55 protein-coding genes and 4 pseudogenes (2 of these 59 running past the window's edge) are annotated in these 55,973 nt (G+C 65.9%); 28 read left to right on the forward strand and 31 right to left on the reverse strand.

The features are described from left to right. Positions 1 to 39, reverse strand: partial view of an amidohydrolase family protein gene (locus GFS60_RS29455; RefSeq protein ID WP_159926608.1) — the beginning only. The gene continues 1,176 nt to the left of window position 1, outside the view; the window shows 39 of its 1,215 coding nt (coding positions 1-39); its start codon is at positions 37 to 39; its stop codon lies beyond the left edge, outside the window. A 242-nt stretch (positions 40 to 281) separates the two neighbouring features. On the opposite strand from GFS60_RS29455, the pseudogene GFS60_RS39330 reads away from it, so the two are divergent. Continuing rightward, positions 282 to 895 (forward strand): annotated as a pseudogene (locus tag GFS60_RS39330) (TIGR03364 family FAD-dependent oxidoreductase); the annotation flags it as partial. A 32-nt stretch (positions 896 to 927) separates the two neighbouring features. Here the strand turns inward: GFS60_RS39330 and GFS60_RS29465 are convergent. From GFS60_RS29465 to GFS60_RS29475, 3 genes are all read right to left on the reverse strand, one after another. Next, positions 928 to 1,131 (reverse strand): zinc-ribbon domain-containing protein, encoded by a 204-nt coding sequence (locus tag GFS60_RS29465; RefSeq protein WP_159926624.1) that lies wholly within the window; start codon positions 1,129 to 1,131, stop codon positions 928 to 930. 93 nt (positions 1,132 to 1,224) lie between these two features. Beyond that, on the reverse strand, positions 1,225 to 1,644 hold the full coding sequence (locus tag GFS60_RS29470; protein ID WP_159926626.1) for a type II toxin-antitoxin system VapC family toxin: 420 nt from the start codon (positions 1,642 to 1,644) through the stop codon (positions 1,225 to 1,227). After that, entirely contained in the window at positions 1,641 to 1,868 is a 228-nt protein-coding gene (locus tag GFS60_RS29475) for a FitA-like ribbon-helix-helix domain-containing protein (protein WP_159926628.1), read from the reverse strand. The genes GFS60_RS29470 and GFS60_RS29475 overlap by 4 nt, the downstream gene beginning before the upstream one ends. Positions 1,869 to 2,002: 134 nt before the next feature. On the opposite strand from GFS60_RS29475, the gene GFS60_RS29480 reads away from it, so the two are divergent. Then, entirely contained in the window at positions 2,003 to 2,539 is a 537-nt protein-coding gene (locus GFS60_RS29480; RefSeq protein WP_159926630.1) for a DUF488 domain-containing protein, read from the forward strand. A gap of 39 nt (positions 2,540 to 2,578) precedes the next feature. Here GFS60_RS29480 and GFS60_RS29485 read toward each other — a convergent pair whose 3' ends face one another. The 3 genes and pseudogenes from GFS60_RS29485 to GFS60_RS39335 all read right to left on the reverse strand — a co-directional run. Beyond that, positions 2,579 to 4,087 (reverse strand): protein adenylyltransferase SelO, encoded by a 1,509-nt coding sequence (locus GFS60_RS29485; RefSeq protein WP_159927662.1) that lies wholly within the window; start codon positions 4,085 to 4,087, stop codon positions 2,579 to 2,581. A gap of 83 nt (positions 4,088 to 4,170) precedes the next feature. After that, positions 4,171 to 4,449 carry a hypothetical protein gene (locus GFS60_RS29490; protein WP_159926632.1) on the reverse strand — a complete coding sequence of 93 codons (279 nt, stop codon included), beginning with the start codon at positions 4,447 to 4,449 and terminating at the stop codon, positions 4,171 to 4,173. Between the two features lie 298 nt (positions 4,450 to 4,747). Next, positions 4,748 to 4,924: pseudogene (locus GFS60_RS39335) on the reverse strand (DUF4193 family protein); the annotation flags it as partial. Positions 4,925 to 5,119: 195 nt separating this feature from the next. Here GFS60_RS39335 and GFS60_RS29500 point away from each other — a divergent pair. Next, positions 5,120 to 5,512 carry a DUF2267 domain-containing protein gene (locus GFS60_RS29500; RefSeq protein ID WP_159926636.1) on the forward strand — a complete coding sequence of 131 codons (393 nt, stop codon included), beginning with the start codon at positions 5,120 to 5,122 and terminating at the stop codon, positions 5,510 to 5,512. 11 nt (positions 5,513 to 5,523) lie between these two features. Here the strand turns inward: GFS60_RS29500 and GFS60_RS29505 are convergent, their stop codons facing one another. Beyond that, the gene (locus GFS60_RS29505) at positions 5,524 to 6,579 is read right to left on the reverse strand and encodes a YeiH family protein (protein WP_159926638.1); all 1,056 of its coding nucleotides are present in this window, start codon (positions 6,577 to 6,579) and stop codon (positions 5,524 to 5,526) included. Positions 6,580 to 6,680: 101 nt separating this feature from the next. Between GFS60_RS29505 and GFS60_RS29510 the strand changes: the two genes are divergently transcribed. Then, entirely contained in the window at positions 6,681 to 7,586 is a 906-nt protein-coding gene (locus GFS60_RS29510; RefSeq protein WP_159926639.1) for a LysR family transcriptional regulator, read from the forward strand. Positions 7,587 to 7,596: 10 nt separating this feature from the next. Here the strand turns inward: GFS60_RS29510 and GFS60_RS29515 are convergent, their stop codons facing one another. The 3 genes from GFS60_RS29515 to GFS60_RS29525 form a co-directional block, all read right to left on the reverse strand. Next, positions 7,597 to 8,328: a sulfite exporter TauE/SafE family protein gene (locus GFS60_RS29515; protein ID WP_159926640.1), complete on the reverse strand. Its 732-nt coding sequence runs from the start codon at positions 8,326 to 8,328 to the stop codon at positions 7,597 to 7,599. Positions 8,329 to 8,368: 40 nt separating this feature from the next. Next, positions 8,369 to 9,397 (reverse strand): phosphotransacetylase, encoded by a 1,029-nt coding sequence (locus GFS60_RS29520; RefSeq protein WP_159926641.1) that lies wholly within the window; start codon positions 9,395 to 9,397, stop codon positions 8,369 to 8,371. A gap of 89 nt (positions 9,398 to 9,486) precedes the next feature. Beyond that, positions 9,487 to 10,857 (reverse strand): aspartate aminotransferase family protein, encoded by a 1,371-nt coding sequence (locus GFS60_RS29525; RefSeq protein WP_201453479.1) that lies wholly within the window; start codon positions 10,855 to 10,857, stop codon positions 9,487 to 9,489. Positions 10,858 to 11,076: 219 nt separating this feature from the next. Here GFS60_RS29525 and ald point away from each other — a divergent pair, with 219 nt between their 5' ends. Both ald and pdxR read left to right on the forward strand, forming a co-directional pair. Beyond that, positions 11,077 to 12,198, forward strand: coding sequence for an alanine dehydrogenase (gene ald, locus GFS60_RS29530; protein ID WP_159926643.1), 1,122 nt, complete (start codon positions 11,077 to 11,079; stop codon positions 12,196 to 12,198). 105 nt (positions 12,199 to 12,303) lie between these two features. Continuing rightward, a complete protein-coding gene (pdxR, locus tag GFS60_RS29535; RefSeq protein ID WP_159926644.1) occupies positions 12,304 to 13,767 on the forward strand; it encodes a MocR-like pyridoxine biosynthesis transcription factor PdxR in 1,464 nt (487 codons plus the stop codon). A gap of 62 nt (positions 13,768 to 13,829) precedes the next feature. Here pdxR and GFS60_RS29540 read toward each other — a convergent pair whose 3' ends face one another. From GFS60_RS29540 to GFS60_RS29550, 3 genes are read right to left on the reverse strand one after another with little or no spacing between them, the layout of a single operon-like run. Next, entirely contained in the window at positions 13,830 to 15,434 is a 1,605-nt protein-coding gene (locus GFS60_RS29540; RefSeq protein ID WP_159926645.1) for an amidohydrolase, read from the reverse strand. After that, entirely contained in the window at positions 15,434 to 16,930 is a 1,497-nt protein-coding gene (locus GFS60_RS29545) for a sodium:solute symporter family protein (protein WP_159926646.1), read from the reverse strand. The genes GFS60_RS29540 and GFS60_RS29545 overlap by 1 nt, the downstream gene beginning before the upstream one ends. Continuing rightward, positions 16,927 to 17,184 (reverse strand): DUF3311 domain-containing protein, encoded by a 258-nt coding sequence (locus tag GFS60_RS29550; protein ID WP_159926647.1) that lies wholly within the window; start codon positions 17,182 to 17,184, stop codon positions 16,927 to 16,929. The genes GFS60_RS29545 and GFS60_RS29550 overlap by 4 nt, the downstream gene beginning before the upstream one ends. A gap of 179 nt (positions 17,185 to 17,363) precedes the next feature. Between GFS60_RS29550 and GFS60_RS29555 the strand changes: the two genes are divergently transcribed. Continuing rightward, positions 17,364 to 18,590, forward strand: a complete 1,227-nt coding sequence (locus tag GFS60_RS29555) for a PucR family transcriptional regulator (protein WP_159926648.1) — start codon at positions 17,364 to 17,366, stop codon at positions 18,588 to 18,590. On the opposite strand, the gene GFS60_RS29560 is transcribed toward GFS60_RS29555, so the two are convergent. Together GFS60_RS29560 and xsc are read right to left on the reverse strand one after the other, a co-directional pair. Next, complete coding sequence (locus GFS60_RS29560; protein WP_159926649.1) at positions 18,540 to 19,295, reverse strand: sulfite exporter TauE/SafE family protein; 756 nt, start codon at positions 19,293 to 19,295, stop codon at positions 18,540 to 18,542. The two genes, GFS60_RS29555 and GFS60_RS29560, sit on opposite strands and share 51 nt — an antisense overlap. A 157-nt stretch (positions 19,296 to 19,452) precedes the next feature. Further along, positions 19,453 to 21,261, reverse strand: coding sequence for a sulfoacetaldehyde acetyltransferase (gene xsc, locus GFS60_RS29565; protein ID WP_109334701.1), 1,809 nt, complete (start codon positions 21,259 to 21,261; stop codon positions 19,453 to 19,455). 199 nt (positions 21,262 to 21,460) lie between these two features. On the opposite strand from xsc, the gene GFS60_RS29570 reads away from it, so the two are divergent. Genes GFS60_RS29570 through GFS60_RS29585 form a run of 4 tightly spaced genes read left to right on the forward strand, consistent with a single transcriptional unit; the run spans position 21,461 to position 25,717 of the window. Then, complete coding sequence (locus GFS60_RS29570; protein ID WP_109334702.1) at positions 21,461 to 22,294, forward strand: IclR family transcriptional regulator; 834 nt, start codon at positions 21,461 to 21,463, stop codon at positions 22,292 to 22,294. Positions 22,295 to 22,304: 10 nt separating this feature from the next. Then, positions 22,305 to 23,273 carry an AAA family ATPase gene (locus tag GFS60_RS29575; protein ID WP_159926651.1) on the forward strand — a complete coding sequence of 323 codons (969 nt, stop codon included), beginning with the start codon at positions 22,305 to 22,307 and terminating at the stop codon, positions 23,271 to 23,273. 10 nt (positions 23,274 to 23,283) lie between these two features. Then, complete coding sequence (locus GFS60_RS29580) at positions 23,284 to 24,990, forward strand: cobaltochelatase CobT-related protein (protein WP_159926653.1); 1,707 nt, start codon at positions 23,284 to 23,286, stop codon at positions 24,988 to 24,990. Between the two features lie 43 nt (positions 24,991 to 25,033). Then, positions 25,034 to 25,717, forward strand: coding sequence for a phosphonatase-like hydrolase (locus tag GFS60_RS29585; RefSeq protein WP_159926655.1), 684 nt, complete (start codon positions 25,034 to 25,036; stop codon positions 25,715 to 25,717). A 23-nt stretch (positions 25,718 to 25,740) separates the two neighbouring features. On the opposite strand, the gene pdxS is transcribed toward GFS60_RS29585, so the two are convergent. Together pdxS and GFS60_RS29595 are read right to left on the reverse strand one after the other, a co-directional pair. Next, positions 25,741 to 26,631, reverse strand: a complete 891-nt coding sequence (pdxS, locus tag GFS60_RS29590; protein ID WP_159926657.1) for a pyridoxal 5'-phosphate synthase lyase subunit PdxS — start codon at positions 26,629 to 26,631, stop codon at positions 25,741 to 25,743. Continuing rightward, positions 26,628 to 28,175, reverse strand: a complete 1,548-nt coding sequence (locus tag GFS60_RS29595; RefSeq protein WP_159926659.1) for an amino acid permease — start codon at positions 28,173 to 28,175, stop codon at positions 26,628 to 26,630. Before GFS60_RS29595 ends, pdxS begins: the two co-directional genes overlap by 4 nt. Before the next feature lie 296 nt (positions 28,176 to 28,471). Here GFS60_RS29595 and GFS60_RS29600 point away from each other — a divergent pair, with 296 nt between their 5' ends. The 3 genes from GFS60_RS29600 to GFS60_RS29610 all read left to right on the forward strand — a co-directional run bounded on the left by GFS60_RS29600 (position 28,472) and on the right by GFS60_RS29610 (position 29,537). Next, positions 28,472 to 28,783 (forward strand): type II toxin-antitoxin system PemK/MazF family toxin, encoded by a 312-nt coding sequence (locus GFS60_RS29600; RefSeq protein WP_236603324.1) that lies wholly within the window; start codon positions 28,472 to 28,474, stop codon positions 28,781 to 28,783. 218 nt (positions 28,784 to 29,001) lie between these two features. Next, positions 29,002 to 29,277 (forward strand): type II toxin-antitoxin system Phd/YefM family antitoxin, encoded by a 276-nt coding sequence (locus GFS60_RS29605; RefSeq protein WP_159926662.1) that lies wholly within the window; start codon positions 29,002 to 29,004, stop codon positions 29,275 to 29,277. Next, the gene (locus GFS60_RS29610) at positions 29,274 to 29,537 is read left to right on the forward strand and encodes a type II toxin-antitoxin system RelE family toxin (RefSeq protein WP_159926663.1); all 264 of its coding nucleotides are present in this window, start codon (positions 29,274 to 29,276) and stop codon (positions 29,535 to 29,537) included. The genes GFS60_RS29605 and GFS60_RS29610 overlap by 4 nt, the downstream gene beginning before the upstream one ends. Before the next feature lie 113 nt (positions 29,538 to 29,650). Here the strand turns inward: GFS60_RS29610 and GFS60_RS29615 are convergent, their stop codons facing one another. Together GFS60_RS29615 and GFS60_RS29620 are read right to left on the reverse strand one after the other, a co-directional pair. Then, positions 29,651 to 30,817, reverse strand: coding sequence for a glutamate--cysteine ligase 2 (locus GFS60_RS29615; protein ID WP_159926664.1), 1,167 nt, complete (start codon positions 30,815 to 30,817; stop codon positions 29,651 to 29,653). An 88-nt stretch (positions 30,818 to 30,905) separates the two neighbouring features. Beyond that, positions 30,906 to 32,158 (reverse strand): annotated as a pseudogene (locus tag GFS60_RS29620) (hypothetical protein). 280 nt (positions 32,159 to 32,438) lie between these two features. On the opposite strand from GFS60_RS29620, the gene GFS60_RS29625 reads away from it, so the two are divergent. From GFS60_RS29625 to GFS60_RS29645, 5 genes are all read left to right on the forward strand, one after another. Then, the gene (locus tag GFS60_RS29625; RefSeq protein ID WP_159926665.1) at positions 32,439 to 33,365 is read left to right on the forward strand and encodes a hypothetical protein; all 927 of its coding nucleotides are present in this window, start codon (positions 32,439 to 32,441) and stop codon (positions 33,363 to 33,365) included. A gap of 366 nt (positions 33,366 to 33,731) precedes the next feature. Next, on the forward strand, positions 33,732 to 35,135 hold the full coding sequence (locus GFS60_RS29630) for an amino acid permease (protein WP_236603536.1): 1,404 nt from the start codon (positions 33,732 to 33,734) through the stop codon (positions 35,133 to 35,135). 141 nt (positions 35,136 to 35,276) lie between these two features. Next, positions 35,277 to 36,608, forward strand: a complete 1,332-nt coding sequence (locus GFS60_RS29635; RefSeq protein WP_159926667.1) for a hypothetical protein — start codon at positions 35,277 to 35,279, stop codon at positions 36,606 to 36,608. Beyond that, positions 36,608 to 37,630 carry a glutamate ABC transporter substrate-binding protein gene (locus GFS60_RS29640; RefSeq protein ID WP_159926668.1) on the forward strand — a complete coding sequence of 341 codons (1,023 nt, stop codon included), beginning with the start codon at positions 36,608 to 36,610 and terminating at the stop codon, positions 37,628 to 37,630. The genes GFS60_RS29635 and GFS60_RS29640 overlap by 1 nt, the downstream gene beginning before the upstream one ends. Before the next feature lie 11 nt (positions 37,631 to 37,641). Further along, positions 37,642 to 39,819 carry a serine/threonine-protein kinase gene (locus GFS60_RS29645; RefSeq protein WP_159926669.1) on the forward strand — a complete coding sequence of 726 codons (2,178 nt, stop codon included), beginning with the start codon at positions 37,642 to 37,644 and terminating at the stop codon, positions 39,817 to 39,819. A 10-nt stretch (positions 39,820 to 39,829) separates the two neighbouring features. On the opposite strand, the gene GFS60_RS29650 is transcribed toward GFS60_RS29645, so the two are convergent. Further along, positions 39,830 to 40,045, reverse strand: coding sequence for a hypothetical protein (locus GFS60_RS29650; RefSeq protein ID WP_159926670.1), 216 nt, complete (start codon positions 40,043 to 40,045; stop codon positions 39,830 to 39,832). A 198-nt stretch (positions 40,046 to 40,243) separates the two neighbouring features. Here GFS60_RS29650 and GFS60_RS29655 point away from each other — a divergent pair, with 198 nt between their 5' ends. Next, positions 40,244 to 41,044 (forward strand): thiazole synthase, encoded by an 801-nt coding sequence (locus tag GFS60_RS29655; RefSeq protein WP_442972207.1) that lies wholly within the window; start codon positions 40,244 to 40,246, stop codon positions 41,042 to 41,044. Here GFS60_RS29655 and GFS60_RS29660 read toward each other — a convergent pair. Then, entirely contained in the window at positions 40,995 to 41,999 is a 1,005-nt protein-coding gene (locus GFS60_RS29660; protein ID WP_159927664.1) for a PHP domain-containing protein, read from the reverse strand. The two genes, GFS60_RS29655 and GFS60_RS29660, sit on opposite strands and share 50 nt — an antisense overlap. Positions 42,000 to 42,043: 44 nt before the next feature. Next, a complete protein-coding gene (locus GFS60_RS29665; protein WP_159926673.1) occupies positions 42,044 to 42,919 on the reverse strand; it encodes a LysR family transcriptional regulator ArgP in 876 nt (291 codons plus the stop codon). A gap of 72 nt (positions 42,920 to 42,991) precedes the next feature. Between GFS60_RS29665 and GFS60_RS29670 the strand changes: the two genes are divergently transcribed. From GFS60_RS29670 to GFS60_RS29690, 5 genes are all read left to right on the forward strand, one after another. Next, the gene (locus GFS60_RS29670) at positions 42,992 to 43,612 is read left to right on the forward strand and encodes a LysE/ArgO family amino acid transporter (protein ID WP_201453481.1); all 621 of its coding nucleotides are present in this window, start codon (positions 42,992 to 42,994) and stop codon (positions 43,610 to 43,612) included. 101 nt (positions 43,613 to 43,713) lie between these two features. Next, complete coding sequence (locus GFS60_RS29675; protein WP_159926677.1) at positions 43,714 to 44,127, forward strand: TIGR03668 family PPOX class F420-dependent oxidoreductase; 414 nt, start codon at positions 43,714 to 43,716, stop codon at positions 44,125 to 44,127. Positions 44,128 to 44,242: 115 nt separating this feature from the next. Next, entirely contained in the window at positions 44,243 to 45,442 is a 1,200-nt protein-coding gene (locus GFS60_RS29680; RefSeq protein WP_236603167.1) for a DDE-type integrase/transposase/recombinase, read from the forward strand. 101 nt (positions 45,443 to 45,543) lie between these two features. After that, a complete protein-coding gene (locus tag GFS60_RS29685; RefSeq protein WP_159926679.1) occupies positions 45,544 to 46,212 on the forward strand; it encodes an SDR family oxidoreductase in 669 nt (222 codons plus the stop codon). 172 nt (positions 46,213 to 46,384) lie between these two features. After that, complete coding sequence (locus GFS60_RS29690) at positions 46,385 to 46,726, forward strand: hypothetical protein (protein WP_159926681.1); 342 nt, start codon at positions 46,385 to 46,387, stop codon at positions 46,724 to 46,726. A 3-nt stretch (positions 46,727 to 46,729) separates the two neighbouring features. Here GFS60_RS29690 and GFS60_RS29695 read toward each other — a convergent pair whose 3' ends face one another. Next, complete coding sequence (locus GFS60_RS29695; RefSeq protein ID WP_159926683.1) at positions 46,730 to 47,380, reverse strand: maleylpyruvate isomerase N-terminal domain-containing protein; 651 nt, start codon at positions 47,378 to 47,380, stop codon at positions 46,730 to 46,732. 170 nt (positions 47,381 to 47,550) lie between these two features. Here GFS60_RS29695 and GFS60_RS29700 point away from each other — a divergent pair, with 170 nt between their 5' ends. Both GFS60_RS29700 and GFS60_RS29705 read left to right on the forward strand, forming a co-directional pair. After that, a complete protein-coding gene (locus GFS60_RS29700; protein WP_159926685.1) occupies positions 47,551 to 48,108 on the forward strand; it encodes a CsbD family protein in 558 nt (185 codons plus the stop codon). A gap of 28 nt (positions 48,109 to 48,136) precedes the next feature. Further along, positions 48,137 to 48,814, forward strand: coding sequence for an IF2 family translation initiation factor (locus GFS60_RS29705; RefSeq protein ID WP_159926687.1), 678 nt, complete (start codon positions 48,137 to 48,139; stop codon positions 48,812 to 48,814). On the opposite strand, the pseudogene GFS60_RS40150 reads toward GFS60_RS29705, so the two are convergent. Both GFS60_RS40150 and GFS60_RS29715 read right to left on the reverse strand, forming a co-directional pair. Then, positions 48,814 to 48,959, reverse strand: a pseudogene (locus GFS60_RS40150) (IS21 family transposase); the annotation flags it as partial. The gene GFS60_RS29705 and the pseudogene GFS60_RS40150 overlap by 1 nt on opposite strands. Positions 48,960 to 49,025: 66 nt before the next feature. Continuing rightward, positions 49,026 to 49,628 (reverse strand): TetR/AcrR family transcriptional regulator, encoded by a 603-nt coding sequence (locus tag GFS60_RS29715; protein ID WP_159926689.1) that lies wholly within the window; start codon positions 49,626 to 49,628, stop codon positions 49,026 to 49,028. 353 nt (positions 49,629 to 49,981) lie between these two features. Between GFS60_RS29715 and GFS60_RS29720 the strand changes: the two genes are divergently transcribed. Further along, on the forward strand, positions 49,982 to 51,136 hold the full coding sequence (locus GFS60_RS29720; RefSeq protein ID WP_159926691.1) for a serine hydrolase domain-containing protein: 1,155 nt from the start codon (positions 49,982 to 49,984) through the stop codon (positions 51,134 to 51,136). A 1-nt stretch (position 51,137) separates the two neighbouring features. Here the strand turns inward: GFS60_RS29720 and GFS60_RS29725 are convergent, their stop codons facing one another. From GFS60_RS29725 to leuS, 5 genes are all read right to left on the reverse strand, one after another. After that, positions 51,138 to 52,118: an alpha/beta fold hydrolase gene (locus tag GFS60_RS29725; protein WP_159926693.1), complete on the reverse strand. Its 981-nt coding sequence runs from the start codon at positions 52,116 to 52,118 to the stop codon at positions 51,138 to 51,140. Next, positions 52,118 to 53,857, reverse strand: a complete 1,740-nt coding sequence (kstD, locus tag GFS60_RS29730) for a 3-oxosteroid 1-dehydrogenase (protein ID WP_159926695.1) — start codon at positions 53,855 to 53,857, stop codon at positions 52,118 to 52,120. The genes GFS60_RS29725 and kstD overlap by 1 nt, the downstream gene beginning before the upstream one ends. A gap of 79 nt (positions 53,858 to 53,936) precedes the next feature. Next, complete coding sequence (locus tag GFS60_RS29735; RefSeq protein ID WP_159926697.1) at positions 53,937 to 55,013, reverse strand: DUF6777 domain-containing protein; 1,077 nt, start codon at positions 55,011 to 55,013, stop codon at positions 53,937 to 53,939. A gap of 63 nt (positions 55,014 to 55,076) precedes the next feature. Then, positions 55,077 to 55,451, reverse strand: coding sequence for a nuclear transport factor 2 family protein (locus GFS60_RS29740; protein WP_159926699.1), 375 nt, complete (start codon positions 55,449 to 55,451; stop codon positions 55,077 to 55,079). 119 nt (positions 55,452 to 55,570) lie between these two features. After that, positions 55,571 to 55,973 carry the final stretch of a leucine--tRNA ligase gene (gene leuS, locus GFS60_RS29745; protein WP_159926701.1) on the reverse strand. The gene runs 2,435 nt beyond the window's last position, so the window shows 403 of its 2,838 coding nt (coding positions 2,436-2,838); its start codon lies off the right edge, out of view; it ends in the stop codon at positions 55,571 to 55,573.

A 55,973-nucleotide genomic window follows, 5' to 3' on the forward strand; every position in this document is an offset into this window, starting at 1 on the left:
GAGATGGGTATCAGTGTCGATAACCCGGTACTTACTCATGGCACCACAATCCTTTGCTGACTCAGGAACAGTTCCTATAGATGATCTACAGCAACTGGGTCTTGTGTCAACCATCACTTTCCGCCACCCCCATCCCGGCCCACGGAAACACCTGCTCAACACCCGTACGGCCGAGACATCTCGTCAGCCGGCTTCGGCAGCGGGCGGGGTTGGAAACTCGAGCGGCAGTCCCACAGTTGGTGGGCCGCCCGATCGAGTCAACGTCGTGAAGCGAGCACGGTCCTGACCGTGCGCAAGTGCTCGACCGCCGCCCGATCCTCGACCGATTACCGATCTCCGGGGAAGACGTCATCGGAGGGATGTACCTGCCGATGGATTTTCAGGTCGATCCACGCCAGGCCGCTCCGTCGATCGCGGAGTGGCTGGAGCAGTCCGGCGTCCACTATCCGCTGGCGCAGCCCCGCAACGTCTTTCGAACCGGTACGGTCTACACCTCCCGCGGACCGCTCCTGGCGAACACAATCTTCTTGGCGGAAAGGCTGCGCACACAGTTTCCCGGCTATGTGGATCTGGACTTGCACCAGATGTACACCCCGCAACCCGACGGCTCGATTCTCATTGGTGTACTCACATTCGTGAGATCACCGCGTCGCCGTTCCAGAGCGAGGCTGGATTGGAGGTTCTGCTCGCCGAAGCCCGAAAGTTGTTCGGAGTGGACACGATCGACTTCAGCGAGCGATGGCAGGACGTATACAGTTCCGCGGCCGGTTCGGAGTTCCTCCTCGTGGAACCCATCGGCGGCGTCCACATCGTCACCGTCACCACCGGAATCGGCATGCCCACCAGCATGGGCTTGGCCGAATCAAGTGTCACCCGCGCACTCGAACCGGTGTGAGGGCGCGAACTGCGGCTACTCTGCCCGGTGGCTCAGACCTCGACGGCGGTGCCGCAGATGCCACATTCCTCGAATTGCCGGCGATTCCAGCGTGCGACGGGAACAAAAAACAACGTGAACTGCTTGGATTCCCGCATCCGTGCCCACTGTGTGGTGTTGTGACAGCGCGGGCACGTTCGCGTCTGCCCCGAGCCGAGGTGTTGCCGCTTGGTGCCGAAACCGAAGAGTAAGAACACCGCACCAGCATAGAGCGGGCTCGGTAGACGGTCATCCGCTGGCAGATCAGCAGTTATCGCCCGGTCGACGGATTTTCACACCGAAGTCAGGCCTCAGGAATTCGATTCCCACGGGTTGACGCATCGGACGCCGAGCGGCTCGAAGTGCTTGGTGTTGCGCGTCGCAACGATCATCTCGGCGGCCTGCGCGACGGCGGCGATGAGAGCGTCGTCGAACGGCGCATGCTCGGGCACCCGGTAGGTGGCCAGCACCCGTGCGGCCGGCAGATCGAACGGAAGCACCCGGTCGGCGAAGGCGGGCAGGACCCGCTCGTCGAACCACCGGCGCAGGACCCCTCCTTGCGCCGGGTCGGAACGCTCCTTGGCCACCACGCCCCGCTCGATCTCGGCAATGGTCATGGCCGTCACGAACAGGTCGGCCACCGGCACCGAGGCAGACCAAGCCTCGACCGACCTGTTGCGTCCCCGGACACGCAGCGCGGACACGACATTCGTGTCCAAGACGTACTTCACAACTCAGCAGTTCGGGCGGTCAGACCGAGGCTTCCGGGCTCGAACTCGATCTCGGCACCCTCATCGGTACCCAGCAGGTCGACGAGCGTGACCGGCTCCCGTTCGAGGGCCTCGCCGAGGATCTCGCGTACCTCTGCTTCGACCGACCGGTGATGCTGCTCGGCGCGCGCCCGCAGGGCGGCCTTGGTTCCCGCGGGAAGGTTGCGAATCAGGATCTGTTCCACTGTGACCACCTCCGATATCACACCAATGATATCACCTGAGAGTGCCGGTGAACGGCAACCCGGAACCTGGACTCACCGACTCGTAATATCACCACCAGCGCTCCGGGTCCGTTCCCGGCGGAGGAGGCGAGACGATGTTGTTCTCGGTGGGGCACGGCCGACTCGGCCGGGAGGACATGACGACGCTGCTGGAGACGGCCGCCATTGAAGCGGTAGTCGACATTCGGCGATATCCGGGCAGTCGTCACAACCCCGACGTCAGCAGTGAGGCGCTCACCCAATGGCTACCGCACGCGGGAATCGACTATCGCCACGAACCGCGGCTGGGCGGGCGCCGGCGCCTGCCGTCCGGCGAGGAGCGGGAGGATCCCTGGTGGCAGGTCGACCAGTTCGCTGCGTACGCGGCGTATACCCGCACGACCGAGTTCGCTGACGCTTTCGCCGAGTTGGTGGAGCAGGCGAGTCGGCAGCGAACGGCGATGATGTGCAGTGAGAGTGTGTGGTGGCGTTGCCACCGCCGCCTCGTCGCCGACGTCGCCGTCCTCGCCCACGAGGTCGAAGTCGAGCACCTCATGCACGACGGCCGGCTAACTTCTCATCTGCCTGCGGCGGGTGCTCGCGTCCGTTCCGACGGACGGGTGGTCTGGGACTGTGCCCGAGCATCGTCGTGAACAACCGCGAACCGCTCGGCGTGGCCATGGGTCCGTAGGTCAGGTGCCGCAGAAGGTTTGGAAGGTATCGCTGAATGCACGCGGTGCGGGCGTGGTGTAGTCGGACCACTCGTCGCGGTGGTCGAACGGATGCGTAACAACCTCGAGCAGCTTCTCGAACGGAGCGAGATCACCGCCGGTCGCGGCGCGCAAAGCAGCATCGACCTGATGGTTGCGCGGAATGTACAGCGGGTTGACGCTGTCCATTGCAGCTGCCGTGTCAGCTGCCCCGAGCCCGTGTGCGGTCAGGACGCCGCGCCAGCGTTCCAACCATGACCCGATGTGCTCGCGCGGTACTTGCTCGCCGAGAGGCGTCGAGTTCCCGCGTAGCTCCTCCGCGAGAGCGCGGAAGGTGCCCGTCCAGTCGGCACCGTGTTCCTCCATCAGCGTCAACAGGTCGTCGATCAACGCACGATCGGTGAGCGTGCCGACTACACCGAGCTTTGCCGCCATACCCGCCGAGTAGTGGCGGTCGTACCGCTCGTCGAAGGTGTCGAGGACCGCCGTGACCGCGGTAATCGCGTCATCTACCGTCGAATCGACAAGCGTCAGCATGGTTTCCGCGAAGCGCGCCAGGTTCCACTTCAGGACGGCGGGCTGGTTGCCGAACGCATAGCGGCCGCCGTGGTCGATCGAACTGAACACTGCAGCCGGATCGAATGCGTCGAGGAAAGCGCACGGACCGTAGTCGATGGTCTCCCCTGAAATGGTCGTGTTGTCGGTGTTCATCACCCCGTGCACGAACCCGGTGAGCATCCACTGCGCCACCAGTGACGCCTGAGCCTCGACCACCGCCTCGAAGAACGCCAGGTAGCGATTGCCGTGACCCGCCTCCGGCAGTTCGGTCAGCTCCGGGTAGTGGCGGGCGATCGCGTAGTCGGCGAGGGGCTGCAACACCTCACCCCGCCGCACCGCGAATTCGAAGGTGCCGACCCGCAGGTGACTGGCCGCAACCCGGGCTAGCACGGCACCGGGCTCGGCGCCGTCTCGAAGAACGTGCCGACCGGTCGCCACCACCGACAGCGCGCGCGTCGTCGGGACGCCGATGGCATACATCGCCTCGCTGACCAGGTATTCACGCAGCATCGGGCCCACAACAGCGAAACCGTCGCCGCCCCGCGAGAACGGTGTGCGCCCCGAACCCTTGAGATGTACATCCACGCGGCGGCCGTCACCGTTCTTCACTTCACCGAGCAGTAACGCCCGACCATCCCCCAGGAGGGGTACGTAGCCACCGAACTGATGGCCGGCATACGCCATCGCCACCGGCTTGGCCCCAGCCGGGGCCGTCGACCCGGACAGGACTGCGACCCCTTCCTCGCTTCGCAACGCCTCTATATCCAGCCGCAACGATGCAGCGAGCTGCTCGTTGAGCACGAGCAACTTCGGGTCGGGCGCCGGTGCGCCCTGCCATGGCACCGTCAGGGCGTCCAGCTCGTCGGCAAAGGTGCTCTCGAGGCCGGCCATCGCAGCGGTAGTGCCGACCGTGAAATCCGGGATTGCCATCATTCGAGAATAACCACCGCCCGACTCGGACACCGCTCTTGTCATCGCACCTCCTCATCCACGGCGGTACGGCCGGATCGCGGCGCTCATGTGATCGCGCCGAGTTCAGCCCCGTCGCGGGGCACCAATTCGAACCAGGCGCTGGTGCCGCCGCGGATATGCGGCTCCGGGTAGCACAGGGCCAGCGACCGCTCCTCGAACGCGGTGAACCACTCGTCCCAGGACAGGCGCTCCAACCCGGTGACGGCCCCGAGGAAGTCGATCCGCAACTGTCCCGCACTGTCCCGCGCAGGAGCCCCGTGATGCGCCTGAACCCACCGGCGAATCTCGTCGTGATCGATGGTGATGTGCGGTGCGATGGTCATCGCGCTCGTCCTCCTCGCGTCCTGCCTGCGTCTCGCCCCCTGCCTACAGGCGTTGCCATCGGCGCGGTGAAACGAAACGACGAAGCCGGGAATGTTCCGGGGGCTCGCGCCGCGCCGACGGTGACCGCCGACCGCACCCACGGTGAGGTGGGCTTTTCGCGGCGCCGCCCTCGTCTTCTCGGGGACGGCAGAATCCGATCATAACGACCTTTCATCCCCACTGGCCAGGGCAAAAGGTCACCAGCGCCCACGCCCGGCCGAGACCGCTGTTCCAGGTCCACTGCGGCGGATAGATCGATCAATCGGCGCAGTCGCGGCAGATCATCCGACTCTCGGTGCGCCCGGCCAACCGGCTACGGTGATGGACGAGGAAGCAACTGGTGCAGGTGAACTCGTCACTTCGCTTCGGTACCACCTTGACCATGAGCTCTTCACTGGACAGGTCGGCGCCCGGCAGCTCGGCCATGCACGCAGCACAATTCTCGAGGTTTGATGACCAGCTCGGGTGGGTAGGGCGCAAGCATGGCGTCGAAGAGGCGCTCCCGGACCGAAAACGCTCCATGGATGAGACTCCACCGGCACGTCCGACCGCTGGTCCCACGCGAACTCCGGGAACACCCCTTCGAAGACCGACGGTAGAGAAGACCCACAGAAGAATGGAGGAGCACAGATGAACAAGGAAGAGCTCGTTTCCGCAGTACGCAGCACTGCGGGAATCGATACCGTCGAGCACGGCGAGGCCGCTATCCGGGCGACATTGCGGGTGCTCGGCCAGCGTCTGTCCGGTGGTGAGACCAAGGATCTCGCCGCACAATTGCCGCCGGCGTTCACCGATACCTTGCCCGCTACCGGGCCCGGCGAGCGGTTCGGAGTCGATGAGTTCTACGGAAAGGTCGCCGAGGACGAAGGCCTGGGGTGCAGTAAAGAACAGGCCCGTCAGCACGCGCGGGCGGTGCTGGCCGCACTGAAGGCGTCCGTGACGGGCGGTGAGTTCGACGACGTGGTGGCCCAGCTTCCCGACGAGTACGCGGATCTCCTCGGTACCGGACCCGTCCAGCACTGATGCCCCGGTAGTCAACCCACCAGAAGAACACCGACCAGCGCGATCGAGGCCACCCAGACGGTGGAGATGCCCGCGAGCACGAAGGGCCGCGCACCGACCTTCTTGATCGTGGCGATCTGGACGCCGGCGCCGAGGGCGAACATCGCGGCGGTGAGCAGGGCGGTCTGCACGATCTTGGCCTCGGCGAGCAGGCCGACGGGCAGCAGGCCGGACGATCGCAGGCCGACGCAGGCGAGGAATGCGAGGACGAAGAGCGGGACGAGCGGGGGCCGCTTCACGTCGGCGTCGGTGCCGGCGAGTCTGCGCTGGCGCACGCTGAGAACGGCCATGACCGGGGCGAGCATGAGGACTCGCGCGAGTTTGACCACCGCGGCGACGCCGAGGGCAGCACCGCCGATCGCGCCGCCCGCGGCGACGACCTGCGCAACCTCGTGGATGGAGCCGCCCGCCCACAGGCCGGCGTCGGTGTCGGAGAGTCCCAGCGCCCGCGACAGCAGCGGAATCGCGGGGATCATGAGTGTGCCGAAGATGACGACGAGCGCGACCGCGGTGATCACCTCTTCCTCGTCGGCGTCGACGACTCCGTCGACCGCTGCCACGGCGGCCGCACCGCAGATCGAGAATCCGCAGGCGATGAGCAGACGCTGGGTCCAGCTGAGGCCCAGCAGCTTGCCCACGAACATCGTTCCCACGATGCCGAGACAGACTATCGAGACGACCACGACGATGACTCCCCAGCCCAGTCCGAGGATGTCGCTCAGCATCAACTGGAGTCCGAGGAGGGCGATACCCACGCGCAACAACTTCTTGGCGGAGAACTGCAGTCCCGGGCGCAGGCGTTCGGGCAGATGCACGATGTTCGACAGAACGGCGCCGAGAACGATGGCGATGAGCAGCGGGCTCACCGTCGGAAGGAATCGGCCGACACCCATGGCGATGGCGGTCGCGACGGCGCACAGCGCAAGACCCGGCAGGAGAGTGGCCGTGGCGTTGTGCAGTCGCGGCAGCGCGGCGGGGCTCGGGGCGCGCTGTTCCTCGGACTTCGATTCCTTCAGCTGACTACTCATACGTCTACGGTCGATCAGAATCGACATTTGCGGTAGCCGTCAGTTCGGCATGGGCACATATCAAACAGATATGTCTTGCGCGCGGGCCATATACTGAATGCATGTCCCGCAAATGGCCCGACTTCGCCGTGCTCGAGTTGCTCGTCGGCGTCGACGACCATGGAAGTCTCGGCGCCGCCAGTAGACTCGCTGGAATGGCCCAGCCGAACGCGAGCCGTGCCGTCAAACAACTCGAGCGGCAGTTCGGCATGACACTGCTGCAGCGCAGTCCGACTGGCTCCACGCTGACCCCCCAAGGCACGGTGATCGCGCACTGGGCTCGCCGGGTTCTCTCCGATACCCGCCGACTGCTCGATGTGGCGGACGGATTGCGCGCCGAACGCACCGCCGAACTGACGGTCGCCGCCAGCATGACGGTGGCAGAGCACTTGATGCCGGCATGGCTGGGCCAGTTCCGCAGCCAGCACCCGGACGTCACCATCCATCTGCAGGTGCATAATTCGACGCAGGTGTTCGACCGGGTGGCCGGCCGGACGTGTGACGTCGGGTTCGTCGAATCCCCCTCGGTACCGAGACCCCTGAAAAGCCTCACTGTGGCGCGTGACCGGTTGGTGGTCGTCGTTCATCCCACCCATCCGTGGGCGCGCAGGCGTAAAGCACTGTCCGTAGCCGAGTTGGCCATGACGCCCCTACTCGCCCGGGAACCGGGCTCGGGTACTCGCACCACGCTCGATGTGGCCTTACAGGAATACGACAGGGCGGCACCGCTCCTCGAACTCGGCAGCGCCGCCGCCATTCGCACCAGTGTGCTGGCCGGGGTCGGCCCGGCGGTGATGAGCACACTCGCCGTGGCGGAGCAGGTGGAGGCCGGCGAGCTGAAGGTGATCGACGTGGAGGGTCTCGACCTCGACCGCGTACTGCGCGCGGCGTGGCGCGGACCCCGTCAACTCGACGGTCCCGCAGGCGAACTGGTACGCCTGGTTCGCCGGGTCGGGATCGATCGCTGAGCCCGCGTGCCTATCCGACGGTGAGGGTCACCGCGCCTGCGGCGATCACCAACACGATGACGGCAGAGCGGAATACGCCCGGCGGCAATCGCCGGGCAATCGCCAGTCCGATGAGGTTGCCCACCAAGGCAGCGAGCACGAATACCGGAAGGCGTGGCCAGATCATCGACTCCGTTACCTCGTCGCGAAACCAGAGAATTGCCAACGCCATGACATTGGCGATGATGAAGTAGCCCGCGAGATCAGCGATGAAGGACAGTGGCGGCAGCCGCGCCCGCATGAGCAGCAGCACGGGGGGTGGTCCGTTGAGAGATGTGGTGGTTCCGAGGTATCCGCCGACGGCCCCGGTGAGCGCCAGCGCCGGGGTCGACGGCGTCCGTGGTGTCTCCGTCCGCACTGGAAGAGCCATGGCGACTCCGCACATCATGACCAACGCTCCCGCAGCCGGTTTCAAGAATTGCTCCGGCAGCATGCTCAGCGTGACGGCACCCAACCACGCCCCTGGTAGGCTGCCGGCTCCCAACAATGCGACTCTGCCCCAATTGATCTGGTTCCGCAGCTGATATGCCGCGCTGAGGCGGGTGACCAGTCCCGCGACGAGGTTCACGAACACCACCTCGGCGACGTCGAATCCGGCCATCAACATGACCGGGGTCGCGATGAGGGCCGTTCCGAATCCGGTGGCGCCACCGATGACCGAGGCAATACCGATACAGAGGGCACCCAGTATCAGCATCGCCATGGTGAATCCCTTCGTTCGGAGGCCTCGGTGACGAGGTCGATCAGGTGGCCAGCGATTGGATCGCACTCACCAAAGACATCAACTCGATGTCGCTGCTGCTGCACCCGCGGGACAGATCGTTCCACGGCGCCGACAGTCCCTGCAGAATCGGTCCCAGCGCTGTTGCGCCACCGAGCCGCTGCGCGATCTTGTATCCGATGTTCCCGGCGTCGAGATTCGGAAAGACCAGGACATTCGCGCGGCCGGCGACCCTCGAATCCGGAGCCTTCGACGCCGCGATCTCGGCAACAAGGGCGGCATCGAACTGAAGATCTCCATCGACGTGCAGGTCCGGGTCACGCAGCCGCACCCGCTGGACCGCCTCGCGGACCTTCTCCACCCGCGGGTGGCTGGCACTGCCTTGCGTGCTGAACGACAGCATTGCCGCGACGGGCGGCTGCTCGGTGAGCTGGAAGTGGGTGGCGCTTGCGGCCAGGGCTATATCCACCAGTTCATCGACGGTGGGGTCGGGCACAACGGCGCAGTCGGAGAACGTCAGCTGCCTGCCGTCCGGTAGCAGCATCAGGAACGAACTCGACAGGATGCTCGAGCCCGGTGCGAGACCGACGATGCGCAGTCCGGCTCGCAGCACGTCGGACGTCGGCCTGCTCGCACCCGCGACGCAGGCATCGACCATTCCCGCACGTAAGGCCGCCGCGGCGAGGCACACCGGGTCGGACAGCGCCGACTCGATCCGATCGGGGTATTTGGCGAATCCCGATTCGACGGCGTCGCGGATCATGGGGTCGGCGGCCGCCTCGGCGAGGTCGATGACGAGTTCCTCGGCGAGGGGGATACTCGAAGCCTCGGCGATACGCCGGATGACGTCCCGCCGCCCGAACAACCTGGGGGAGACGACGCACCTGTGGTGCAGGTGGTGGGCCGCACGGATTGCGCGTTCGTCTTCTCCGTCCGCGAGACCGACGACGCGATTCGCCCCTCTCAGGGTGGCGATCCAGTGATCGATCAGCGACGAATCCTCTAGTCGTGCAGCGTCAATGAGTGGTACAGCGGTGACGCTCGGGGCCATGGCCTCGCTCTCCCATCACTACGAAGAGGGGTGGCGGTCGTCGAACCCGACGACCGCCACCCGCTGGAACTCGGGGAACGTATCGTTCCCTACGGCTGAATTGCCTTCTCGATGTCGGTGAGCATGCTGTCGATGCCATGGAGCAGCTCCGAGAGCACCTCGTCGTCGGCGACGAGCGGCGGCGAAATCATCAGCATCGTGGCACCACGGTCGTCGCCGCGGAGAATGACCTTGGTGCGGGCGAACGCCTCCGGCAGCACCTTGCGCAACACCGTCAGCGACTCCTGCTCGGTGAACTCGCGGCCGCTGTCGCTGTCGGCCATCAGTTCGATCGCGTAGAAGAAGCCGGTGCCGCGCACGTCCTTGACGCAGCGGTGCGCGTTCATCAGCGAGTCGAGTGCCGACCGCAACTTCGGCCCATGCGCGGTGACGTTGCCCAGCACGTTCTCGTCGCGCATCGCGGTGATGTTGGCGACCGCCACCGCCGTCGACACCGGGTGTCCGCCCCACGTCGCGCCGTGCGTGAATACGCCGCCCTTGGGCGAGTCGTACAGCTCGCGGACCAGCTGCTCGCGGACGATCAGGCCGCCGAGCGGGGCGTATCCGGAGGTGGAGCCCTTCGCGAACGTGATCATGTCGGGCACCACACCGGTGAGCCCGTGCCCGAACCAGTGTCCGAGGCGGCCGAACGAGCAGATCACCTCGTCCGAAACGAGCAGGATCCCGTGCTTGTCGCACAGCGCGCGCAGCGCGGGCCAGTACCCGTCCGGCGGAACGAGGGCGCCGCGCCCGTTCTGAACCGGCTCGGCGAACACGGCCGCGATGGTCTCGGCGCCCTCTTCCTCGATGACGGCTTCGATCGCGGCGATGCAGTCGAGCTCGTTCGCCGGGCCGCAGTCGCCGAGGTAACCGAGGGTGTTAGGTACGGAGCGAACCCCGGGCAGCAGCGGTCCGAACGGGTCTTTGATCTTGGGCAGCTGCGTCACCGAGAGCGCGCCCAGAGTGGTTCCGTGATACGCCATCTCGCGGCTGATGATCTTGGTTCGCTGGGGGTTGCCCTGGCTGCGGTGGTACTGCCGGGCGAACTTGACGGCCGTTTCCACTGCCTCGGATCCCGAGTTGACGAAGAAGGTCGTCCCGAGATCGCCGGGCGCGAGGTCGGCGATGAGCGCGGACGCCTCGATCGCGGGAATGTGCGCGCTGCCCCAGTTCGAGGCGTACGCCAGCGTCCCGATCTGCTCGCTCGCCGCCTTGGCGATGTCGTCGCGGCCGTGACCGATGTTCACGCAGAACAGGCCTGCCAGACCGTCGAGGAAACGGTCCCCCTCGGTGTCGATCAGATAGCTGCCCTCGCCACGAACGAACACCGGGAAGTCGCTGTCCCAGGTGTCCTTGCGGGTGAAATGAGGTCCGAGGTGCCGGCGGGCCCGTGCTCGCAATTCGGTGACGTCCACGACCATCTCCTTCGTTGTCGAATGGCTGTGATCCACACCATACGGACGGCGCGGACCGCAGGTCAGGGCCAGAAGAGCGGTATTCGATGGGTCCAGACTGGTCCCGATAGCCGACGCAAAACTGGTCCTTCTGGTCCCATGCCAGAGTGATCCAGACTTCGTTATCGCCCCGGCACCACGACTTGTGGACGGAGCAGTGATCAGCCCAGCCAACGGAGGTCTCAGATGAGGATCGGTATCCCCAAGGAAGTCAAGAACCACGAGTACCGGGTAGCGGCCACTCCGGCCGGAGTGCACGAACTCGTCACTCACGGACACGACGTGTTCGTGGAACGTGGTGCGGGAGAGGGATCGTCGATCGGAGACGACGCCTATGGCGCCGCGGGGGCAAAGATCCTCGACACGGCCGACGCCGTCTGGCAGAGCGCCGAACTGGTCCTCAAGGTCAAAGAGCCCATCGCGGAGGAATACCACCGGATGCGTTCGGACCTCACATTGTTCACCTACCTTCACCTCGCTGCGGGTGAAGAGTGCACCCGCGCCCTGCTCTCTGCGGGAACCAATTCCATTGCGTACGAGACCGTTCAACTTCCCGACGGGTCACTGCCCCTGCTGTTCCCGATGAGTGAGGTCGCCGGCCGGCTCGCGCCCCTCGTCGGTGCGCAGGCACTCATGCGGCCCGAGGGTGGCCGAGGCGTACTCATCGGCGGGGTGTCCGGGGTGCTGCCGGCCCGCGTCGTCGTCATCGGCGCCGGCGTGTCGGGTATGAACGCCGTCGCGGTCGCCGCCGGCACCTGGGCGGACGTCGTCCTGTTCGACAAGAACGTCGACAAGCTCCGCGCCGCCGATCGGATGTACCAGGGCCGGATCCGCACCCTCGCCGCCAACGCGTACTCCATCGAGCAGGAGGTCATGCAGGCCGACCTCGTCATCGGCGCCGTGCTCGTCCCCGGTGCGAAGGCCCCGAAGATCATCTCGAACTCGCTGGTCTCCCGGATGAAGCCAGGCAGCGTTCTCGTCGACATCGCCATCGACCAGGGCGGGTGCTTCGAAGATTCGCGTCCCACCACCCACGCAGACCCCACGTTCCGGGTCCACGACTCGGTGTTCTACTGCGTGGCGAACATGCCCGGAGCGGTGCCGCACACCTCCACGCATGCGCTGACCAACGTCACCCTGCCCTACACGTTGCAGATCGCCGAGAAGGGACTCGCGCGCGCCGCGCGGGAGAACGCCGCTCTCCGCGCGGGCGTCAGCACGGTCGCGGGGCGGCTCACCAACGATGCCGTCGGCGTCGCACTCGGAATCGAGTCGATCGGCGTGGAAGAAGCTCTCGACCTCGTCTGATTCCACTCGCCGGCCCGGCATACTGAGGAGTGCTCACCCGAGAACTTCTCGGCGTGCCGGGCCGGCCTCGTCGTCAGCCCGCCGTTGATGTACAGGAGGCGATGCGTGCCGAGAACACTGATCGAGGTCGACCGCACCTCCACCGAGCCGCTCTACCGTCAGGTCCGGCGGGCGATCGAGCACGGCATCGCCAACGGACTCTTCGATCCACGTCACCGCCTTCCGAGCTCCCGCGAGCTTGCCGTCGACCTGGCGATTTCGCGCAACACGATCAATCTCGCCTATCAGGAGCTGATCGCGGAGGGGCTGGTCCAGAGCCATCAGCGGTCGGGCATGTTCGTGAATCCCGACATGATCGAGACCCTGGCATCCGACGCGCGCGCGACCATCCCACGCATCGACTGGTCCACCCGGATAAGGCGTTACGCCGACGTCGACGTTCCGCACATCGAGAAGAATCTCGACTGGCACAGCTATCCCTACCCCTTCCTCGCCGGCCAGATCGACATCCGGAGCTTCCCCGCCCGCGCCTGGGTGCGCTGCCTCCGTGACGCGCTGTATCAACCGCACGCCTACGCGAGCCTTCAGGACAGCGTCGGAGCGGACGACCCGATGCTCATCGACATGATCCGCCAGCACCTGCTGCCGTCCCGCGGAATCGAAGCAAGTGCGGACGAAGTACTCATCACCGTCGGATCACAGCAAGGCCTGGACCTCGTCGGGCGGGTACTGCTCGGCCCGGAACACCGCGTGGCCATCGAGAACCCGGGCTATCTCGATGCCCGGCACATCTTCCTGCGCACCGGCGCCCAGGTGTACGGCATCGACGTCGACGAGCGCGGCCTGCGCCCACCGGACACTCTGCGCGGCACCGATCTGATGTACCTGACGCCCAGTCACCATCATCCGACCAACGCGACTCTCGGAATCGACCGGCGTCAGCACCTGCTACAACTCGCCGCCGAATCCGGCACCGTCATCGTCGAGGACGACTACGACAGCGAATTCCGCTACCACGGCAGTCCCAGCCCGGCACTCAAAGCACTCGACTCCAGCGGCGACGCCGTGTATCTCGGCACCTTCTCGAAGTTCCTGGCACCCGGACTGCGCCTCGGGTACCTCGTCGGGCCCGCCGACCTGGTCCGCGAACTGCGCAATGCCCGCCGGTACGTGCTGCGCCACCCACCCGGCCATCAGCAACGCGCCCTGGCCATGCTGATCGACAGCGGCGAGTACCACCGTGCACTGCGACACCACCGCAGCCAGATGAAGCACAAATGGGAACGCCTCTGCGCGGCCGTCGACAAGTACCTTCCCTGGCCGCAGGAGTCGTATCCGCCCGGTGGCGTCAGCCTGTGGATGACCGGGCCCGAGAACCTCGATTGCCGGGTTCTGTTGCGCGAGGCGGAAACCCGCGGAGTCCTCATCGAACGGGGTGACATCTTCTACACACAGCCCGTGCCGCCGCGCAACAACTTTCGAATCGGCTACGGAGCGATTCCCCTGCGCTCGATCGAAGAAGGTATCGCGCTCCTCGGCCAGGCGTGCCAGGCGAGTTTCCGCCGGTAGCGGGAACCCGCCCTCGCCTGTTCAGCGAGGGCGGGTCACCGGTTCCGCTTCAGCTGATGGGGTCAGCTCACGCCCACCGATTCTCCGTCGATCATGACCATTGTGGGACGGGGTATTTCGGTGGTGCCGGTCGCGAGATCCCCGAGGCTGCCGTCGAGCGCCACCAGGTCCGCACGACGGCCCGCCGTCAAAGTGCCGACACGGGTCTCGTCGTGCACCAGGTACGCGCTGTCGATGGTCATAGCCCGGATCGCGCGATCCACTCCGATCCGCTGGTTTCCGCCGAGCACCGTGCCGCCTCTCGTCATCCTGGTGACCGCGGTCCTGATGGTCGCGAGCGGATCCATCGGGGTGATCGGGCAGTCCGAGTGCAGTCCGAATCGCAGCCCCAGTTCGTCGGCGCAGGCGAGGGGATCCATCTCGGCTGCGCGCTCGGCACCGAGGAACCGGTCGCGGTGCCGATCGCCCCAGTAGAAGACGTGGTTGACGAAGAAACTCACCCCGAGTTCGGCTTCCCGAATCGCGGCCAAATCGCTCGGTGCACTCACCTGGCAGTGTTCGATGCGGTGGCGTCCCGTCCTGCCGTCTGTGGCTTGCGCTCTCCTCAGCGAGGTGATCGCGGCACCGACCGCCGCGTCGCCGTTCGCGTGCACGGCGACCTGGCCACCCGCACGATGGACCCGCACAATCATCTCGTCGAGCTGCTCCTGCGGGTAGAGCAGGTCACCGTGATGGCTGGGGTCGCACGCGTACGGCGTGCGGAGTGCGGCGGACAGCCCCTGGATCGATCCGTCGGCCCAGAACTTCGCGCCGGCCAGCCGGAAGCGCGCGCCGGCCGCGGGTGCATGCTCGAACGTGACTCCCCGGTCGTCGAGGGCCTCGAGCGCCATATCGCCGCGTAGGAAGCCGACGACGTGCACCGGTAGCTCACCCGACGCGTCCAGCGAGCGGTAGGCGGTCAGCTCCTGCTCACCGGCCGAGAGACCCACGCCGAGATCGTGGATCGTGGTGATACCTCGCGACCGCGCCGACCGCAGGCTGCGAAGCAGGGCACCGTTCACCTCCTGCTCGGTCAACGCGGGAACCGCCGCGGTGAGCCTCGCCACCGCATCGATTTCCCACGCCATCCCGGTGAGTCGACCGTCGGCGCCGCGAGGGAACAGCGGGTCGTCCACCGACACCGTGGATTCGTCGATGCCTGCGGTCGCGAGCGCGGCGGTGTTGGCGACAGCGAAGTGACCGCAGATGTGCAGCACGATGACCGGCCGATCGGTGCTGACGGCGTCGAGATCCGTCCGGGTCGGATGCCGTCCCTCGGCGATCTGGGTGTCGTCGTAACCCCACCCCCTGATCCATCCGCTGCCGGTGGCCGCGGCACGCAAAGCCTGCTGGATGTCGGCAATCGACCGGCACGGTGGTGTCCGGCAGTCGGCCCAGTCGTCGGTGAGGCCGGCGTAGGTGGGGTGGATGTGCGATTCGATGAGTCCCGGGATCACCGTGGCACCGGGCAGGTCGATGCGGCGGGCCCCTATTCCTGCGTAATCGGCCATGTCCTTCCTGGTGCCGGTGGCGACCACGTCGGTGCCGTCGGTGACCAGCGCTTCGACCGTCGGCGACGACGGGTCCTGGGTGTGAATCGAATCGGCGGTGAGCAGTGTCCTGGACATCAGGCACCCACCTCGCTGCGTGCAGCCGGGGTTCCCACGGCGGCGTTCGGCATCCGGCCGTCGGCGCGAAGGCCGCGGATCGGATCGGTGGGTGGCCAGAACACCCGCGTCGACACCACGAAAAGGATGTTGAGGACCAGGGCGGCCGCACCGATGTTGACGCCGTGCTCGGCGAGCCATGCGGACACGGGGCCGTGCTTGTCGAGATACAGCCACAGCACCACGATGTCGCCGAGCACCACGCCCATGGCGAGTGCGGAAGGGCGCAATTTCCATCCGAAGACCATCGTCGCGAAGACCACAGCGGCCTGTGTGACACCGTAGTACGCGGTGTTGACCAGGGTCAGCAGGAGCTGAGGTGTCGCGAGGGTGAGCAGGAGCGAGATCGCGAGGTACGCCACGACCACTCCTCGCACCCAGATTCGCTGGCGAGATTCCGGGATCCCCGGAATGATGTTGCGGGACACGATCGCACCGATTCCGAGAGCAGCCCCGCACAGCACCACGATCGCGCAGAGGGCCGCGCCGCCGGCAACGACACCGGTCAGCCAGTCGGGCAGCAGCTGTCGCGACAACTGCAGGAGCACCTGGTCGGATTCCGTTCCCTCGAGCTTGGTCGGCAGCAGCGTGATCGCCCCGAAGGCGGCAGCGACGAGGAACGGATACATGAGCATGTACAGGGGATTGAACTTGGCGACCCGCTTGATCGTCGCCTCGGACTTCGCCGCGAGCACGGCCTGCACGATGATCGGGAAGATGAAGAACCCGACCGATTGGAACACGATCGTCGTCAGGACGAAGGTCAGTGACGACCCGGTGACCGTGGAGTGTGAGGCCGAGCCGCCACCACTGGCTGCCGCTGCGGCGAACAGCTTCTCGGTCCCGCCGGTCTCGATCACTGCCGCGAGTCCGATCAGGACGGCGCCGAGCAGCAGGGCGGTGTCCTTGACATAGGACACGAATGCGGGGGCGCGCACCCCGGACAGCATGAGGAACAACAGCGCGAGGGCTGCGCCCGCGAATACCGCGACGGTCGGGTCGATGGAGATACCCAGACCAGTCAGCGCGATCTGCAGTCCGGCAAGCTGAAGCTGGCCCCACGGAATGAGGAATACCACCGACGCGATGGCAATCGTCAATTCCAACCCGCGCGAACGGAAATGGCGTCCGGCGACATCGGGCAACGTCATGGCGCCGTATCTCTTGCCGGCACGCCAGAGGTAGGGCGCGAAGAAGTACCCGATCGGGTAGGCCAGCAGGATGTACCCGATGAACCAGACGCCGTAGCTCGCCCCGTGCGCGTACACGCCGCCGGGGAATCCGATCAGGGTCCCGATGCTGTAGGCCTCGCCCGCTCCCAGGATGAAGACCAGCAGCGGACCGAACGACCGGCCACCCACGAGGTAGTCGGAGATCTCCTTCTTGCTGCCGCGCCGCGACAGCACGCCTGCCCCGAGGGCGAGGAGGAGCACGAGGGTGAAGAAGGCCGCGGTCATGACTGTGCTCCGTTCCCAGCACCCGCAGCGGCCGATTCGGCACGCTCGGCAGCTTCGAAGTCCTTGCGGTCGAATAGCTTCCAGGAAAGATGGAGGCACAGCGACGTGAGCGGCATCCACAGGAACAACCACGCGAACAGGATGGGGACTCCGAAGACCGTGGCCGTGGATCCGGCCAGGGCGACGATGCCGCCGAGGACCCCGGCGAACGGGACACCTATCGCGAGTAAGGCGCTTTTTGCCTCGTTGGACATGATTGTTTTGTCTCCTATTCCGACTGCGTCCACCGGCGTCCCGGGTTGGGTCCGGTGCCGGTCGACGTGCACTCTGGCACTAGTGTGGTCTGAATCACTCCCTTCGAGCCATGGGCGAATCCCGGAAAACGCCGAGACGGTTCGTGAATTTCACGGGAGTGCGGAAAACGAGGGAGAGGGTGCCCGAGTCCGTGGGTGAAGACACGATTCAGCGGTTGTGCCGGCAGGTCTCGGAGGAGATCGAGTTGGTGACCGACCGGGCGGTGGGTCAGATCCGCGCCGAGTTGCAGTCGTACGCCGCCGTTCCGATCGACGAGCAGCGCGGATACATCAGCCGACAGCTCGTCGCGACGCTGCACGCACTCGCGGAGAGCCAACCCCTCGCCGACGACGTCCTCGAGCGTTCGCGGCAGCTCGGCCGACGCCGTGCAATGCAGGGATTGCCACTGTCCGACGTCATCGAGACGTACCACATCGCATCCCGCGAATTGTGGAACACGATGGTGGCCAGGGCCGCTGAGCCGACCACCGACCTGCTGCGCGCAGGCGGCATGATGTGGGATCTCGTCCACACCGCCACCAGTGCGGTCGCCGTCGGACACACCGACGCGACCCGAAGCGAACAGGCCATCCGCGCGGGGGTGCGATATCGGTTCTTCGAGGCCCTCGCGAGGTCGGTCGACGGTGACCGCCGTGATGTGCGAGAGCTGGCGGAGGCGCTGGGGTTCACACCACAGCACGAGTTCCAAGCGGTGTGCGTCGGCGCGGAGGAGTGGTCGGAAGCGCAGCTCGAACGGCTGCAACGCATCTTGGACACGATCCCGGGGACGACTCAATGCAGTGGGCACGGCGCCGTCATCATCGCCCTGAGCCAGCGCGCACCGGTTGATGACATCATCCGGGAGGTCCGGCTCGGCCACCCGGGCACCACGGTCGGAATCGGATTGGCCCGCGCCGGCCTGGCCGGCGCGGCGATGAGCATCACGGACGCGCGCCGGGTCCTGCATCTGGCCTCGCCTACCGGCGAGGTGGTCCGTTTCGCCGACGAGTGGGTTGCCGCCACCCTGGCCGACCATCGCGACGAACTCGCCACGCTGCTGGAGCCCGGTGTCACCGTCGCCGCGGACCATCCGCACCTCGTCGAGGCGGTCTTGGCGTTCGCCCGTAACGGGTTCTCCATCAGTGCGGCCGGGCGGGACATTCATCTGCATGCCAACTCGATCACCTACCGGCTGGATCGCTGGCAACAGCTGACCGGCTGGGATCCTCGGACTCTCGACGGCCTGCAGCGGTCGGTGTTGAGCCTGAGACTGTTCCAGCATGATTCGGGCAATTCGAATTCCTGGGAACTACGATCAGCGCAACGCCACCTGCACGAGGACGGCGGCGCCGAGGAAGCCGAGTAGCCACAGCACCCGTTGGCGGACCTGCTGGGCGGTGGTGCGGTCGAACAACCATTTTCCCGCGGCGGCGCCGAACATGCAGAGCGGCGTGAACAAGGCGATCTGCGCCAGGACGGGAACCGTGAGGAGACCACCGGCAGCCGAGCCGGCGGCGCCGAACGCGTCGATGACGAGGAAGAACACGACGAGCGAGGCACGCCCGGCGGCCACGTGGGAGGACGCGGAAAAGTACATCAGGACGGCGGGTGGACCACCGAGGGCGAAGCCGCCGTTGAGGAGGCCGGATGCCACTCCCGTCACGGTCGTCGCACCGGGGCCGGGCAGTGAGTGGCGGTCGGGGACGGCGGCCATCGCGACGGCGGAGCCGATGATCGCCACACCCAGGAGCACGCGCACCAGGTCACCGGACAGCTGTGTGAGCGCCCACATCCCGAGCGGCATGCCGATCAGGGTGCCGACGAACAACCAGCGCAACGACTTCCAGTGCACTTGCCGCCACACCTGGGGCAGCATCGCTGCACTCGCGACGACCTCGAGGACGAACACGGTGGGGATCACCGACGTCGGCGGGAGCAGGACGACGAGTCCCGCCACCCACACCATCGCACCACCGAAGCCACCGAAACCGCGGACGACGCCGCCGGCCACCACGATGCCGAGCGCAAGGAGGAGGGCGGGCAGCGACAGATCCCACACCGTTGCCGCCATACCCACACCGCTTCCGTTCGCCGTTGTCTCCGTCAGAAGTGTGGGGGTCGCGGCGGTGAAGCGACAGATCCAGACGGCGCCCGGTCGTCGGTACCAGAAGAGCACGGGACGTAGCCCCCGGCGTCGGCGCCGGGGGCTACGTGGTGGGAAAAGCGGACTACACGTAGTCCTTGTACTTGTCGAGCAGGCGAACCGGCTTCGACAGCGCGTCGCGGCGGAAGGGATCGCCGAGTTCGCGGGTGCACATGATCTCGATGACCGTCGTCTTGCCCTCGTTCATCTGTGCGGCGACCGCGCGCTGCAGTGCGGGGCCGACCTCTTCGAGCTTGTCGACGACGATGCCTTCGGCGCCCATCGCCTGTGCGATTCCGGCGAAGGACTCGCTCTCGAGTTCACCGGCGACGAAGCGGCGGTTGTAGAAGTCGACCTGGTTCTTCTTCTCCGCACCCCACTGCCGGTTGTGGAATACGACGGCGGTGACCGGGATGTCGTGCCGGACAGCCGTCATGACTTCGCCCAGGCTCATCCCCCAGGCGCCGTCGCCCGCGTATGCGATGGCGGGCCGTTCCGGTGCCGCCGCCTTCGCGCCGATGATGGTGGGCAACGCGTATCCGCAGTTACCGAAGCTCATCGGAGCCAGGAAGCTGCGCGGCTTCTCGAACCGGAGGTAGCTGTTGGCGACGGAGTTGATGTTGCCGATGTCGGTGGAGACCATCACGTCTTCCGGCATCGCCTTCTCCAGCTCACGCAGCACCTGGCGGGGGTGCAGCCAGTTGCCCTCCTCGCCTTCCTGTTCGGCGATCATGTCGAGGCTGAACGGATCGCGCTCATGCGTCCACTCGTCGAGTTCCTTCTCCCACGCGGCTTTCTCGGCGTCGATCTTCTCGCTGCGTGCCGCCCGATTGGCGTCGCACGCGAGGGCCTTGCCCTCGAGGCGTTCGGTGAGTGCGACGGCGGCAGCCTTCGCGTCGCCACAGATTCCGACCGACACCTTCTTCACCAGGCCGAGCATCTTGTGGTCCGCATCGATCTGGATGATCTTCGCGTTCTTGGGCCAGTAGTCCATGCCGTGCTGCGGCAGCGTGCCGAAGGGGCCGAGACGGGTGCCGAGGGCGAGCACCACGTCGGCCTGGCTGATCAGCTTCATCGCGGCCTTGGAACCCTGGTAGCCCAGCGGTCCGGTCCACAGCGGGTGGCTGGCGGGAAACGAGTCGTTGTGCAGGTAGCTGTTGACGACGGGGGCGCCGAGACGCTCGGCGAGGGCCTTGCACTCCTCGACGCCGTCGGCCATCACTACACCGCCACCGGACACGATCACCGGGAATTCGGCCTGGGCGAGCAGTTCTGCAGCCTCGTTCAGGCTCTTTTCGCCGCCGGGACCACGGTCGAGCCGGGTGGGCTGCGGGATCTCGGTCTCGATCTCGCCGTAGAAGAAGTCGCGCGGGATGTTGAGCTGCGTCGGACCCATCTCGGACATCGCGCGGTCGAAGCAGCGGCCGGTGAACTCGGCCATGCGCTTGGGGTTGTTGACGTGGCCCTGGTACTTGGTGAATTCCTGGAACATCGGCAGCTGGTTGGCTTCCTGGAAACCGCCCAGGCCCGTGCCCATGGTGCCGGCCTCGGGGGTGACGATGACGACGGGGCTGTGCGCCCAGAATGCGGCGGCGATCGCCGTGACACAGTTACTGATTCCCGGCCCGTTCTGGCCGATCACCATGCCGTGCCGCCCGCTGACCCGGGCATATCCATCCGCCATGTGTCCCGCGCCCTGCTCGTGCACCACCGGGACGAGCCGGATCCCGGCGGGCGCGAAAATGTCCATCGCATCCATGAAGGCCGAACCCATGATGCCGAACATGTCCGTCACACCGTTCGCGACCATGGTCTCGACGAACGCCTCCGACGGTGTCATCTTCTGTACACCGGAGACAGCGGTGCGATCGGCACCGTTCTTCTTCTTGCTCATGCGTGATCCTCCTTCAGGGGTGCGCCGGAAACGGCAGAGAATGTCAAAAACCGGAACATTTCGTTCGTGATTTTGTGATGTGTTGGAACTGTAGGCCACGTCACACACTTCGTCAATGAATGTTCCTAAAACTGGAACGGGATGTATGATTTTTCGATACACGACGTGAAGGCGTCGCCGTCTGGGCCTAGGAGGAACCGTGGGTGAGATTCACCGGATCGACGAGTCGAACGGACACCCGACAACGGAGCTACCCGGAGACACGCCGACGCTCCGCCTGTTCGCGCTGCTCGAGATGATCGCGTCCAAGGACCAGCTGTTCACGTTGCAGGGGCTCGTCGAGGAGACGGGCATGGCCAAGCCGACCTTGCACCGGATGCTCCAGCAGCTCGAGGGCGCCGGACTCCTCACCCGGCAGAACAACGGCAGGCATTACGGCACCGGCGTGCGCCTGCGTCGCTTCGCCGAGAATCTGCTGCTCAACGACACCCACCACGGTGCGCGACACGCCATCCTCCGAAACCTGGTCGCGGAACTCGGCGAGAGCTGCAACGTGACCACCCTGTCGGGTAGCGAAGTGGTGTATCTCGACCGAGTGGAAACCTCGGAGCCCCTTCGGTTTACACTCCATGCGGGTTCGCGGGTGCCCGCGCACTGCTCGGCCAGCGGCAAGATGATCCTGTCGCAGCTCAGCCCCGCCCAACGCCGGCGACTCCTCGGGCGGATGCCGCTCGAGCGCTACACCAACAAGACCGTCACCGACATCGAACTGATCGAGACCGAACTCAAGCAGGTCCGCCGCGACGGCTACGCCATCGACGACGAAGAGTTCCTCCCCGGACTCGTCTGCGCCGCGGTGCTCGTCCCCTGCGCCACAGGCAATTCCAATCTCTGCATCGCGGTCCAGGCCCCGGTCATGCGACTCACTCCCGACAAGGCGCTCAAGCTCCTTCCTGCGTTACGGCGGGCAGCCGACGCCATCGGCGAGATCGAGAACGAGGTCACGGAGACCGAAGTGACAGACCTGAACTGAAGGAGGGCGCATGCCCGAAATGACCACTGCGGCCCCCAGCCACGTGGTGTCCGCGCGCGAGCTGTTCGGACTCGACACCGACCTGCCGGTGCGTGCCTTCCGCGAACCCGTCGACCATGTCCCCGACATCGACCCCGCGTACCGGTTCGATCACGCGGTGACGACCGCCCTGCTCGCCGGATTCGACCGCAACCGCCGGGTGATGGTCCAGGGACTGCACGGCACCGGCAAGTCCACACACATCGAGCAGGTCGCGGCTCGGCTGAACTGGCCGTGCGTGCGGGTCAATCTCGACGGACATCTCAGCCGGCTGGACCTGATCGGCAAGGACGCGGTCGTCCTCCGAGAAGGCAAGCAGGTCACCGAATTCCAGGAAGGCATTCTGCCCTGGGCACTGCAGCGGCCCGTCGCGCTGATCCTCGACGAGTACGACGCCGGCCGTCCCGATGTCATGTTCGTCATTCAGCGCCTCCTCGAGCGCGACGGAAAACTGACCCTGCTCGATCAGAACCGCGTGCTGTCTCCGCATCCGGCCTTCCGGTTGTTCGCCACCGCCAACACCGTCGGCCTGGGCAATCTCAACGGGTTGTATCACGGGGTGCAGCGACTCAATCACGCGCAGATCGATCGCTGGAACATCGTCGCGACACTCGATCACCTGCCCGCGGAACAGGAAATCGAGATCGTGTCCGCACGAGTGCCGTCGCTGAGCCGTGAGCTCATCGGGTCGATGGTCGCCGTGGCCAATCTGACCCGGAGCGGATTTCGCGTCGGCGACCTGTCGACGCTGATGTCGCCGCGCACGGTGATCACCTGGGCCGAGAACATCGAGATCTTCCACGACCCGGCGCTCGCATTCCGGCTGTCGTTCGTCAACAAGTGCGACGAGGCCGAGCGGCCCGTCGTCGCCGAGTACTTCCAGCGGTGCTTCGACTCGGAACTGGAGCGGTCGTCGATGCTCGCGGCGAGCACGGCCTGAGCGGACAGTCATGACAGAACTGTCCGTGCGCCCCACCTCGGTCCGCCGTCAGCAGGAGGTTCACGAACTCTGTGCCGCCGCGATCCGCGCCCTCGCGGGCGAGGGCGAACTGCACTTCCGCGGACCGGAACTCCATCGTGGACATCGGCGCGTGCCGATGCCCGCCCCGCACCTGCACCCGTCGGTCGACGACGCCGACTTCACGTCATTCCGCGGCGCGGCGGATGGCATGGCGTCGCGCCTCCTCCACACCGATCCCGTACTGCACCGCAGCCTGTGCCCGGACGACACGGCGGGTCGGCTGGTCTTCGAGATTCTGGAACAGTTCCGCGTCGAGTCGCTGGCCGCCGACGCGTGGAGCGGCGTGCGCGCCAACCTCTTCCATCGCTTCACGCAGTGGTCGCAGGACTACGTGACGTCCGGTCTGACCGAGACGGTGCACGGAATGCTGCTGTTCACGGTGACACAGATGTGCCGGGCCCGGATCACCGCCGAACCGATACCCGAGGCCACCGAGGACCTGATCGAATCGACCCGGTTCGCTCTCGCCTCCATTCTCGGCGCCCACCTCCCATGGTTGCGTCGAACCCGGTTCTCGCAAAACGACTTCGGGATCCACGCGCAGGCCGTCGCCGAGCTGATCGGCCGCCACCTGGAGTCACCCACCGACACGGACGTCTCGGCCGACGACCGGAGTGACGGCCGGACGGCGTTCTCCCTCCTGTTCGACTTCGACCCCGAAGACGACGAGACCTTCCAGGCCGCGGTGTCGGGACGCAGTCGTGCGCTGGGGGAGGGCGAAGACGGATACCGCGTGTTCACCCGCGCCTACGACGAGACCCGGCAGATCGCGTCCCTCGTCCGGCCGGAGTTGCTCCAGGAGTACCGCCGGCGACTCGACCTCGTCATCGACCTGCAGCACCTCAACGTCCGGAAACTCGGACGGCAACTGAAAGCCGTGCTCGCGGAACCGGTCCCCGACGGATGGGACGGCGGCCGGGAAGAGGGATACCTCGACGGTCGGCGGCTCGCCCAGCTCGTCACCTCGCCCACCGAGCGCAGACTCTTCCGGGCCGAACGCACCGAGCCGCACACCGACACGACGGTGACCTTCCTCATCGACTGCTCCGGTTCGATGAAGGAGTTCGGCGAACCGGTCGCGGTCTTGGTCGACGTATTCGCCCGGGCACTCGAACTGGCCGACGCCCGCTGCGAGATCCTGGGGTTCACGACCGCCGCATGGAACGGGGGCCGAGCTCGCCGAGACTGGCTCCGGTCCGGCCGTCCGCGAAACCCGGGACGGCTCAACGAGGTGCGGCAGCTGGTGTTCAAGGACGCCGAAACCTCCTGGCGCCGAGCCCGACCCGAAATCGCGGGACTGTTGAAGAACGATTTGTTCAAAGAGGGCGTCGACGGTGAGGCCGTCGACTGGGCGTGCTCCCGGTTGCGGGGCACCCAGGGCCGGAGGCTACTGTTCGTAATCTCGGACGGAAGCCCCCTGGACGGCGCCACCGCGCTGGCCAACGACGAGTTCTACCTGGACCACCACCTGCAGGACGTGGTCGAGCGACACGAGGACGAGCGGGCCGTCGAGGTGTACGGACTGGGCGTCGGGCTGGACCTGAGCCCGTACTACGACCGCTGCCGAACGCTCGATCTGTCGTGCGGTACCAACAGCGACGTCATCGCCGACGTGCTGTCGATCATCGCCCACTGACAGCCATCACCTGCCGGTGGCTCAACAGAGAGGAGTCACACCCATGACCGAACCCGGAGTCTCTCTGGTCACTCTGGACATCGCCGGGACGAGCGTCGACGAAGGCGGCGCCGTGTACGTCGCGCTACGCGACACCGTCGAGAAGCACCTCGGCAAACCGATTCCGGACGATCGGTTCGACCGGTGGAAGGGCACCGGCAAGCGGCAGGCCATCGAGGGCCTGCTGCGGGAGAGCGGCACGTCGTCCGAGAAGAAGGTACTGGACGCCGTCGAATCCGATTTCACCGCAATGCTTCTGGCGGCGTACCGCAAGACTCCGCCCACCGCACTGCCCGGGGTTCACGACGCCTTCGATACGTTGCGGCAGCGCGGCATCAAGGTCGTTCTCCAGACCGGCTATTCACGCCAGATCGCGGAACCACTACTGGAGCAGGTCGGGTGGGAGATCGGCCGGGACATCGACGGTGTGATCACGAGCGATCAGGTGCGGATGAGCAGGCCGTCGCCGTATCTCATCTTCCACGCCATGGAACTCGCCGGAGTGCAGAGCGTCGACGAGGTGCTGGTGGGTGGGGACACTCCGAACGATCTCCGGGCCGGGACGAACGCCGGGGCACGATACGTCGTGGGTGTCCTGACCGGCGCGCACGACGCGGCGACGCTGAGGCTCGAGCCCCACACGCACATCCTGGACAGCGCTGCGGACATCCCCGGACTGCTGGGCTGAACGACGACTGTGGGTTCGGTACCTCACCAGCCACGTTCGGCGAGGCGGTGCGGAACCGGGATGTCGTCGACGTTGATCCCGACCATCGCCTCACCCAGCCCACGAGAGACCTTCGCGAGCACGTCCGGGTCGTCGAAGAAGGTGGTGGCCTTCACGATCGCCGCGGCCCGCTCCGCCGGATTACCCGACTTGAAGATCCCCGACCCGACGAACACACCCTCCGCGCCGAGCTGCATCATCATCGCCGCATCCGCCGGGGTCGCGATGCCACCGGCGGTGAACATGGTGACCGGCAACTTCCCGGCCTTCGCCACCTCGACCACCAGGTCGTACGGCGCCTGCAACTCCTTCGCCGCCACATACAGCTCGTCCTCGCTCAGCGACGTCAACCGGCGAATCTCCCCACCGATGGTCCGCATATGCGTGGTGGCATTCGACACATCGCCGGTACCGGCCTCACCCTTCGACCGAATCATCGCCGCACCCTCGGTGATCCGGCGCAACGCCTCACCCAGGTTGGTCGCACCGCAGACGAACGGAACGGTGAACTTCCACTTGTCGATGTGGTTCGCGTAGTCGGCCGGGGTCAGGACCTCGGACTCGTCGACATAGTCGACCCCGAGGGACTGCAGGATCTGCGCCTCGACGAAGTGCCCGATCCGGGCCTTGGCCATCACCGGGATCGAGACCGCGGAGATGATGCCGTCGATCATGTCCGGATCACTCATCCGCGACACCCCACCCTGCGCGCGGATGTCCGCGGGCACCCGCTCGAGCGCCATCACCGCGACCGCGCCGGCGTCCTCGGCGATCTTCGCCTGCTCGGGGGTGACGACGTCCATGATGACCCCACCCTTGAGCATCTCGGCCATGCCCCGCTTGACGCGCGCAGTGCCGGTGGTGGATGCGCTCATGACTCTCTCCTCTGATGACGGTCGGTGTGTGGATCCTGTTGTGCCGCGGCCAGCAGTTCGAGGTCCGAGCCGCCCAGCGTTTCGATCGCCTCGATGCGCTTCTCGGCCTCCGCGACCGACTCGTCCTGCGAACCGATAGGGGGAGCACCGGACAGCGCGTCGTCGTCGGTTCCGCCTTTGCCGAGCCACCGCCGCACTTCGTAGGTGACCAGGATGGCGAGGAGCGTCAGTCCGCTCATGAGGAACTGGGAGCGGGTTGTCGGCAGGAAAGCCATCGCGAGGATGACGGTGGCCATCAGGGCGATGGTCGCGTAACTCAGCCACGGGAACAACCACATCCGGAGTTGCAGTGCGGCAGGATCTTCGCGCTCGAGTCTGCGCCGGAGCACCACCTGGGAGATGGCGATCAGGAGGTACACGAAGAGCGCGACGGCGCCGTACGAGTTGACGAGGAAGCTGAAGACGATGTCACCCCACACATAGGTGCAGGCAACCGACACGTATCCGACGGTGGTGCCGAGCAGGATCGCCCGACGAGGCACACCGTTGTGGGAGAGCTTGGTGAAGAACTTCGGTGCGTCGCCGTTGCGGGTCAGCGCGAACAACATTCGCGATGTCGTGTACAGCGCGGAGTTCAGGCAGGAGAGCACCGCGGTGAGGACGATGAAGTTCATGATCGTGGCGACGCCGGGTATTCCGAGCACCTCGAGCACCGCGGCGTAAGGGCTCACACCGACGCTTTCGGTGTTCCACGGCTGGATCGCGACGACGACGAGAATGGAGCCGACGTAGAAGGTCACGATGCGCACCACGATCGACCGCATGGCATGGGCCACTGCCCGCTTCGGCTCCTCCGACTCCGCGGCCGCGATCGTCACGATCTCGGCACCGGTGTAGAAGGCGACGCAGGGGACGACCGCGGCGAGGACTGCGCCCCAGCCGAGCGGGGTGAATCCACCGTGGTCGACGAGGTTGCCGAGCCCCGGCGTCGAGTCCGGCCACAGCCCGGTGATCCACAGGGCACCCATTCCGAGGAAGAGGACGATCGCTACGACCTTGATCGACGAGAACCAGTATTCGAACTCACCGTAGGACCGGGCGGAGACCATGTTGGTGGCCGTGAGCAGCAGCATCAGTCCGAGGCTCAGCAGCCACAGCGGGATCATCGGCAGCCAGAGCTGCAAGATCCGGCCGCCGGCGACGGCCTCGACAGCAACAACGATGACGAAGAAGTACCAGTACATCCACCCCGTCGCGAACCCGGCGCGACGTCCGAGCGCCTGCCGGGCATAGACGTAGAACGACCCGACCACCGGCCTTGCTACCGCCATCTCCGCCAGCATCCGCATGATCAGCAACGTGATGACGCCTGCAATGAGGAAGGAGATGATCGCGGCCGGGCCCGCACCGCCGATGACGACACCGCTGCCGACGAAAAGGCCGGCGCCGATCACGCCACCGAGAGCGATCAGGTTCATGTGCCGGCGTTTGAGCCCCTTGCCCAAACCGGAGTTGTCGGTGTGTTCAGGAACGGTACTGTCCACGTTTCCTCCAAATAGCGGCGGCGAAGTCCGCGCCACCCTGCCTGTCCTGCCGGTGAGCGGCGCGGATCGAACACCCTGGTATGTGTGACTCACATCACCTTTGCGGGAGTCACCTCACATTACGACTCGGAGATGCAGACCGCCCAGAACCAGATCTGAGGGAAGGAGAGGGACCAGGCGCCCTGGTGTAGATCTCGCCGCCAGTAGCATTTTGAGACGTTGGCGATCGCGTAAGCGGATCCGTTAGCGGGCGCGCGACCGTTGTCGACCGACCTCGTTACATGTCACATTGCCACATGGCAAGCACACGAGAGCGGGTACGCGGGCACCGCCAGAGACCCGTGGTCATCGTCCAGGACGATCGGTTTGACGCAACCGCTTCGGTCACGGTGTGCCCGCTAACGACCAATCCGGTCGAGGCGCCATTTGCCCGGATCGCTGTGGAGCCGACCGACAGGACCGGGATCGAGAAGCCGAGTCAGATCATGGTCGACAAGGTCACGACGATGCCGCGGGTGAATATGCACGAACGCCTCGGCCAACTCGCCGCTGCCGATCTGGTTCGGCTGGACCGTGCTCTTTTCGTATTTCAAGGACTTGCCGATTGAGCCGACTCTCTCGACGGCGTGATGTCGCAAGCGGATCGTCTACCGGCGACAGGCTCGCTGTGGCGGTCGGTCTTCAAGTCAAACCGCCGCGCCGTAACAGGTATGCGAGGGCGTTGTAGCGATGCCGCCGGTCCGAGGCGTCGACCTTCCTGCGAGCCTCGGTCTGTACAAAATGCGAATACTTCGTACTTTTTCCTGCTCTGATGTACAGTTAGTACATGTCCGATGCCGCTGCTCTCAGCATTTCCGATGCACGCACTCATCTTGCAGCGATCATCGATCGCGCTCGCACCGAACACCAACCCGTCTACGTCGCTCGCCGCGGACGTCGGGTTGCAGCTGTCATCGATGCCGACGACCTCGATCGCCTTCTCGAGCTGGCAGAAGACATGGCCGACATTCGCGCTGCTGAGCAGGCCCGCGCCGAGATGCAGACGACCGGGGAGACGCCGATACCGTGGGATGAGGTCAAGGCTGACCTCGGCCTTGCATGATCTACGAGGTCTCACTGACCCCTGCCGCTGCGCGGCAGTTGCGCAAGTTCGATCCGCAGGTACGCCGACGAGTGCAAGCGGCCATCGAACTGCTTGCCACCGAGCCACGGCCGCCAGCAGCGACGCGCCTGGTCGGCGGCAAAGGGGAGTGGCGAGTCCGAACCGGTGACTACCGAATCGTCTACGAAATCGTGGACGAGCGGCTCTTGGTGCTCGTCTTGACAGTCGGGCATCGCCGTGAGATCTACCAGCGACACTGAACGACTACGATCGCACCGCGTAGGTAGCGGATCCGCTTCCGGCACGGTCCGATGACCGAGACCCAACAGCTGGGGCGCGGGGACGCAGGCCGGCTCCCAGTCGTCGTGCGGTTTCAGAGCGGCAGCGCATCGCCCGGTTCGGGGAGGCAACCTTCGAAGGTGCGGCGTGCGCATTCGGAGATCACCTCGGCAACACTGCCCCGGTGGGCAAGGGTCTGGCGTTGCCGGATAGCCCCGTTGCCCTGATCGAGCACCGACGCCAGCGACGTATTCACCTGCCAGTACTCACCGAGCTCCGCCAGAGCCGGCTTGACGTGTGCCAGAAGCTGGTACACCAGGCGGTGCGCGGGCATCCGGTGCGCGGTCACCGGATCGAGACCGTGCCCGGCGAGCCCGTCGCGGGCCGCCAACCAGCACGCCCCGCGCAACACCTGCTGATCGATCGCCGGCGCCGATTCGCCGCGGTGAATCGCCCTGACCGCGGTCATGACCAACGCGTGCACCAGGGTGGTCAGGGTCATCGTCTCCTTGATGGTGGCGGGGACGTCACTGATCCGGATCTCCACAGTGGGGAGATGATTCGACACCCGCACATCCCAATAGACCATTCCGGTGTCGAGGATGGCGCCGGTCTCGAGCATCACCTGCACCGCGTCGTCGTAGTGCTGCGCGGACTGGAAGTACGGTGGCGGTCCCGCACTGGGCCACCGGCCGAACAGGACGTACCGCCAGCTCGCATAACCGGTGTCGAGGCCGCCGGCGATGGGGGAATTGGCGGTCAGCGCCAGCAGCGCCGGCAACCAGGGCCGCAGATGGTTGCTCACCTGCACCGCTTGCTCGCGGTCCTCGATGCCGACGTGCACGTGACAGCCACACATCACGCCCGTGGAGAGGGCGCCGAATCGCTCGGCCATCTGCTGATACCGCGGTGTGTCGGTAATCGAATTCGAATTCGGTGGCGGGTCGTACATCGGCGTTCCGACTGCCAGCAGCTGGCATCCGGTGCGGGCAGCGGCGTCGGCGGTCACCGCGCGCGATTCACACAACTGATCGCGCAGATCGCGGATGTGGGTGCCGACCGACGTCGACGTTTCGATCTGGCAGCGACAGAACTCGCGCTGAAGGACGATGCCCAGCTCGTTCCCGGCCTCGCAGACCTCGGTGTTGTACAGACTGGGTCGTCCCGTGTTCGGGTCGACGAGGACGAACTCCTCCTCCACCCCCAGAGTCGGACCCGCCGGGAGAAACGAGCTACTCGACGGCACGGTGGTGGTTGCCATTTTCGTACCTCCAACCCACGAATACCACCAACTTTACGAGCATCCAGGCTGTTCCTGCGCGGGCCCGCTCAGTGCGCAGCGATCAGCCTCAGCACGCGGAATTTCCGGGGAATGCCGGTACACCGAATCGGCATCCGACCTCGGTGACGGCGTGCAGGCGCTCGACCGGCTGCCGGACTTCCAACGCAGGCAGAAGGCCGTCGTGCAGGAGTGCCTTCTTCGTCTCAGGTGCCGTGGCCCGGGCATTCAGAGTTCCGCGGATTCGTGCGAAGTCGACGAGTTCGTCGTAGACCATCGACAGCGCCGCCTCTGTGGTCTGGTCCTCGGGCGCGAGCCCGGTGAAATCCACACCGGTCTCGTACTCGTGACGGACTGCGTGCGGACCCTGGTCACACGTGGGTTTGTTCAGATCGATCCGGAACTCCGGCCGATCCGGCGATGGTGGAATGATCGTCCCGGCGTCAGTGCAGACATGATGCGAAATGCGGTCACCGAGTGCGTGCAGGTAGATGCCGATCCTCGCGTTCGAAGATTCGCTGCCGATCCAGGAATCGAATTGCGACGATCGGACTTCCCCCGAAATGACCTGCTGGCCAGTCACATTGGTGAATGGAATTGCGACCGGGGTCTCGAGGCTGTACACACCGTTGATCTGCACAGGCCGATCGTCTCCGTAACACTCTGTGCCAGTGGCATAGTCGCCGTCCGCGGACTGATTGGTGAAGCCTGCCGTGCACAGGGGAGTGCTACTACCCGGGCCTGCCATCGCCCAGCGCCGCACGTGCGTGAGCATGACCTCGTGTCGCGGATCACCGATATCGGGTCGCAAGCCCCGGGCTCGGGATCGCGCGGGCCACGCATCGTCGGCAGAAAGTGGAAGAGAAACCCACCGGTGGCAAAGTGGGTGCGCACGAGGCCGCCGATGTCCTTGGTGGTCCACGCGTCCGCGTCGGGGACGAGTCGGCCGTTGATGTCGCGCGGCGCGAAGGTGCCGAGGTCGGTCGCTTCGTCGTATGCCGCGATCCAATAGGCATCTCGCTCTGAGAAGCCGACGGTGCGGGCGATGATGTACGTGGAGTCGGCGTGCACGAGGCTGCGTCCGCCGAGCGGTTGACGCAGGGTGTACCCGTAACGCGCGAATGCCTCGAGGCCGCAGATCGGGCCGTTGGGGTCGTCGAGCGGACAGCTGGGTGGAAGAGGCGCACAGTTGTGTGGTGGCGCACCGTCCGGGCTGTAGCAGATGTCTTCGGCGAAGCCATACGCCGACGGTGGGGAGACGATGAACACGGCAGCGACCAGCGTCAATGCCACGGTGGCCAATCTCCGAATGGAACCAGTCATCGACAAGCACCTCTCCGGTCGCCCTGTGCGTCCACGTTAACACCGGAGCAGTGACCAGAACTCGAATATCCGCGGAGTCATGTATGCGGCGGTCTCTGCGAGACGGTACGTATTCGACTGTGGCGAACGGTTTTACGACTTCGGCTATCCAAAGGCGTTCAGGGTGACGATTACTAACCCTCAGGTGACTGTTCACACCCGGCCATCTGCCGGACGCTGAGAACGTCAGAACGGAACCCTCAGAGGAAGAAGTCCCCTCGATCGAAAGGAACTCACCCCTGTGTCGCACAACCTCGGCACCACTGCACCCGCCGCGCACGATCACGAGTTGGCGCGAACCGCCGTGCCCACCGTCGAATCCGGCCCGAAGCGAGTCCGCCACCACTGGACCCTCACCCGGACAGGCCTCTACCTTCTGCTCGCCGCCCTACCGCTACTGGCGATCTCGGCGCAGGTGTTCGGTGTCGTGCCGATGAACACCACCGGCGCGCTGGTGATCATCCCACTCGCGGCCGCTCTCGCGGTGTTGTGCGTATTCGCTCCGCACCCGATCGACCGCATCGTCGGCCATGGCCTCGGCTGGGGGATGTTCGCGTGTCTGGTCTACGACATCTTCCGCCTCGACACCGTGTACTTGCTCGACCTGTGGGGCGACTTCATTCCGAAAATGGGTACCTGGCTCCACTCGGGATCCGACACCCGGACCGGCGCGATCGTCGGTTACCTCTGGCGTTACATCGGTGACGGAGGCGGAATCGGAATCGGTTTCTTCCTCATCGCCCTCGCCTTGGGCCTTCAGCACTTGTCACGCCGCACCGTCGTCCTCACCTCCGTCGCCTTCGCGGTGTTCCCGGTGTGGGCCGGCCTCATCGCCACGGTCGCCCTGTCGCCGGACGGGCAGCAAGCCATGTTTCCGCTCACGCCGACGACGCTCGCACTCTCGTTGATCGGGCACCTGATCTTCGGGCTCGTACTCGGCCTCGGCTTCCTGCGGGCTCGGCGCAGCGTCGGCCGGCACTGGCCCTGGTCGCCGCTCCTCCCGGCGGCGCGGAGGGCGGGTAGCCGTACTCATCCCTTTCATGGCCGACCTGCCTCGCGCTTCCGGTCCGCGGTTCGGTTGCCGGCCCGTGCCGGGCGCCCGCGCAGTGCGGCGCTGATGCAGGCCTGCGGTGAGTGCGGTGCGACTGCCCGTGACACCGAAGGCTAGGACTTTCGATGCGCCTGCGCGTAGGTCACGCAGGCGCATCGAACGGTCCCCGCCCTCTCGCGTACCTCCCGATTCCTCGTTACCTGGATCTGGACCCCAGAGGCGTGCCCGAACTGGCACTGTGCTCCCCTCCACACCCTCCATACAGTGTTGTGAATCACACCAACAGTTCAGTTCGCGGTAGATCGTCTCCCGTATCTCCCGCCGGCACTGTTCTCCGTTCCGAACCGCCGACGGTCCGCCCCCGGATCGTGATGGCGACCTGACGATCCCGGTCAGCGCACAGTGGAGGAAGACGTGACCTCAACACCACCCCCGGTCCAAGCTCAGGACTCCGGCCTCGGAAAAGGCCTGAAGAAACGGCACATGAACCTCATCGCCCTCGGTGGCGTGATCGGTGCCGGATTGTTCGTCGGCAGCGGCGTCGTCATCGAGAACGCCGGCCCGGCAGCGATCGTGTCGTTCCTGATCGCGGGGGTCATCACCCTCCTGATCATGCGGATGCTCGCGGAAATGGCGGTGGCTCGGCCCGTCGTCGGATCGTTCTACGTCTACGCCCGGGAAGCGCTCGGTAATCGCGCCGGCTTCTCCGTCGGGTGGATGTACTGGTACTTCTTCGTCATCGTCGTCGCCGTCGAGGCCATTGCGGGCGGGCGCATACTGCAGCTGTATCTGCCGTCCGCGCCGCTGTGGATCCTCAGTCTCGGCCTCCTCGTCATTCTGACCTGTACCAATCTTGTCTCTGCGCGTTCATTCGGCGAGTTCGAGTACTGGTTCTCCTCGATCAAGGTGATCGCGATCGTCCTCTTCCTGGGGTTCGGCGCACTCTGGATCACCGGACTGTGGCCCGACTCGACTCCCGGAGTCGCGAACCTCGTCAGCAACGGCGGGTTCGCCCCGCTCGGGTGGGGCGCGGTGCTCGCGGCGGTCGTCCCCTGTGTCGCCTTCTTCACCGGCGCCGAGATCGTGACCATCGCGGCGGCCGAATCAGCGGAGCCGAAGAAGGCGGTTGCCCGGGCGATGCGCTCGATCGTGGTCCGGATCATCACGTTCTACGTCGGCTCCATCTTCGTCGTCGTCGCGGTCGTGCCGTGGAGCACCGAGGCCGTCGGAGTCAGCCCCTATGCAGCAGCCCTCTCGGCCCTGCACATTCCCGGGGTCGCCACGATCATGAACATCGTCATCCTCACCGCAGTGCTGTCCTGCCTGAACTCGGCGCTCTACACCTCCTCCCGAATGCTGTTCGCCCTCACTCGGAACGGCGACGCCCCCCGGATGTTCACGCACCTGTCCCGCGGCGGGGTTCCACGGCGCGCGATCCTGGCCGGCACAGTGATCGGGTATGCATCCGTGGTCGCGGCCTTCGTCTCCCCGGACCTGGTGTTCTCGTTCCTGGTGAACTCCTACGGCGCCGTCGCGCTCTTCGTCTACCTCATGATCGCCCTCTCCCAGGTCGCCCTGCGGAAGAAGCTCGAAGCGCAGGACCCCTCGGCCCTCAGCCTGAAGATGTGGCTGTTCCCGTGGCTGAGCTACGCGACCATCGGTTTGATGGGTGCCGTGATTGCCGCGATGGCGGTTCTGCCCACCACCCGTTCGCAGTTCTGGCTCAGTGTGGTGACCCTGGTCTTCATCCTGATCGGTTACGAATTCCGCCGCCGCAGCCGGGCCGGCGCGGAACCGCAGGGCACCGTCCCTGCGGCCGAAGAAGCATCGGCGACCAAACCCGAAGCGGAGCAACTCGTCGGAGTTTCAGCGCGCGAGCAACTCTGACGAACCCCCATCGAACTCGAGGACAGGGACCGGACCGGGTCCCTGTCCTCGTTTCTGTGTCCGGCCCCCGACATCGACTTTTCGGCACGATACGGCGAAAATCGGGCACACTGGCAGAACACCTCGGCGGAGGAGGACACCGTGTTCCACCGCGGAGACAACGCCGTCACCGAAGAGCACTCGCTGGACGAGTCACTGCTCGTCGAGCCCGAATCCCGACGGCAGCCCTGGCGCGAATTTCTTGCCTCCACGCCGGGCCGGCTCTCCGTGCTGGGCATCGCACTGGTGACTGCAGCACTCGCGACCGGGGCCATCGCGTCGGCCGCGATCGGTGCCCGTCAACAGCGGATCGACGTGCTACGGACGCATACCGAACCGCTCGCGTACGCCGCGGAAGCTCTGTACAGCTCTCTGTCGATCGCCGATGCCGCAGCCACGACCTCCTTCATCTCCGGCGGAATCGAACCCCGCGAGGTACGCAACCGGTACAACCAGGCGATCGGCGATGCATCGAACGCCCTGGTGACTGCGTCGAACGGAGTGTCTTCGACGGACGCCGGGGCGCTGCGCCTGCTGTCGGAGGTGTCGAGACACATGTCCGTGTACACCACGCTCGTCGCGACCGCCCGCGCCAACAACCGGTCGGGCAATCCGGTGGGCGTCGCCTATCTGGGTGACGCGTCGGCCCTGATGCAGGACACCATCCTGCCTGCAGCCGAGCGTCTGTACATCGAACAGTCGCGGTCCGTCGCCGACACGCAGGCTCACGGTGCCCGGCTGCCGCGCGCCGCATTCGTCGTCACCGCGGGACTGCTGATCGCACTTGTCCTCGCCCAGATCTACCTGGCGCGCAAGAGTAAGCGTCGCGTCAACCCTGGTCTCGTCGTTGCCTCACTTCTCACCGCAACCCTCCTAGTGTGGCTGACCGCAGCCGCACTGGTTTCCACATCGGCGATCGACCGGGCGAGAAGTGAAGGGGCACAACCACTCGCCACCATCACCCAATCACGGATTCTCGCCCAGCAGGCACGGGCGGACGAGACACTGGCATTGTTGCAGCGCGGCTCCGACGAGCAGTCCGAGATCGATTACGAGGCGCACTCCTCCGCGCTGGCCGACACCCTCGGACGGTTGCAGAGCGACGCGCGACCCGAGGTTGCCGACGCGCTTGCCGCGCTGGACGGGTGGCGGACCGCTCACGAGATGTTGCAGCAAAGGCTCGCGGCCGGCGACTACTCGGGTGCGAGCGCCCTCGCCATCGGTTCGGGCGAGCTCGCGTCGACCGCTCGGTTCGCCGCCCTGGACGAATCTCTCCGGACCGGCATCGAGCGATTTCGCACCGAGGAACTGGACGGAATGGCCGCAGCGTATCGGTCGTTGTCGCTGCTCGCGGTGGGTAGCATGGTGATCGGCGTCCTCTGCGGGTTTGCCGTCGGTGGGGGGATCTGGCCCAGACTGAACGAGTACCACTGATGATTCCGGTGGATCGACCGAGACGGACGAGACGGCGCGCCTTCCGCCCGCACCTCCTGGTGTTCGCGTGCGCCACCGTCCTCTTCGCCGGCTGCGCCACCCCGCAACCGCTCTCACCGATCCCCGGCGGCGACTACGCCGAGTTTCCGTTGTCCGACGGGGCGCAGATTCTGCCGCCGTCGGGCGTTGCGCCGGCGGAGCCGCCCACACCGGACACGTGCGGTGCGCTCGCCAGCCTGCGGCCCGGCCCGGCTGTCCCACCAGGAACTCGACCCCCTGGTTCTGCGGTGGCCGACATTCTGGCCCGTGGACGCCTGATCGTGGGCCTCGACCAGAACACCAACCTCTTCAGCTTCCGCGACCCGACCACCGGCACCCTGATGGGATTCGACGTCGACGTCGCGAAGGAGGTTGCCCGTGATCTGTTCGGCGATCCGTCCAAGGTCGAGTACCGGCTGCTCACCTTCGGTAGCCGCTTCGACGCGCTGGAGAACGACGAGGCGGATCTCGTCGTCAAGGGCACCACGATCACGTGTGAACGTGCCGAGCGCGTCGCCTTCTCGACGGTCTACTTCCAGGCCTACCAGCGACTGCTGGTACCGAAGGGTTCCGGCATCGAGGGTCCGGCGGACCTTGCGGGCAAGAGAGTGTGCACCGCCATCGAGACCACGTCGCTCGCCACCGTTCAGCGAGTGCAACCCGAGGCGACGATTGTCGCGGTTCCCGACTGGGACGACTGCCTCGTGGTCCTTCAGCAACGGCACGCCGACGCCGCCAGCACCGACGACTCAATTCTCGCCGGGCTGGCCGCCCAGGATCCGAATCTCGAGATCGTCGGCCCACCATTGGAATCGGAGCCGTACGGCATCGGCGTCAACAAGAGCCACGAGGATCTGGTGCGCTTCGTGAACGGCACCCTCGACAGGATGCGGGCCGACGGGACGTGGATGGCGCTCTACGACAGGTGGCTGACCGTACTCGGCCCGGTTCCGGGCCCGCCCGCACCGACCTATCGGGATTGAGGTGTCGGGCCGTGAGCGACGAAACTCAACGAACACCCCCGGTTGAGCTGCAATCCACCCGCGGTGTGCGGTTCGACCCGTTCGCCGACGATACCGACTCGGCGCCGACGACTGTGGACCGCCCTGGAACGCAAGAACTTTCGATGCTCCTCACCAACCCCGTGGTGGCGGAGAACAAACGGTTCTGCGACCGGTGCCGTCGCCCGGTCGGGCGTTCGACAAGCGGGAAACCCGGGCCCACGGAGGGCGTCTGCGAGCACTGCGGCACCGTGTTCACCTTCTCGCCGCAACTGGAGACAGGCGAGCTCGTCGCCGGGCAGTACGAGGTGCTGGGCTGCCTGGCGCACGGCGGAGTGGGCTGGATCTACCTCGCGCTGGACCACAACGTGAACGATCGCTGGGTGGTGCTCAAGGGACTGCTGCACTCGGGCGATCCCGAGGCGCAAGAGGTCGCGCTGGCCGAGCGGCGGTTCCTCGCAGAAGTCACGCATCCCAGCATCGTCAAAATCTTCAATTTCGTCGAACACCCAGGGCTGGACGGCAATCCCATCGGGTACATCGTCATGGAGTACATCCGGGGGCGAACACTCCGGGACGTACTGGCGGAGGTCGAGGCGGACACACGCGACGGTGCGCCGCGGCCGATGCTTCCGGTGGAACGGGCAATCGGCTACATCCTCCAGGTAACACCCGCAATGGCATATCTGCACTCCATGGGACTGGTGTACAACGACCTCAAACCCGAGAACATCATGATCGGCGACCACGATCAGCTCAAGCTCATCGACCTGGGCGCGGTCGCGCGTATCGGCGACCACGGCTACATCTACGGCACCCCGGGTTATCAGGCGCCGGAGATCGCCACTACCGGTCCGACGGTGGCTTCGGACATCTACACCGTCGGCCGCACGCTCGCCGCGCTCACCATCGATCTGCCGTCGGAGTCGGGGCGCTACGTCGACGGTCTCCCCACCCTGGAGCAGGCACCGCTACTGGCCGAGCACGAGTTCTACCATCGGCTGTTGCTCAGAGCCACAGATGCCGATCCGGACCGTCGGTTCGTCTCCGCCGAGGAGATGTCGACACAGTTGGAGGGCGTGCTCCGAGAGATCGTCGCGCAGAAGACCGGGCGTCCCAATCCGGGTCTCTCCCGACTGTTCAGCCCGCAGCGCACCACATTCGGCACGGACCTCGCCATCAGCCGCACCGATGTGTATGTGGACGGGCATCGCCGCAACGAACGCGTCGGTGCGATAGGAGTTGCTCGGGCGCTTCCCATCCCACTCGTCAACCCCGATGATCCGGCGGCACCCTACCTCACGGTGGTGCACAGCAGGCCGAAGGAACTCCTCGATTCGCTGAGCAGGGCGCGGGAAGCGGTGCGGGGCGGTGCGGAGCCCAGCATCGAGATTCCGCTCGCCGAAGCGCGAGCGCACCTCGACCTCGGACATCCCCGGGAGGCAGGGCAGATCCTGTCTTCTCTGCCGCTCGAGCGCGCAGACGCGTGGCGCATCGACTGGTACAGCGGGATATGTGCGCTTCTCGAGGGCGACTTCGAGGCGGCGCTGGGCCGTTTCGACGCCGTGTTGACCGCGCTGCCCGGCGAGGATGCTCCGAAGCTCGCGCTGGCGGCGACGGCGGAGATGCGCTGTGAGTACCGGGAAGGGGAGGACTGCGAGGTGTGGCGGCGAGAGGCCGAGAAGTTCTACCGCACAGTGTGGCGGACGGATCACGGCGTCATCAGCGCGGCGTTCGGCCTCGCCAGGCAACTCGATCACCGTGGTGACCGGGACGGCGCCGTCCGGGCACTCGACGAGGTTCCGCCCACCTCGCGACACTACGCAGAAGCGCGGTTGACGAGCGTGCTCATGCTGGTCCACGACCGCCCCGTCGCGGACGTGTGCGAACGGGACCTACAAGAAGCCGCCCAACGGGTCGAGCTCCTCGCCCACGACGAACGACGTGCACTGCAGACCCGCGTTCTCGTGCTCGGTGTGGCGGTGGACTGGTTGCGGTCGGGCGGAATACCTGGGACTGCAACGATTCTCGGTGTCCCGTTCACCGAACACGGTCTGCGGACCGGGGCCGAGTCGGCACTGCGGGCGCTCGCCCGTAAAGCGCCCGAGCGTCGGCATCGATACACCCTGGTGGATCTCGCCAATCTCATTCGCCCGACCACCTGGCTGTAGCGCAACCGAATCACAGCACGCCGAACCCGATCTGTTCGCGCCCCCAACGGGCATTCCACGCCATCGCCTGCATCCGGTCGCGCAAATCGTCCCGGCTACGCGCTGTTTCGTCGAGCTGGCCCATCAGTTCGATGATGCGGCGACGGGCGGTTTCCAGTTCCGCCGCGAGACACTCCGCCTCCCTCGCTCTGCGGGTGCGGTTCCTGTGCCCGGTGATCGTGGTCATCTCGGCTCCCATCGTGTGCTCTCGCATCCCATTCTGGGCAGCCTGGTACGGGTCCAGAAGATCCAGATAGTTGCGGCCCCGTGGGTCCAATCTGGACCTATGACCCAGCGCACATGTGGCTCTCACCTCCGCGTTCTCTCGCCCGTAGGGTGCGGGACACGAAGAAGTTCCGGCCGGAGGAGGTGCAGGGTGGCGGAGATCCGGGTCGACCCGCTCACGATCGCAGACCGCACCTTTTCTTCGCGGCTGATCATGGGAACCGGTGGTGCAACGAACCTTTCCGCACTGGAGGAGTCACTCCTCGCATCGGGCACCGAACTGACCACTGTCGCGATGCGCCGCGTCGACTCGGCGGGGAAGACGGGGATGCTCGAACTGCTGAACCGACTCGGCATCGCACTGTTGCCCAACACCGCCGGTTGCCGGGGTGCCGCGGAGGCCGTGCTGACTGCTCGGCTCGCGCGCGAGGCGCTGGGCACCGAATGGGTGAAGCTCGAAGTCGTGGCGGACGAGCGGACCCTTCTTCCCGATGCCGTCGAACTCGTCTCGGCTGCAGAGCAACTCGTCGACGACGGCTTCGTCGTGCTGCCCTACACCAATGACGACCCGGTGCTGGCGATGCGGCTCGAGGACGCCGGTTGCGCCGCCGTCATGCCACTCGGTTCACCGATCGGCACCGGACTCGGCATCTCCAACCCCCGAAACATCGAGATGATCGTCGCCCGCGCCGGTGTCCCGGTCATCCTCGACGCCGGGATAGGCACCGCTAGTGATGCGGCCCTGGCCTTGGAACTGGGGTGCGACGCCGTGCTGCTCGCGTCCGCCGTCACCCGCTCGTTCGATCCGCCGCTCATGGCCGCGGCCATGGCGGACGCGGTTCGAGCCGGACGCCGCGCACGGAATGCCGGTCGTATCCCGAAGCGCTTCTGGGCGCAGGCATCCTCTCCTCTTACCGGGAACCTGCCCACTCCAGCAGATCGTCGGCCGGCCACGTATTGATCACCTGTTCGGGTTCGACGCCGCACCGCATCGCCCGCTCACACCCGTACCCTTGCCACGCAAGCTGTCCGGGCGCGTGCGCGTCGGTGTCGATCGAGAACAGACACCCGAGGTCCATGGCCAGGTCGATCAGCCTGCTCGGGGGATCACGGCGTTCGGGACGGCTGTTGATCTCGACGGCGGTGCCGTGGTCACGGCAGGCGGTGAACACCTTCTCGGCGTCGAATGTGGACTCCGGCCGAGTGCCGCGGCCTCCCGTGACGAGGCGACCCGTGCAATGCCCCAGCACATCGACTCGCGGATTCTCCACAGCTTTGAGCATCCGCCGCGTCATCGCACCACTCTCGGCCCGAAGCTTCGAATGCACACTCGCGACCACGATATCGAGTTCGTCGAGGAGGTCCGGATCCTGATCGAGCGAACCGTCTTCGAGAATGTCGACCTCGATTCCGGTGAGAATACGGAAGGGCGCCAGCTCTTCGTTGAGGCGGGCGATCACCTCGAGTTGGGCGCGCAGCCGATCGGCGGACAATCCGTTGGCCACGGTAAGTCTGGGAGAATGATCTGTGAGAGCGCAGTATTCGTGACCGAGCGAAGCCGCACTCCGCATCATCTCGTCGATCGGGCTGCCACCGTCGGACCAGTCCGAATGAGTGTGCAGATCACCCTTCAGCGCTTCGCGGAGTGCACCGCCACCGAGGGGCTCCGCCTTTTCCCGCAATTCCGTGAGGTAGGCAGGAACACCGTCGAGTGCCTCACGGATCACCGTCGCCGTCTTCGGTCCGATGCCCGGCAAGTCCTTCCAGCTGTCGGTGCGCTGACGGATGTCCCGCTGCTCCTCCGACAAACCCGCCACCACGTCGGCGGCGCGCCGATACGCCTTCACCCGGTGCGTCTCCGCCCTGGATCGCTCGAGCCAGAACGCTGTCTCGCGGAGGGCCTGCACCGGGTCCATCGGGCTGTCGGCGTCCATGCCACCAGTGTTGCGCCCACCCCACGTCACCGCAACGCTTCGCGCGCCCCCTCGCGGACGGCACTGGTGAGGGCCGTGAGTAGCGGCGATTCCAACTTCCACCGCTGCCAGTACAACGGCACATCGATCGGTCGCGCCGGATCGAGCTCGACCAGTCCGTGGTCGGTGCCCGTGTGTAGTTCGGGGAGCAGTCCCCAGCCGAGCCCGTAGTGGACCGCGTCCGAGAATGCCGAGGAGCCGGGAACGAAGTGCCGCGGGGGATGCATTCGTCGTCGGGTGAACCCCCGCAGGAATCTGGCCTGCAGTTCATCCTTGCGGTCGAAGTCGAGCATGGGGGCGACTGCCAGGGCCTCGGCGGTCGGTCCGTCCGGGAACCAGTGGTCGGCGAACTCACGGCTGCACAGTGCGCGGTACCTCATCGATCCGAGTGTCTCCACCGTGCATCCCTGCACCGGCTCCGAAACGGACGTCACCGCCGCCATGACCGTTCCCTCCCGCAGCAGCGCCGTGGAGTGGTACTCGTCTTCGCGGTGCAGGTCGAACAGCACACGATGTTCCGGTGCCAGCCGGGCCAGGGCCGGGATCATCCAGGTCGACAGCGAATCCGCGTTCACGACGAGGGGCAGCGTGCTCGTCTGCGCAGTATTCGGATTGAGCGAGGCCATCGTCTCCTGCTCGAGGTGGGCCACTTGCCGTGCGAGGGTGAGCACCACGCGCCCCGAGTCCGTGGCCCGCGCCGGTTTCACCCGCTGCACCAGCACGCGTCCCACCTGTTGCTCGAGCGCCTTGATGCGCTGGCTCACGGCGGACGGTGTGATGTGCAGGGTTCGGGCCGCCGCCTCGAAGGTGCCTTCGTCGATGACGGCGGCAAATGTGCGTAGCGCAGCAAGGTCCAGCTCCATGTGAAGCGATGCTAATGGCGATGAAGGATAATTAGCTGGCCTGATGGATGGCGGCTTCGTAGCGTGGTGTCCATGGACTTCACACCCAGTGTGCTCACGGCGGCAGCGGGCTTCGGCACCGGTCTGTCGCTGATCGTCGCGATCGGCGCCCAGAACGCTTTCGTCCTGAGGCAGGGCATCGTCCGCCGACACGTCCTTCCCGTCGTCGCTCTCTGCGCGATCTCCGACGTCATCCTCATCGGACTCGGGATCAGCGGAATTGCCACGATCCTCGCCCACGCGCCCGGCGCAATCACCGTCATCCGCTGGGCCGGAGCCGCGTTCCTGCTGGCCTACGCGGCGTTCGCGGCCCGTCGAGCCCTACGCCCCGGCACGCTCGACACTCCACAGGAAGTCGGGTCCGCGACACTCGCCACCGCGGTCTTCACCTGCCTCGCACTGACCTGGCTGAACCCGCACGTCTACCTCGACACGGTGCTGATGCTCGGATCGGTCGCCGACAATCAAGGAGATCCCGGGCGTTGGCTGTTCGGCCTCGGAGCGGCCGTCGCGAGCGTCAGCTGGTTCCTCGCCCTCGGCTACGGCGCCCGATTCCTGCACCGAGTATTCGCCCGTCCCGCCGCCTGGCGGGCACTCGACGCCGGTATCGCCGCCCTGATGCTCACGCTCGGCATCACGTTGGTGGTTTCGTAGTCAATTCGAGGTTGACGCGCCTCGCCGGGTCGACCAATACTTGGCAGCGTGCCCTCGCGATCGAGTCAGCTGCTGTCGGACGCGAACGTCAGGGAGTCGTAGTGGATCCCGTGCAGCGATTCTCCGCTGCCCGCGTCGCCCGGCTCGCTACCGCTGGACCCGACGGAGCACCGCATCTCGTACCGTTGGTCTTCGCCCTCACCGAGGACACGATCTACTCGTGCGTCGACTTCAAACCCAAGCGCACCACGGCATTACGACGACTGAAGAACATCGCCGCGAATCCCTCAATCAGCATCCTCGTCGATCACTACGACGACGACTGGGACCAGCTGTGGTGGGTGCGGGTAGACGGCGTGGCCGAGGTGCTCGACGCGACCACCGCGGAGGGAACCGCCGCCATCGACGTTCTCGCCGCCAAATACCCGCAGTACGCCGCGCGCCGTCCGCAGGGACCGGTGATTGCCGTCCGCTCCCTGCGCTGGCATCACTGGTCCGCCGTGAGTACTTCTTAACACCGGAGCGTTTGTTGAGTCTGGGGACATGTGAGACAGATGATGTCCACCCAGATGTGAGACACGCTGCTGTCGATTGAGGTATGAGGCACCTGACTGGTCGTGGACTTGGTTCATGACCGGAACGGAAGCCGTCATGGAACTGCTACACGCCCTGCTGGTGGTCTCGCAGACCACCGGCGCCGACATGTTCGACGGGAACTTCGCCCGCTGGTGCACCGACCACGGGATCTCCCGCGCCACCGCCTACCGGCACAAGAAACGGATCGAGGAGGACGGCCGGTGGACCGCCCGGTCCCGCCGGCCCACCTCCTGCCCACACGCCACCGCGTGGGAGGTGGAGGCCGAGATCGTGCGGCTTCGCCTCAACCTGCCCCATCACGAGCGCGGCGCCGACACCATCGCCTACCACCTGAACGCGGTCGCCGAGAAACAACACTGGTCCGAGCAGGGCTGGACCATCCCGTCCCGGGCCACGATCAACAAGATCCTCTCCCGCTACCACCTGGTCGTCCCCGAGCCGAAGAAACGCCCGAAATCGTCCTACCGCCGGTTCTGCTACCGCAAACCCCGCGACTGCTATCAGATCGACGCCACCGAAGTTCGGTTGGCGACCGGAGCCAAGGCCACCGTCTTCGAGGTCCTCGACGACTGCACCCGCACCCTGGTCGCCACCCGGGTCGCGGACGCCGAGACCGCCGCCGGGGCGATCGCGGCGATCACCGCCGCGTTCACCGACTTCGGGGTTCCGGCACTGGTACTCGCCGACAACGGCAGCGCGTTCACCTCCCGCCGCACCAAGGGCGGCACCTCGGGCTTCACCCGGGTCGTGAAGCGGGCCGGGGCGCGGCTGATCCACTCCACCCCATACCACCCACAGACCTGCGGGAAGGTCGAACGCCACCACCGCACCTTCAAGCAATGGTTGGCCACTCACCCCACCCAACCGACCACTCTGATCGAACTGCAGCAGCTCTGCGACACCTACCAGCGGTTCTACAACACCGACCGCCCGCACAGTGCGGTCAAGATGCCGCCACTGCAGGCCTGGCAGAACGCGCCACTCCTCGGTGGGCCACAAGCACTTCCGATCCAACACGACGCCACCGTGCACGCCCTGATCGTCTCCTCCGCCGGCACCGTGTGCATCGACTCCCACACCCGACTGAGCGTCGGCCGGCGCAGAGCCGGGCAGACCATCACCCTGCTCCACGACGACGACCACGTCACCGCCTACACCGCCGACGGCAACGTGATCGGACACCTACACCTCGACCACACCAAGCGCTACCAAGGACAACTCCAACCCGCCTAAAATCTGTCTCGCATCTACGTAGACACCCGTGTCTCATATCAACGTAGACAGCACAAACACCGGAGCGTTGAGAAGTACTCACGGGCGCTAGCCTCGGGTCCGTGCCCACAGCCCTGATCACCGGAGCCAGCCGCGGCCTCGGAGCCGCCATCGCCCGCGAACTCGCACCGAGTCACGACCTCCTTCTCGGAGCCCGCACAGCAGCGTCGCTGACCGCCATCCTCGGCGAACTCCCCGCCGCGACTTCCTGGCCCGTGGAACTCACCGACTACGCCGCGGTGGCCGACGCCTGCGCGCCGATCAAGCACCTCGACGTGCTGGTGCACAACGCCGGGGTCGCCGACCTGTCGACCGTCGCCGAGTCCAGCGTCGAGCAGTGGCGTCACACCCTCGAAGCGAACGTGATCGCCGTGGCCGAGCTGACGCGCCTCCTCCTACCTGCCCTACGCGCCGCTGGAGGACACGTCGTGCTCATCAATTCCGGTGCGGGAATCCGGGCAAATGCCGGGTGGGGATCCTATGCGGCGAGCAAATTCGCCCTTCGCGCCTTTGCGGACTCGCTGCGGCTCGAGGAGCCGGACCTGCGGGTCACCTCCCTTCACCCGGGACGGATCGACACGGACATGCAGCGCGCCATCGTCGCAGGCGAGGGCGGCGAATACCGTCCCGAGAACTATCTTCGAGCCTCGACGGTCGCCGCTGCCGTACGTCAGGCCGTCGAGACGCCTGCTGACGCACATCCCACCGAGGTCGTGTTGCGCGTCCGGTGACAGCGAGACTTTCGTGGCGTCCCGGCAAAAAACCGGCGTGAGATACATCACTGTTTGGTCCTTCAGAAAACCCTTAAGCTGCTCACAATCAACCGTCCTACAGTTCTTCACGTCAGCACAGTTCGCCAGCACGAGTCGGGTCTTTCACGTCGGCTCAGGAGGTAACGCCACGATGAACACCGAAAAGCGCAAGCCGAACGATTCCGTCATCGACGTGAGCGGCGATCTCTTCGCTTCGATGTTCTCCCTCGATCTCGGCGACGGCGACGTGGACTACGACGCCGTCGAGCGGATCCACGATGGCGAGTTCGGCGAGTGGACCCTCGCGGCCGCCCGCTCCGGGCTGTTCCCGCCCCACGCTGTGGAAGCCCTGCATCAGTCGTGGCAGAAGACCCCCCGCTCCCTGCTCGACGCCCTGCTCACCGACGCCGACGAAATGACCCGCAAGCGCTGCAACATCATCTGGGCCGGTCTCGACGAGGCCAGTTCCTTCGACACCGCCGAATACGCTTGACGGTCAGAACGGCCAGGCGGGAACCGACGGCAGCCCGGTACGGGTGGGACGCCCGATCAACCACGCGAGCAGCTCGTGATGAGGCAGCTCCGGAATCGTGACGTCGGGATGAAGTGCCTTCAACTCGGCTAGCTCCGTCGCCAACGTGCTGTCGACGAAAGCCTCCGGCCAGTCACCGACCGCATGGTCCAGGCGGAGGTCGACGTGGTGGATCTCCAGTTCACGCCACCGCAGTACCGGCACATCCCAGGCCGTCACCGGCTTACGCCAGTTCACCGGCGTCTCGTACCGGTCCGCGGTGATCTCCCGAAGCGAATCGATCACGCGGCGGCCGGCGAATCGGAAGTCGGCGGCGAGGAGCTCGACGGGCCGGGCCGCCCCCTCCTCTATCGCGGCTGCCCGGGCAGCAGGCCCGCCGGGATACATCTCCGGAGCGGGCTCCCCCGTAATCACACCGACGGCGAACCGGTTGAGAGCATCCGCGTTCCTCGCCAGATGCGTCACCACATGACCACGACTCCACCCCGGTAACCGGGAGGGTTCACGGGCCTGCTGGTCGGTCAAGGTCTCGAGCGTCGACTCGAGCGCCCGCTGCGACGCGGCCACCTCCTCGAGCAGTGCGGTATACGACTGATCGGTGTGCGGCGCGGTCATGGCCCCGATGCTAGGTGATCGCACCGGAGAACCCACGGAATTAACGACTGCGGGAGAACTCCCGCGATTCGCGGTCGCCCATTCTGGTTACTCGTCAGTTCGGGACGGCAAAGCCTGGCCTTTTCAGCACCCGACAGCCCGTTGAGCCCACGACAATAGGAGAACCATCCATGAGTGATCGCGACACGTCCGGGGAAGCCCGCGAAGGTTTGCTGGACTCCGTCAAGGGCAAGGCGAAAGAGGTCGCCGGAGCGGTGACCGGGAACGACTCGCTGACCGCCGAGGGACAATTGCAGCAAGCCGAGGCTCAGCAGCGCAAAGAGGCGAACACCGCCGAAGCCATCGCCCGGGCGGAGACCGAGCAGGCGGCCGAGGAACTCCAGGAAGTGCGTGCCGAAGGGGCCGCAGAACGCGCCGAGGTCCGGGACGAGGCGGATGTTGCACGGCAAGCCGCCGAAGAGCAGCGCCGAGCACAGCGCCGGGCGGCCGAAGAGGCGCAGCACCGTGAGGTGGTCACGGAGCAGGCCCGGGCCGGAGTCGACGCCCGGATCGAAACCAGTCGGGCCGAAGAGAATGCGCGCACCGAGGTCACTGCCGCGGCGGAGAGCGCCGGAGAGGCCGTCGAGGAGCATCGCCAGTCGATACGCGAAGCGGACGCCGCGCGGGCCGAAGCCGAGCGTGCACGTCGCGAAGCCGAGGCCCTGCGCGACGACGCCGAACAGTCCTGATCACCACCCACGTATCGAGGGAGATTCGATGAATATCGTCAGTGTGCCGTTAGCGGTCCTGCGCCTGCAGTACAAGATCGTGCGGTTCCCGTTGCAACTGATCGAGGACCAGTTCATGTCCCGGCTGGGTACCGAGGCGCCGGCGCGGGTGATGTACGAACGCACTCTCGGCGTCATCGACGGCGCCGTCGGCAGTGTTCTGGGCGATCAGGAGGTCGAGCAACGCGGCGCGGCGCTCACCAAACGAAGCGACGCGCTACTGCGGGCAGCGGAACTCGATGCCGAGGCGAGCCGCAAAGAGGCGGAGGCCGACGCCGAGTTGGAAGCCGAGCGACAGCGCGCCAACGAGCAGCAGGTTGCAGCGCAGGAGGCGAAGCAGCGCGAGGTCGAGCAGGCCCGTAAGCGTGAAGAAGAACGCAAGCGCACCGCCGCGCAGGAGGCCGAACAGCGCAAGCAAGCCGCGGCGAAGCAGGCCGACGAGCAGGCGGCTCAGCGTAAACAGGCCGCGGAGGCCGCCGCACGCAACGAGCGGGAGAAGATCAAGGCCGCCGAGGAGAAGGCCGCTGCCCCTGCCAAGGAGCAACTGCAGGAAGCCGCCGACAAGCAGAGCGAGGCAGCAGACAAGCGGGCGCGGGCCGACCGCGTCGAGGATTTGGCCGAGTCCGAGGCGGCCAACCGTAAGAACGAGAAGGCCGCCGGCAGCTAGGGTTCCGCGGCTGCCACGGTCGCCGCCGACGCCTTGCCGTCGGCGGTGGCCGGCATCCGGGTATCGCCCCGCAGCCGGCGGAACTCGTCCACTCGTCGTTGGGCCTGTTCGGCGGTGGCGTCGTCGGGCAGGTGCGCCACCAGCGCCCCCGCGGCACATCTGTATGCGTCGCTTCGGTGGAATCGTCCTGCAGACGTCATCAACCTGACTGCTACCGAACCGTCGGCCTACTGACCATCTCGATAGTGGGGCCGAAAGCGCGATCGATTCGAGCGCGATCGCCGGTCATAACGAGATCGAGTTGCAGACCACGGACCTGCGCCAGCACAAGTGTCGCCAACGCGGATGCTTCGTCGGGTGGCCACCCTTCCCGAACCAAGCGTTGTTCGATGGGAACGAGCCAATCACTGATGATCGACTGGACAAGTCTTCCGCCGCGCTCGGGTCCTCGTGCTGTGCGTCCGACCAACTCGAACAGCAACACGAACTGGCGTTGCTCTCGGGGTTCATACAACCGGCGCCACGCGGCCTGCACGAACTCCGCCGCCGATTCTGCGGCGCCGAGTTCTCCGTTGCCCTGTAGGTCCGCCAGAAAGTCGCCGTGAATCTTCACTAAGACTTGCAGGAGCAACTCCTCCTTGGACGAGAAGTGTCGCAGGAGAGTCGCATGGGTGACGCCGAGCGCCTGCGCGATCGTACGGAGCGAGACATCGCTGATCCCGTGGTCGAGCACATACTCGGTCGCCGCCGCCAGCAACTCCGGCCGCCGATGCTGATACCGCAGCGTGCGTCCGTCGACCCCGCCTGTGCCCATCGCTGAATCCTATCCCTCCAACTAGACCCGGAATATTAGACGTACCAAGTGGTTGTGATAACCAAATGATACTGCTATTTTCAGTGTACTGCTCGTACACGGCAGGAAGCCGAATCCACTGTCCCAGGCTTCTGGGGCAGACAAGTGATCAGCCGCACCGTTCGCATGCGGCGGTGGCGGCCGTCAGCGCCAACAGCCGCCGCTCGGCGCCTGGCCCGGATCATCGTCAGCAACTGTGACATTCGTGCCGCCGCTGCTATACCGGGGCCGGTCCCGTGATCTGCCGGGACTGGAAATCGACTTGGCGCACATCCGAAGATCACCGCGCCACCACCAACGAACTGAGGACGACCATGACCGATCAAACCAGCACCCTGGCGGAGTTGGGCCTGTTCACCGGCGCCCCGCAGCACGACAACTTCTGCCGACTGGGAAGTTTGCTGCCGACCCGCGAGCTCACCCCATCATCGACGCCACACCAGTGGCGCACCGGCGACACGATCGACCTTCCGGACACCTACGAGTTCGCCGGCGAGACGAAGTCGTTCGAAGACTTCTTCGTCGAAACTGACACCACAGCGCTGCTCGTCCTCGAGGACGGCGTCATTCGCCACGAGCGATACGCGCTCACCGGTGGCCCCGAGGTGCCGTGGATCTCGATGTCTGTGGCGAAGAGCTTCGTGTCCGCGCTGGTCGGTATCGCCGTTGCAGAGGGCCACATCAAGAGCATCGACGATCCCATCAGTGACTACGTGCCGGTCCATCCGGGGTCCGCGTACGACGGCGTCTCGATCAGAAACGTCCTGCAGATGTCCTCCGGGGCGCGGTGGAACGAAGACTACAGCGACCCCACCTCAGATGTCTTCCAGCTCAACGCCGCGATGGCTGGCGTAGGCACCCTCGACGACTTCGTCGCCGGCGTGATTCGCGAAAACGAACCGGGAACGTTGTGCCGCTACAACTCCGGTGACACCCAAGCACTCGCCTCGTTGGTGGTCCGCGCGACCAACCGCTCGCTCACCGACTACATGCAGGAAAAACTGTACGAACCCCTCGGTATGACCTCTCCCGGCGCATGGCTGCTCGACGCCGCCGGAATGGAGGTCGCGTTCGCGGGGCTGAACATGACCGCCCGGGATTTCGCCAAGCTCGGCGAGCTGTACCGCAACGGCGGCGAATGGCACGGCAACCAAGTCGTCCCGGAGCAGTGGGTGCGCGACTCCGTGGTTCCGGACGCCCCCTACCTTCAGCCGGGGCAGCCAATCGTCGGCACACACCGATTCGAGTTCGGATACGGCTACCAGTGGTGGATTCCGGCCGGAGATCACGGCGAGTTCAGCGCGATCGGTGTCTACAACCAATTCGTCTACGTCGACCCGACAGCGAATGCAACGGTCGTGAAGCTGTCATCCAACCGGACCTACAGGACAACCGACAGCGAATCCACCAACCACGATCACGAAACGGGCGCCTTCATTCGAGCCGTCATCAATGCTCTACGCAACTAGTCTAGTCGCCCGCCGACCCGGTGGCGTCCACGTCGGTCACGAAATTCAGCAGGAGCTCGTTCACCTCGGTGGGCCGCTCCTGCTGAACGAAATGCCCGGCGCCCTCCAGTAAATGCACGCCCCGCAGGTCGGGAACGGCCGCCCGCATGCGGTCGAGTGCCGCCGAACCGCTCATCGCGAGGACGGGATCACGGGCGCCGGCGATGAACAGCGTCGGAACCTCGATGGGGGCGCCATCGAGGTCCACGCTGCGTTCCCAGTTCGCGTCATACGCCCGGTACCAATTGAGGCCGCCGGTAAATCCGGCAGCGCTGAATATGTCTGCGTAGTAGTCGAATTCGGCCTCCGACAACCACGACCACGGCAACGGCGGCGCGTGTGGCAACACCTCGAGGTAGCCGTTCCCCTCGGACGGGTGCTGCCAGATGTCGAGGTAGTGATAGTCGCCCGAGAGTGCGTAGAACAGCCTGTGCAGGAATCGGCGAGGGTCGGCGTCGAGTTCCCGATCCGCGACACCGGGTTCCTGAAAGTAGTGGATGTGCAGAAAGTGCTTGCGCGCCACCGCCGCATACAACTCGGATGGTCGGGCGGGGAAGCGGTCGGGCGCATAGGGCACCGCCAGGAGCACCAGCCCCGACACCCTCTCGGGGTGGCGGAGAGCGAGCGTCCACGCGACCGGGGCGCCGAAGTCGTGGCCGACGAATACCGCTCGATCCTCACCGAGTGTGTCGAGGAGGCCGACGAGTTGGTCGGCCACGCGATCGTTCGTGTAATCACCGATGGTGACGGGAGTGTCCGTGCGACCGTACCCGGGCATGTCCGGCGCGAGAGCCCTGAAGCCGGACTCGGCGAGCGCGCGACTCTGATGGCGATAACTGAACCCGAGTCCCGGGAATCCGTGGCACATCACCACCGGCGGTCCTGCGCCCAGATCGCTGAAACTCCATCGGAATCCGTCGACCACGACCTCGCGTTCGGACATCACTCTCCGGACGTGCCTGCCATCGACCGCGCCCTCTCCGCGATGTCGAGTGCCGCGAGATAGCCGAAGACCAGCGCAGGCCCGATCGTTGCTCCCGGTCCCGCATAGGTGTGTCCCATGACCGGTGCGCTCGTGTTTCCCGCCGCATAGAGTCCCTCGATGACGGTTCCGTCTTCGCGAAGTGCTCGCCCCGCCGTGTCGGTGTTGATGCCGCCCTTCGTACCCAGATCGCCCGGGACCATCTTGGCCGCGTAGAACGGGCCCTTGGTCAACTCGCCCAGGCTCGGGTTGGGTTTGTTGCTGATGTCGCCGTAGTAGTGGTCGTATTTGCTCTCACCACGGTGGAAGTCCTCGTCCACACCCCGGCGGGCGAACCCGTTGAACCGTTCGACGGTGGCGGTGAAACGGTCCACGGGGACACCGATCTTCTCGGCAAGACCCTCGAGAGTGGACGCCTTGACGATCGCCCCGCTGTCGAGCCATTTCCTGGGAAGCGGCGCACGCGCCGTGACACTGGCGAAGAGGTACCGGTCCCGGTAGGTCTGGTCGAAGATCAACCAGGCGGGGATGTTCTCACCCGGGCCGTCGCCCTGCCCGTACTCACCGCCATACATGCGGTGGACCGCCTCGACATACGGCAGCGACTCGTTCATGAACCGCTCGCCGCGGTCGTTGACCATGATGCTGCGCGGCAGCGACCGCTCGGCCAGGGCGAACCACGGTCCCTTGGGCAGCGGAATGCTCGGACCCCACCACGCGTCGCTCATGAAGCTCACCCCGGCACCGAGTTTCAGCGCCGCATTGATCCCGTCGCCCGTATTCGACGGTGCCCCGGTGGTCCAGTCGGAACCGATCGGCTCTCGCTGGTACTTACGTCGCATCTCAGCATTGTTGTCGAATCCACCGCACGCCAGGACGACACCGTGCCCCGCACGCAGCGTCGTGGTCTGCTCGTTCGACTTCACGACCACCCCGACCACGCGGCCGTTCTCGGTGACCAGATCGGTCAGCTCGGTGTTCAGCCGCAGGGGAATACCTGCTTGGCGGACCCCGAGCAGGAGTTCCGCCATCAGGGCCGCACCCATGCCGATCAGGTGCTGTCGCCGCGCCTTCGCGACCATACTGCGCAGCCCGACCCGCACCATCCGAACCGGTCCGCGCCAAGTCCGGAATCCCGTACTCAGCCAGCGATAATCCGACTGCTTCACGACGACGTTCAGCGGGGTCTTGCTGTACGGCGGATGCAGGGTGTCGAGGTCGTCGCCGAGTGCGCGCGCATCGAACGGCACGGGCTCACACGAGCGACCGGTAGCCAGCCCACCCGGTGCCTCCGGGTAGTAGTCGGAGTAGTTCTTCACCCATTCCAACTTCAGCGGACTGTGGTCGATCAGGAACTGGAGTGCTTCCGGCCCTCTGTCGATGTAGGTGTCGATCCGCTCGGGATCGACGACCGGTCCGACGATGCTGCGCACGTACGTGCGGGCAGCCTCGAGATCGTCGGGGGGAGCATCACGTTGGAGCACCGTGTTTCCCGGAATCCACACTCCGCCACCGGATCGGGACGTGGATCCGCCCCAATACGGCGACTTCTCGACGATCACGACTTTCAGTCCGCGCGCGGCCGCGGTGATCGCCGCACTCATTCCGGCAGCGCCCGATCCGACCACGACCACGTCGAAGCTCTGGTCCACCGATTCCTTCGCGGGGAGGATGGCGTGGTTGTCCCCTGATGTGGTCATACGGCTCCCTATCGGTACGTGAAGTACCAAAACTAGAACACGTTCCACCATAGATCAAGGGTGGCGTCACTTCCGATCCCTAGGGAATGGGAATGACCAGGAGAGGCATGCCTGGAATCTGCACCCGGATCTGCGGCTGCGGCAACGGCGCGGGGGCCGGAGGCGGTGGCAATTCGACCTGCGGCGGTGGTGGGGGAGGCGGCGGTGGGGGTGGCGGGGGCGGTGGCGGTGGCGGTGGCGGTGGCGGTGCAACCGTAGCCGGGGCAGGACGTGGCGCGGCCTGCTGCACCGCGATCGGCGGCGAATCGACGACAGGGGCTTCGGAGATCACCGGCGCCGGCGGCCGCGGGCGCTCCGCGGGCTGCCCCGGTCCCGCACCGACCGGAACGGGAGTAAGGCCTCCGGTCATCAAGTCCACGACGGCGATGTCGTTCATTGCGAGGTTCGACGGCTGCACTACCAAAAGCCGATCCTCCTGAAAATTCGGCCACGGGTCACCCTGCATTTCCGAATTCTCGCCGAGGATGGGGGCCAGGAGAGGGCTGCCTTGTACACACCGAACCCGCGGCACGCCGTGGTCGTCGACCAGAACGATCGTCCCGGCCTCGAGAACTGATTGGACCGGCTGCGCCCGGCCCCCCTCGAACCCGTGGTCGGTGACCCGGGTATCCGCGCGAAGCAAAACCGGCGTCAGCGTCCGTACGTAACTCCGCACGTCGGCGACGTCGAATACGCCGGACCATGCCGTCATTCGGGCGTTGTCACGTTCGAGGTCGTCGACGAGCTTCTGCCGGTCGCACAGCAACCGGTCCGGGCTTCCCCCGTAGAGACCCGTGCGGTCACCCACCACTCGGATGCCGCCGGTGCCGCCCTCGGTGGGCAGCTCGGTGCCGGCGGGACCGTACGGAACGGTGGTGGGCGTCTGCGGCGGCAGCAGCACCTGGGTCCAGGGATACCCGTCGTCCATAGCGCCGTTGAGCTCGACGGAGACGGTCCTGACCTCAGACCCGGAGGAGCAGGCCACCATCACCGTGGCGGCGACGACACCCGCTACGACCAGCCAGTGACGCGGCGCGCGCCGGAAGCGCGTACCTGCACGTGCGACTGCTCTGCGTCGGGCACCCCTTGCGGCCGGCCCGGCGTCGTCGGTGGCCACACCGACATCGTAAGCACAGTTTCCGCTCGACCGGGCGGTAATCCCGCTGTGGTCGTGCGCGTGTCAGCGCGTGACCATGTCCTCCTGCGACCAGTACGCCTTCATCGTCGTGATCTTGCCGTCGTCGTCGAAGGTCATCACATCGATCGGCGCTATCTCGAGCTTCTGCTCGCCCAGTTCGGTGACCAGCGAGAAGTGGAAGGCCGCTGTGTTTCCGGCGATCCTCAGCGTGTGCAGTTCGCTGGTCTGCTGTAGCGCCTCGAGCATCCCGTAGAACTCGCGGATCGACTCCACCGTGGTGCGCGGGTCGGTACCCACCGGATCTTCCACGATCGCACCGTCGGCATAGAGCGCCAGCACGTCATCGACGGTGCCCGTGGCCACCACCGCGACGTACCTCTCGACGGTCTTACGGATGTCTTCTGCGGACGGTGCCATGGCAAATGCTCCTGAAGTCGACTAGAACGTGTTCTATTCGAGACAGTAGCGGAAACAGAGAACTCGTGAGCACTTCTCAACCACGGAGTGTTAAGAAGTGCTCACGGGTGCGGAGGACGTCAGAGGACGATATTGACCATCTTCCCCGGGACGACGATCACCTTGCGCGGGTCCTTGCCGTCCAGCAGTGCCACGATCTTCTCGTCGGCGAGCGCGATCTTCTCGATCTCCTCGCGTGACGCGTCGGCCGCCACCGTCACTCGGCTGCGGACCTTGCCGTTCACCTGGATCGGGTACTCGACGGTGTCCTCCACCAGCCACTTCTCCTCGGCCACCGGGAAGGGGCCGTGGGCCAGCGACTTCTCGTGGCCGAGCCGCGACCACAGCTCCTCCGCGAGGTGCGGGGCCAGCGGCGCGAGCATGAGCACCAAGGGCTCCACCGCGGAGTGAGGGGCACCGCCGGGGTAGGCCTTGGTGAGATGGTTGGTGTACTCGATCAGCTTGGCCGCCGCGGTGTTGTCC

It is taken from the genome of Rhodococcus sp. WAY2 (genome assembly GCF_009859915.1).
GTDB classification, from domain to species: Bacteria; Actinomycetota; Actinomycetes; order Mycobacteriales; family Mycobacteriaceae; genus Rhodococcus_F; species Rhodococcus_F oxybenzonivorans.

What these genes read in the sequence shown, in the direction of transcription:
- GFS60_RS29480 (WP_159926630.1), top strand. Translation starts at nt 2,003, where the DNA reads ATGTTGTTCTCGGTGGGGCACGGCCGACTCGGCCGGGAGGACATGACG.
- GFS60_RS29485 (WP_159927662.1), bottom strand. Translation starts at nt 4,087, where the DNA reads ATGATGGCAATCCCGGATTTCACGGTCGGCACTACCGCTGCGATGGCC.
- GFS60_RS29490 (WP_159926632.1), bottom strand. Translation starts at nt 4,449, where the DNA reads ATGACCATCGCACCGCACATCACCATCGATCACGACGAGATTCGCCGG.
- GFS60_RS29500 (WP_159926636.1), top strand. Translation starts at nt 5,120, where the DNA reads ATGAACAAGGAAGAGCTCGTTTCCGCAGTACGCAGCACTGCGGGAATC.
- GFS60_RS29505 (WP_159926638.1), bottom strand. Translation starts at nt 6,579, where the DNA reads ATGAGTAGTCAGCTGAAGGAATCGAAGTCCGAGGAACAGCGCGCCCCG.
- GFS60_RS29510 (WP_159926639.1), top strand. Translation starts at nt 6,681, where the DNA reads ATGTCCCGCAAATGGCCCGACTTCGCCGTGCTCGAGTTGCTCGTCGGC.
- GFS60_RS29515 (WP_159926640.1), bottom strand. Translation starts at nt 8,328, where the DNA reads ATGGCGATGCTGATACTGGGTGCCCTCTGTATCGGTATTGCCTCGGTC.
- GFS60_RS29520 (WP_159926641.1), bottom strand. Translation starts at nt 9,397, where the DNA reads ATGGCCCCGAGCGTCACCGCTGTACCACTCATTGACGCTGCACGACTA.
- GFS60_RS29525 (WP_201453479.1), bottom strand. Translation starts at nt 10,857, where the DNA reads ATGGTCGTGGACGTCACCGAATTGCGAGCACGGGCCCGCCGGCACCTC.
- ald (WP_159926643.1), top strand. Translation starts at nt 11,077, where the DNA reads ATGAGGATCGGTATCCCCAAGGAAGTCAAGAACCACGAGTACCGGGTA.
- GFS60_RS29540 (WP_159926645.1), bottom strand. Translation starts at nt 15,434, where the DNA reads ATGTCCAGGACACTGCTCACCGCCGATTCGATTCACACCCAGGACCCG.
- GFS60_RS29545 (WP_159926646.1), bottom strand. Translation starts at nt 16,930, where the DNA reads ATGACCGCGGCCTTCTTCACCCTCGTGCTCCTCCTCGCCCTCGGGGCA.
- GFS60_RS29550 (WP_159926647.1), bottom strand. Translation starts at nt 17,184, where the DNA reads ATGTCCAACGAGGCAAAAAGCGCCTTACTCGCGATAGGTGTCCCGTTC.
- GFS60_RS29560 (WP_159926649.1), bottom strand. Translation starts at nt 19,295, where the DNA reads ATGGCGGCAACGGTGTGGGATCTGTCGCTGCCCGCCCTCCTCCTTGCG.
- xsc (WP_109334701.1), bottom strand. Translation starts at nt 21,261, where the DNA reads ATGAGCAAGAAGAAGAACGGTGCCGATCGCACCGCTGTCTCCGGTGTA.
- GFS60_RS29575 (WP_159926651.1), top strand. Translation starts at nt 22,305, where the DNA reads ATGCCCGAAATGACCACTGCGGCCCCCAGCCACGTGGTGTCCGCGCGC.
- GFS60_RS29580 (WP_159926653.1), top strand. Translation starts at nt 23,284, where the DNA reads ATGACAGAACTGTCCGTGCGCCCCACCTCGGTCCGCCGTCAGCAGGAG.
- GFS60_RS29585 (WP_159926655.1), top strand. Translation starts at nt 25,034, where the DNA reads ATGACCGAACCCGGAGTCTCTCTGGTCACTCTGGACATCGCCGGGACG.
- pdxS (WP_159926657.1), bottom strand. Translation starts at nt 26,631, where the DNA reads ATGAGCGCATCCACCACCGGCACTGCGCGCGTCAAGCGGGGCATGGCC.
- GFS60_RS29600 (WP_236603324.1), top strand. Translation starts at nt 28,472, where the DNA reads ATGGCAAGCACACGAGAGCGGGTACGCGGGCACCGCCAGAGACCCGTG.
- GFS60_RS29605 (WP_159926662.1), top strand. Translation starts at nt 29,002, where the DNA reads ATGTCCGATGCCGCTGCTCTCAGCATTTCCGATGCACGCACTCATCTT.
- GFS60_RS29610 (WP_159926663.1), top strand. Translation starts at nt 29,274, where the DNA reads ATGATCTACGAGGTCTCACTGACCCCTGCCGCTGCGCGGCAGTTGCGC.
- GFS60_RS29615 (WP_159926664.1), bottom strand. Translation starts at nt 30,817, where the DNA reads ATGGCAACCACCACCGTGCCGTCGAGTAGCTCGTTTCTCCCGGCGGGT.
- GFS60_RS29630 (WP_236603536.1), top strand. Translation starts at nt 33,732, where the DNA reads ATGAACCTCATCGCCCTCGGTGGCGTGATCGGTGCCGGATTGTTCGTC.
- GFS60_RS29640 (WP_159926668.1), top strand. Translation starts at nt 36,608, where the DNA reads ATGATTCCGGTGGATCGACCGAGACGGACGAGACGGCGCGCCTTCCGC.
- GFS60_RS29650 (WP_159926670.1), bottom strand. Translation starts at nt 40,045, where the DNA reads ATGACCACGATCACCGGGCACAGGAACCGCACCCGCAGAGCGAGGGAG.
- GFS60_RS29660 (WP_159927664.1), bottom strand. Translation starts at nt 41,999, where the DNA reads ATGGACCCGGTGCAGGCCCTCCGCGAGACAGCGTTCTGGCTCGAGCGA.
- GFS60_RS29665 (WP_159926673.1), bottom strand. Translation starts at nt 42,919, where the DNA reads ATGGAGCTGGACCTTGCTGCGCTACGCACATTTGCCGCCGTCATCGAC.
- GFS60_RS29670 (WP_201453481.1), top strand. Translation starts at nt 42,992, where the DNA reads ATGGACTTCACACCCAGTGTGCTCACGGCGGCAGCGGGCTTCGGCACC.
- GFS60_RS29680 (WP_236603167.1), top strand. Translation starts at nt 44,243, where the DNA reads ATGACCGGAACGGAAGCCGTCATGGAACTGCTACACGCCCTGCTGGTG.
- GFS60_RS29690 (WP_159926681.1), top strand. Translation starts at nt 46,385, where the DNA reads ATGAACACCGAAAAGCGCAAGCCGAACGATTCCGTCATCGACGTGAGC.
- GFS60_RS29695 (WP_159926683.1), bottom strand. Translation starts at nt 47,380, where the DNA reads ATGACCGCGCCGCACACCGATCAGTCGTATACCGCACTGCTCGAGGAG.
- GFS60_RS29700 (WP_159926685.1), top strand. Translation starts at nt 47,551, where the DNA reads ATGAGTGATCGCGACACGTCCGGGGAAGCCCGCGAAGGTTTGCTGGAC.
- GFS60_RS29705 (WP_159926687.1), top strand. Translation starts at nt 48,137, where the DNA reads ATGAATATCGTCAGTGTGCCGTTAGCGGTCCTGCGCCTGCAGTACAAG.
- GFS60_RS29715 (WP_159926689.1), bottom strand. Translation starts at nt 49,628, where the DNA reads ATGGGCACAGGCGGGGTCGACGGACGCACGCTGCGGTATCAGCATCGG.
- GFS60_RS29720 (WP_159926691.1), top strand. Translation starts at nt 49,982, where the DNA reads ATGACCGATCAAACCAGCACCCTGGCGGAGTTGGGCCTGTTCACCGGC.
- GFS60_RS29725 (WP_159926693.1), bottom strand. Translation starts at nt 52,118, where the DNA reads ATGTCCGAACGCGAGGTCGTGGTCGACGGATTCCGATGGAGTTTCAGC.
- kstD (WP_159926695.1), bottom strand. Translation starts at nt 53,857, where the DNA reads ATGACCACATCAGGGGACAACCACGCCATCCTCCCCGCGAAGGAATCG.
- GFS60_RS29740 (WP_159926699.1), bottom strand. Translation starts at nt 55,451, where the DNA reads ATGGCACCGTCCGCAGAAGACATCCGTAAGACCGTCGAGAGGTACGTC.